The sequence below is a fragment of the Eggerthella sinensis genome (assembly GCF_003339815.1).
GTDB lineage: Bacteria > Actinomycetota > Coriobacteriia > Coriobacteriales > Eggerthellaceae > Eggerthella > Eggerthella sinensis.
Genome location: NZ_PPTT01000003.1, coordinates 115,344 through 173,014 on the forward strand (window position 1 = coordinate 115,344; position 57,671 = coordinate 173,014).

Here is a 57,671-nt window from a genome sequence, read left to right on the forward strand (position 1 = left end):
TCGCTCTGGCTTGATCCCTGAAGAGCACCTACAAATTGATCCGCATGGCGAACATTCCAAGCAGGCATCGCTTCGCCATTGACGTTGGTTGTCGTCTCCGTCTGCGCGTTGCCATCTCCAAGCGCAATGGCGGCGGCGAAATTCAGATTGATTGAGAAGGTTCCCGTCTGCGTGGTTCCATTGCTCGTAGCTGCATACGACACTTTTTGCGTTGCTTGCTTCTGAGCATTGCTTCCCGAAGCTAAACGATATGCATCGTAGTTTGCATCGTTCAATTTGATCGTCACTTTTTCTCCCGTGAGTCCCACGGAATCCTTCAACGCAGTTGGCGCGGATCGCCCTTCGGGAACCACAACATAGTAGCCCCACGAATCCACCACTTGAGTACTCGTCAAATCCTTAGTTACAGCAGAGCCGTTCCCTGAGGAAAGATACCCGTAATAGCCACTGAGCGCACCGGCTGTATCGAACTCCAAATACATGAGTCCTAAAGCAGCGTAAGACGCCGTCAGCTTCACCATCCCGTATTTGAGCTTCGACTCATAATCCGCCACCACCTTACCGTCGGAGGCAACCTTGAACGGATCGCTTTGCCATGTACTGTCTGTTCCGACATCCCAGCCCGAGAATGAAGATCCTACTTTGCTCGGACCGTCAGCAATGCTCGCATATTTCCCATTACTCTGCACAGAATAAGTCACGTACTGTAAACCTAGGCCATCTATGCGATTTCCGTTTTCGTCTCGATAGTCGAGAATGCGATAGAAAAGACCATCACGTGCAGTGGACAACTCGAAATCGGCCGACGTGGTGCTGGTGAGGGCATACGGAACGCCCGAGCTTCTCGGATTGGTTACATAGGCTCCAGGAAGAGAGTTCTTGTACTGGTCGCTCTTTTTAAACCCCCACAGTTGAGCACTAGGGGCTTCCGTATATACGCTATCGTTGGCAGCGCCGTCTTTCCATGCTATCGCCGTAGTTGCCGAATAGTATATTCGAATATCATCATTACCGAAGTACGAGCTTCCACTGGACAGCACGCTCTCGGAAGCGTAGGTGTCGGTCGGTGCCGAAGACGTGATATTGTACAGACCGACCGTAGAAGACGCGCCAAATTCGTTCTCGAATGGCTGACGTATCGGAGCGCCCAGATTAACGCCACGCATGCCAGTTGTTCTGCTCTTTCCGACAAAATAGTCTTTGATTCTGCTCATATTGTCCGCAAAATACTGCCTCACTTCATCCGCATTCGGCGTGGTGCGGACGTACACTTCATAGCCATCCGCATCTTGAGGTACGTTTTCATACAATTTCGACAGATTGATTTTTACCTCTGTGGAATTGGATGTGATCGGATCAACGCATGGGGAGAATTGACTTCCCAGATCCGTCTCTTCCCACACCCATTCACCTTGCCGCAGATAACCCGCTCGCTCGCCATTGATCCATATCTCGTACACCTGATAAGCATGGCTTGCTCCAGAAGGCATGAAAATGCCTCCGTTGGACCACAAGAGGTCGTGTTCGACGGTGCCCGGATTCCTCATTGAAGAGACGTCCACCCCTGCTTCTTTATCCGAAGTATAGCTTCCGGCTGTCACTTGGGCGTAGACGTTCACATGCTCGTCAGGATCCGCTTGGCTAACCGCATCAGCCAGTTTCACCCAACCGCCAGAGTACGACTGTCGAGACGACTCAATGTTCTCAGCCTGCAAGACTGGCGATGTTTCGATTCCTGCTTCTGCGAGTTCGAACACCTTCTCCTGCTGCTTCATGGAAAGACCTGTAACAGGGCTATCGCCCGAATCAGTAATCAATTTGGTTTGAGGGTCCACATACGTTCCCGATATATGGCTGGCTGACGACTTTCCTCCATTGTTTTTCGCGTCAAGCGCTGGGTTCGTCACCAAAACCGTGAGCGTTGCCACCTTTTCCGGCCATTCGATGCGCGCATCGGCCTTGGCGGTCACCGTAAAGGTCGTCACGTTCGCGGGGGCAACTTCCACATGAACATCGAGCGTTTGCTTCGATGTCGAAAGCTCATCCAGAACAGCCTCGAAATCAGAGTCCTTAAGCATGCTCTTAAGGTCGTTCAAGTCGATAACGTACGTATTTGCTTCGGTCGAGCCTTCTCGCGCAAAAAGATCGTAGATATGTGTCTTCTCGGAAGAGTTGCTGAACAGCGCAGTGTTTTCACCTGACGAAATCGCATAAGAGCGAGCCGACCCATCCAATCCGGAAAGGGTAAGCGAAGCTCCTCCTGGTAACGAGACAACAATCTCGGTCGTCGTTTTAGCATCCGCGTTCGTGCTCAGATTCGGGTCTTGAACGCAAAGACGACCTCGCTCATCCACCCAGATCACGGGGTTTTCGAGGGCTACGGCGTCGGTGGCACCGGCGGGGGTGCCTTGGTAGTAGCCGATCATGGGGCCGTTCGCCATGCGGGCTGCCTGCGCGGTGTTTCCCGAGCCGCCTGCATAGTACGACTGGGCTGCATTCGTGCTTTCGGGAGCTTCGCCGAAGAAGCCTGTTTTGCCGTCGGCGTAGAACACTTCGACGACGCTTGCCGTGGAAGCTTTGAACACGATGACGAAGTCGCCGCGTCGCACCGTGTCGTCGATGGACAAACCGGGGACAACCCCGTTGTCGCGCGCGCCTTTCAGGGCTCCTGAAGAGTCAGCGACCATATAATAAGTGTCGGTGGAAGTGCTTGATGTGGGGTATTGCACCTTGCCGTCGGCATCCTCGACAAGCGCCAGCCACGTACCCGATACCTTCATGGCGGTCATTTGGGTTTGGGCGGCGTTGGCTATGGATTGGGCGGCGTTGTTGAGCTCCACCATGCGCATGTTGTTCTGAGCCGTGATAATGGAGGGTATGGCGATGGCGGCGAGCACCATGATGATGGCGATACTCAGCAGCAGCTCGGCGAGCGTGAAACCTGCGTTATGCTTGACCCGGTCGATCATATCTGCGCTGTTTCCTTACCCCATCAGGCAATAGACGCCTCAGCGTCTTTGACTGACCATCATAACACTTACAACACGGGGGGTTGTCGAAACAATTGCGCCGTCAACTATTTACGGCGAACGCAAAGCGCCCGCACGTTACCGTGCGGGCGCATGCATACGGAGCGGATTCGGCTACTTGCCGTCGCCGAAAATCAATTCGCGCTCTTCGCCGACAAGCGCGGAGCGGGCCTGATCGCGCAGGTTGTTCACGCCGATGAAGAACTGGCGCATCATCACCACCATGAGATAGCGACCCTTCGGCGTGAGCGTGAGCTCGTCGGCGTTGTCGTGGTCGAACGCGCCGGACGCTTTCATGAACGCCATCTCCACGGGCAGACCGCGCTCCACCGTGCAGCCGAAGTCCTTCTTGAACTGGCGCTTATCGAGGCGCAGGCCGAACAGCTGCATCATGAAGCGGTAGCGCATGCGATCGTGCTTCGAGAACGTCGTCTTGCCCATGAGGGACATGCGGCCGTTTTCGATAGCGGCATTGTAGTCGTTCACGGAGAACGTGTTCACGTACAGGTTGTTGCCGAGGTAGGTGATGCCGCCGCTGCCGATGGCGGGGTACTCCTCGTAATCGACCACGTACTCGTCGATCATGGCGTCTTCGCCCGCGGCACCGGTGCCGCGCTTGTTGAACGTCCAGGCGCTGCCGTGCTCGAACAGCGGATTGTCGCCGCCGGCCAACACTTCGGAAATGATCTCGTAGAAGCGCTGCTCACGCGCATAATCCACCTTGCCCACCGTACGCGCAAGGGAACGCGCGACGCTCGGCGACGCCATGAGCGGGTAGAACGTGGTCTGGCTCGTGCCACTGGCCACCACCCTCTCGATGTCGCTGAACAGCACGTCCTCGGTTTGAGCCGGGAAGTTGAAGATCATGTCCACGTTGAGCGAGGTGAAGTAAGGGCTCGCCTCGCCGATGCGCTCGAGGATTTCCGCGCCGCTGCCGTACTTGTCGTAGCGGTCCATCTGCTTGAGCAGGTCGTCGTCGAAGCTCTGCACGCCCACCGACAGACGCTGCACACGGCCCTGCAGCTTGTCCAAGTACGACGGGATGAGGTGGTTCGGGTTCGTCTCGCTCGACACTTCGCCGATGGAGAACGTCTCGCGCGCGAGGTCGATGGTTTCGCACAGCTCGTCGATCATGATGGTAGGCGTGCCGCCCCCCACATACAGGCTGTCGAAATCGTACCCGAGGTCCTTCAACATGAGCATTTCCTTGCGCATGTTGGCGAAGTAGGGCACGGCGCGATCTTCCGCAAACGGGAAGCGGTTGAACGAGCAGTACGGGCACAGCCGCTCGCAGAACGGCACGTGCATGTACAGCATATACTTCTGGCCGGGAACCGGAGCGGGAACCATACGTTCCTGCGTGGGTTCGAGGCGCAGGTAACTCTTCGTGCATTGACGCACGACGGACGTAAGCATACGTTCTGAAAGCATTAGTTCTCCCACGCTGCGCGGCCGGCAGCCGCGCGTTTTCCGATATCGCTGCGGTACTGCTTGCCCTCGAAGTTGATGAGGTCGCAAGCTTCGTACGCCTTTTCGCGAGCGTCGTCGAACGAGTCGCCGAGTGCCACCACGTTCAGCACGCGGCCGCCCGCCGTCACCAGCTCGTCGTCGAAGTTCTTGGCGGTGCCGGCATGGAACACCGTCACGCCTTCGATTTCTTCAGCCTCGTCGATGCCGAGGATGACCTTGCCCTTTTCGTACGAGCCCGGATATCCTTCGCTCGCCAACACCACGCACACGGCCCATTGCTCGGACCAGCGCAGGTCGATGTCGTCGGGACGACCCTCGGCCACGGCCAGCATGATATCCACGAGGTCGGACTCGAGGCGCGGCAGCACCACCTGCGTCTCGGGGTCGCCGAAGCGCGCGTTGAACTCGAGCATCTTCGGGCCCTCGGGCGTCAGCATGAAGCCGCCGTACAGCACGCCGCGGTAGTCGTGCTCGAATGGCGCGCGCGCCGTTGCCGCAGCGGCGGTCTGCATAATGTCGCGCATGGCGGTGAGTTCGGCGGCTTCCACGATGGGCACCGGCGAGTAGACGCCCATGCCACCCGTGTTGGGGCCGCGGTCGCCGTCGAACGCGCGCTTGTGATCCTGCGCCGTCACCATGCAGTGGGCCTTGCCGCCCGTGACGAAAGCGAGCAGCGAGCACTCCGGGCCGGTGAGGCATTCCTCGATCAGCACGATGTTGCCGGCGTCGCCGAACGCGCCGTCGAAGCAGGAGCGCACGGCGTCTTCCGCGTCTTCCAACTCGTCGGCCACGATGACGCCCTTGCCGGCAGCGAGGCCGTCGGCCTTCACCACGATGGGCGCGCCCAGTTCGCGCACGTAGGCGAGCGCCGGTTCGAGCTCGGTGAAGCTGGCGTAGCGCGCCGTGGGAATGCCGTTGGCATCCATGAATTCCTTGCTGTAGGTTTTGCTGCCCTCGAGCTGCGCGCCCTGCGCGTCGGGGCCGAACACGGCGATACCCTCGGCGCGCAGCACGTCGGCCACGCCCGCCACGAGCGGGGCTTCCGGGCCGATGACCACGAGGTCGATGCCGTGTTCGCGTACGAACGCGAGCACGGCCTGGCCGTCCTCAGCGTTGAGGCCCGTCACGTTCTGAGCTATATCGGACGTGCCGCCGTTGCCCGGCGCCACGAAAAGGCTGTCGGTACGCGGGGACTTCGCAAGCGCCCACGTGATGGCATGTTCGCGACCGCCGCCGCCCAATACCAAGATGTTCATACCAGGTCCTTTCAAACCCAATCGTTGCGGAATGTTTCACGTGAAACATTCCGAATGCCGCTCCGAGCCAAGTGTCGCGCTTCGCGCTCTTTGAGGAGGATCCTTCGATTGCGCTCAGGATGACAACCGGGGGAGCGCGGAGCGCGACGCTGTTTTACTAGTTCCAGCCTCGCATGATGGTCTGGTCGCGATCGGGGCCGACGGCGATGATGCTTACGGGCACGCCGGTGATCTTCTCAAGATACTCCACGTAGCGCTGCGCGTTCTCGGGCAATTCCTCGAACGTGCGGCACTCGGTGATGTCGACGCCCTTCCAGCCGGGAAGCTCTTCGTACACGGGCTTCGCGTGGAACAGCACGCTCTGCTGCATGGGGAAGTAGTCGTACAGCTTGCCGTCGCACTCGTACGCCGTGCACACCTTGATGGTGTCGAAGGCGGACAGCACGTCGAGCTTCGTCAGCGCCACGTCGGTGAGGCCGTTGACCTCGGCCGCGTAGCGCGCGATGACCGCGTCGAACCAGCCGCAACGACGCTTGCGGCCCGTGGTCACGCCGAACTCGTGCCCGACCTTGCACAGAAGCTCGCCGACCTCGGCCTCTTCGCCCTGGCCGCCGTCTTCGGGGAAGCGCTGCTCCGTGGGGAACGGGCCCTCGCCGACGCGCGTGACGTACGCTTTCTGGATGCCCAGCACGCGATCGATGACCTTGGGGCCCACGCCGGTGCCCGTCGCTGCGCCACCGGCGCAGCACGAAGAGGACGTGACATAGGGATACGTGCCGTGGTCGATGTCGAGCAGGGTACCCTGCGCGCCCTCGAACAGGATGGACTTGCCGTTGCGCACCGCTTCGTTCAGCAGCTGCGCCGTTTCGGCCATGTACGGCTTGAGGATGCGCGCGTAGGGGAGGTACTCCTCGCAGATTTCCTCGACCGTGTAGGTGTGCAGGCCGTAGATCTTCTCGAGGATGGGGTTCTTCTGGGACAGCACCGCCTCAAGCTTCAGGCGGAAGATTTTCTCGTCGAGCAGGTCCTGGATGCGGATGCCCTTGCGCGCGACCTTGTCCTGATAGCAGGGGCCGATGCCGCGCTTCGTGGTGCCGATCTTGTTGTCGCCGAGACGCTTCTCGTCGGCGCCGTCGAAGTCTTTGTGGTACGGCATGATGACGTGCGCGTCGCACGAGATTTTGAGGTTCTTGCAGGAAATGCCTTCGGCCTCGAGCATGGCCATTTCTTTGATGAGCACGCCCGGATCCACCACCACGCCGTTGCCGATGACCGGAACCGCATGCTCGTACATGACGCCGGAAGGCATGAGGTGCAGCGCGAGCTTCTTGTCGCCGTGAATAACGGTGTGGCCCGCGTTGTTTCCGCCCTGGTAGCGCACCACGTAATCATATTCGCTGGCGATCAGGTCGGTGACTTTGCCCTTGCCTTCGTCGCCCCACTGGGCGCCAATCAGTACCGTGCTCGGCATGTCTCTGTTTCCTTTCGGTGTTTGGATCGCAGACTCACAGTATATTACAGTTCGACTTCATTCAGCGTCGGATCGGCTTCCCTCATCGTCTCGACGATTTCTTCATGGCAGGTGAACAACACCACCTGGCGCATGCGGGCCAGCTCGGCAAGCGCGCGGGCGGCGCCGGCGCGGCGTGTGGAGTCGAAGTTCACAAGGATGTCGTCGGCCAGGATGGGCACGGCGCGGCCCACGTTGTCGGCGGTCATGAGCAGCGCGATGCGCAGCGACAGATACAGCTGCTGGCACGTGCCGAGCGACAGCTGCACGGGGTCGCGCGTGGTCTTCACGGCGTCGGTCACCTGCAAGCGGCCTTCCGCCGTGAGCGACACCTTCGTCCATCGGCCGTCGGTCATGAGCGAAAGCAGACGGCTGGCCTGGCGATACACCTCGGGTTGACTCTTGCTCTCCCAAGTGGCGATGGCGGATTCCAACATGCGGCGCGCCAGCAGCAAGCGGGCGTACTCCTGCGCGCTCTCGTCCTGACGGGTGCGCACCTGCTGGTAGAGCAGCTTGAGTTCGTCGAAATCGTGCAGGTGCTCGGCGTGCGAGAGCTCTTGCTTGAGTTCGCCGTAGCGTCGGTTGAGCCCCTCGCTCGTTTCGAGCAGGCCCATGCGTTGCTGCGACTTCTGCGCGAGCGCGTCATCGACGGCTTCGATCGTGCGTTCGGAGCGCAGGTCGATGCGCTCGTACAGGCGCCGACGTTGCCGCTTCGCGGATGCGAGGCTTTCCTCGAGCGCGCTGCGGCGCGAAATGAGCGCTTGCAGCCGCTGCTGGAACAGGTTGTTCTCGGCGCGGGCGTCCTTTGCTTCGTCGAGCAGCGTGCGCGAGCGGCGCAGCGACCCGTTCGCATCGGCCAATCCCGCCGCATCGAGCTGCGCGCGGGCGCGCACCTTGAACGCTTCCTGGCTCTCGAGGCACGCTTCAAGTTTCTTTTTATCCTGCAGCATGACCCACTGGGCGTCTTGCTTGCGCGCTTCCTTCGCGTCCTCTTCTTTGTTGGGGCGAAACAGCATGACCATGGCGGCCAGGGCCAGCATGATGGCGAACACGATAAGGCCCACGCCGACAGCGGTGAACGACAAGCTGGTGATCTCGCGCCCATGGATGAACAGCGGCAGACCCGCGCTGATGAACCCGAGCGGCAGCACGATGGACAGTGCCACCTGCACGCCGCGCTGGCGACGCGAGCGCTCGTGCTGAGCCTGGGCGTCCGCGGTTTCGAGCAGCGCCTCGTAGGCGGCCTTCGAGGTGGCGAAGTTGTCCTGCGCCAAATCCACGGCGTGCTCGCATTTCGCCTCGTCGACGGCGAGTGAATCGATTTGATCGCGCAGGGCACGCTCGTCGGACGTGCCCAGCTTCGCCAGTTCGGATACGCCGCTCGTGTGGGCGCAATACGTCGTGACCAGCACGTCTTCCTCATCGTGGAGGGAGGCGATCTGGTCGGTCAGCGAATCTATCTCGCGGTCGAGCTTCTCGATATTCGCACGCGTGGCCGCGAGCGTCTCGATGTCGGTGTTGAGCGCGTCGAGGCGCGTCAGCAGCTCGTTGCGCTGCGGCTCGAGCTCGCGGAATTCCTTGTCCTGGCGTTTGAAGCGCTCGGCTTCTTCGGCGGCTGCGGCCATACGGGCGCGCAGGTCGCTTTGCTGCGCCGTGAGGTTCGCGATGGAATGCTCGATGCCGGCGGCGCGCGAGGTGTACTCGGCGAGGCGCTCCTGCACGGTGGCCAGCGCATGCGCGGGCGACGCGCCGGTGCCCGACCCGGCGGTGAGCAGCTTCGCCGTGACGTCGGTGGTGTTGCGCAGCGTTCGCAGCTCGTCGCTCGTGAGCGAAAACATCGTTTGGAACGTTTCCTTGTCGATGTCGGCCACGAGGGAAGCATCGCCCTGCAGGCCGTCGCTATTGCGAACGCGGGAGAGGATGCGTTCGTCTTGGGAGCCATCTCCCTCATCCTCAACGAAGAACAGCGACCCGGCTCGTTCGGCGTTTATCGGTTTGTAGGTGTTGCGGCTGCCGCGGGCTTCTTCCCAGCCGAAGAGGACGCCGCCCACGAACGATGCGAGCGTGGTCTTGCCCGCTTCGTTTTGGCCGAACACCACGTTGAGGTGCGGGCCGAACGGCCCCACCACTTTGTTGGAGAACGCGCCGAAGCTGTCGATCTTGATGCGTTGCAGATACGATGCCTTCATCGGTCATCATCCTGAGCGAGCAAGTCGAGCACGAGGTTTTCGGCCGATTCGGCCAGCTTGTCGATATTGCGCGTGTAGGCGCTTGGCAGCTGGATGTTCTTCTTGAGAAACTCGTCCTGCAAGAAGGCGATGGACTCGTCTGAATTGCGGCGCTGCGCGTCGGCAACCTGCAAGAACACGGCGGGGAACAACCCTTCGCGACGCAGGGCCTCCTTGTCGCGCGGCGGCACGGTTTCGTTCACCAGCGCGTCGCAGAAGAACGCCGAGTACGCGTCGTTCACATGCTTTCGCAGGCCGGAAAGCACGTCCTTGCGTTCAAGCATCGCGTGCAACGGCGTGGAACCGACGAGCGCAATGCGCACCACCATCTCCTCGCAATGCGCTTTGCCGTTTTCGCGGAACAGTTCGCGCATGATCTTGTCGGTGATGTCCGGCAAGTTCGCGCAATCCGACACGTCGACGCGCATGCGCTGCCACACAACGCTTGCCGTGGGGATGAATTCGAGGTCGTTCGGCATACCCTCTTTGAGGGTGACCTGGTACACGCCGCGCTCGCCGGTCTCTTTGATGTCGCGCCCTTGGATGCAGCCCGAGAACACGAGGCGCGGATCGTCGAACGACGGGTAGGCGTACTTCATGTGGATATGGCCGAGCGCCCAGTAATCCATTCCCGCGCGCATGAGCACGGGCGGGTCAACGGGCGCCTTCACCGGGTCGAGATTGAGGCCGGTATGCAACAGGCCCACCGCGAACGGCGCTTCGGCGGCGCGCGGATGCTCGGCTGCAAGCGCCTGCTCGGCAGCGGCGCGCGTCACGCCTTCGGCGATGCATTCGTCCATCGGCCACGTTTGATTGTAGTAGCCGCGGCCGCCGATGAGGCAGAGCGGCTCGCCGTCGCGCTCCACCAACGCGAAGCCCGGACGATCGCCGGGAAGCATGGTGGCGTTCGGCGGCAGCGAGAAGAAATCGTGCTGCCACGACGTGTACGGGTCGTGGTTGCCGGTCACGAGGTAGGCGGGGATGCCCGCTTCGCCCAACCGTTCGAGACCGCTGAAGAAGTGCAGGTAATCGCCGTACGACGGACGGGCGTCGTCGAAGATGTCGCCCGACACCACCACGAAGTCCACCTCGCGGGCGATGGCGGCGTCGATCATGCGGTCGTACGACTCCGGAATAGCCGTGAGCAGGCGATTCGCCCACTTGGTCGAAAGCGCGCGCAGCCCACGAAACGGCGCCCCGAGATGGAGGTCTGCTGCATGGATAAATGTAACGCGTTTCGACATAGGCCCAGTGTACCGCGAAACGGCTCAACAGGGGCTTTACATATAGCCGCCCGCGCGCGAATCGTCGATGAAATCCATGAAGCGCGTGTACTCCGCGTTGAAGGCGAGGGGGATGTCGCGCGTGGGACCGTTACGGTGTTTCGCCACGATGAGCTCGGCGGAGCCCATGTCGGGGCGGTCTTCGCTCTCGGCTTCGATCTCGTCCATACTGCGGTCGATGAACATGACGATGTCGGCGTCCTGTTCGATGGAGCCCGATTCGCGAAGGTCGGACAGCATGGGGCGCTTCTTGCCGCGCATTTCCACCGCTCGGGACAGCTGCGACAGCGCGATAACGGGCATGTCCATTTCCTTCGCGAGCACCTTGAGGCCTCGGGAGATCTCGCCGACCTCGACGGCGCGGTTGCCGTCTTTGCGCGACTGCGGCGGGGACATGAGCTGCAGGTAGTCGACGATGATGATGCCCTTCTCGGCGGAGCGCAGCTCGCGGCGGGCCTTCGCGCGCAGCTCGAGGATGGACAACGACGGGGTATCGTCGATGAACATGTCCAGCTTGGACAGCGTGTTCGACGCATCGGCAATGGCGCCCCAGTCGGACTCCTGCACCTGGCCGGCGCGCAGGCGCGACAGGTTCACGCGGGCTTCGGCGCAGAGAATACGCTGAACCAGCTGCGCCGCGCTCATCTCGAGCGAGAGGAACGTGACCGTGGCGCCCGACTTGGCGGCGTTCGTGGCCAGGTTCAGGGCGAACGACGTTTTGCCGACACCGGGTCGAGCGGCCAGGATGACGAGGTCGCCGCCGCGGAAGCCGTGGAACAGATCGTCCACGTCCTTGAACCCGCTGGGGATGCCGGCCATGCTGTCCTTCTGCTCGGCCAGTTTCGTCAGCTCTTCGAAGGCTTCGGTGAGCAGGATGTCCATGCGTTTGAATGCGGACGAGACGCGCTTCTCCGTAACGTGGAACAGCGTCTTCTCGGCTTCTTCAACCACCACGCCCAAATCGTCGGGCGCGTCGTAGGCCAATGCGGTAATCGAAGCGGACGCGCGGATGAGCTCGCGCAGGATGGACGTGCGCTTGACGATTTCCAGGTGGTTCTGCCAGTTGGTGAGAGCGAACGTGTTATCGGCCAGCTCGATGAGGTAGGCTTTGCCGCCCACGGCGTCCAAGGTGCCCATGGCTTTGAGGTTGTCGGCCAGCGAAATGTGGTCGATGGGAATATGCCGCACGTACAGGTCCATCATGGACTCGTAGATGTGCTGATGGGCAACGCGGTAGAAGTTCTCCTTGACCAGCTTCGGGGCAACTTCCTCGATGGCCGCCTGGTTCAACATGCAAGCGGCAAGGACGGACTTCTCCGCCTCGATGTTCTGGGGTTCGATTTTGCGATGGTCGGCAACCGAGGTCTCTTCCGGTGCAAAATCGGCGCTATACGGCGCGGGTCCGGGCATGCTCTATCTCCCTCTCGAATGGCGTGAGACCTTATGATACTGCAACGGTAATCGCAGGTCATCAGTTAATTTTGTGCAGCTCGTAGGCGTAAAAAGTTCTCCACCGACACAAGAAAACCCCCTCCGCGCCCATCAGGCGGAAGGGGGTTTTCCACTGTTTCCACAACCGAGGGTTGTGGAAAACTATTTTTCGAGCGATTCCGCAGGCTGCTTATTCAGCGGCCTCGGCGGTCTCCTCAGCCGGCGTCTCGACAACTTCTTCAGCCGTCTCGACGACCTCGACCTCAGCCTCAACCGGCTCGGCCATATCGTCGGCGCCGCCGACGAACAGCTTCACCGTCGTCTTGATGTCGCGGTACAGAGAGATCGTAACCTCGTGCTGGCCCGCCGTCTTGATGGCATGGCCGAGCTCGATGCGGCGGCGATCAACGTCGACGTCCGTCGCGGCCTTGATGGCGTCGGCGATCATCTGCGCGGTCACGGAACCGAACAGCTGACCCTCTTCGCCCACCTTGGCCTCAACCTTGACGAGCGTGCCGTCAAGCGTCTCCTTGATCTTGGCAGCATCGCCTACGCGGTTCTCTTCGCGCTTCGCAATGTTGTGCTTGCGCTGCTCGAGCTGCTTCAGGTTGCCCTTCGTAGCGAGCATGGCAATCTTCTGCGGGAGCAGGTAGTTGTTGGCAAAACCGGGAGCCACGTCGACGACGTCGCCCTCACCGCCCTTACCCTTCAGTTCTTGGAGCAGGATGACTTTCATGGTTCCTCCTTGCGCCTAGCGACTGCGGCGGTCGCCGCGGCCGCTGATGGCGGGAACCGCGTAGGGCATCAAAGCCATTTCGCGAGCGCGCTTCACAGCGTTCGCGATGTCACGCTGGTGCTGGGTGCAAGCACCCGTCACGCGGCGCGGCTTGATCTTCCCGCGGTCGGTAACGTATTTACGCAGCATCTGAGTATCTTTGTAGTCGACGTACTGCGCGTCCTCTTTGCAGAACTGGCAGAACTTGCGACGCGGCTGCTTCGCGTAATCGGACATTTCTAACCTCTTTCGTGTCGCTTAAAACGGGATGTCTTCGTCATATACCGAAGAAGAGGCATCAACCACCGGCGCGGCAACCACAGGGGCTGCTGCGGGAGCGGAGTAGCCGCCACCCATACCGCCACCGTACGACGACGAATCGTTGCGGCTCGACATGAATTCGAGCTCGTCGACGATCACTTCGATCTTGCTGCGCTTCTGGCCCTCTCGCTCCCACTGGCTCCAACGGAGCTTGCCTTCGATGGACACCTTCGTGCCCTTGCTCAGGTAACGGGAAAGGCTTTCGGCACGCGCGCCGAACATCGTGCAGTCGATGAAGTTCGGGTAATCCTCCCACTCGCCCGTCTGCTGGTTCTTGCGACGGTCGTTGACCGCCACGCCGAAGCCCAGCACGGGAAGCCCGCTCGCGGTGGAGCGAAGCTCGGGGTCGCGAGTAAGGTTACCGCTGATGATAACTCGGTTGATGCTCATGTGAATCTACCTCTTCTCATGCCGGACACTGGGTTTCGTTGCCCAGGTCCCCTACGTCGTCCTAGTCGCGGTCGGTGCGCTTAACGATCATGTGGCGTTCCACAGCGTCGGTAATACGCAGAACGCGATCGAGTTCGGCAACGTCGGCGGGATCGGCGTGGAAATCGATGAGAGTGTAGTCACCATCGGTCAATCCGTTGATCTCGTAAGCGAGTTTACGCTTGCCCCAGTTGTCGACGTTGTCAACCGTGCCCTTTGCGTCAGCGATCGTGGTGTCGATACGCTTCATAACAGCGGCGCGGGTTTCCTCGTCGATAGACGGAGCGACAAAAAACAGCAATTCATAAGCCTTCATCAGCTCACCTCCTTTGGTCTTTACGGCCCCGGTGCTGAGAAGGCAAGATAGCCGGGGCAGGATTAGCCTGACTATTCTAGCAAACCGGATCCGTTTCAACCAGCACAACCTTTGTGCTCATCGTTTCCGCATCTTTTCGCCACACTTGCCATGTTCTCACATCGTGCCGAACATCGTAGGTACCATGATAGCAAGCCCATCTGGCAAAACGATGGCGTGCGTCCAGCGCAGAACTTTCTGGATGTTGCGCATTTCAAGCGCAAAACGAACGCGGTTTCCACGCCGCGCACCTCCGAATCCAGCGCATTTCCAGCGCGCAGCACACGTCGATCTAACAAAAAAGCTGCGGCCCCGAAGGACCGCAGCTCACACGCACGCCCGCTCGCGCTCGCAGGCTACCGCTGATAGTGCGAAACGCTCGCTTGCTATTCCTCGTCGGAGGCTTCGTCGTCTTCGAGGTACTTTTCGTCGATGTCGTCTTCGCCATACGAATCGGCTTCGCTCAGGGCAATCATGAAGTTCGGAGCCTCGCCCACGTAGGCCGGCTCCTCCTCGAACGTCAGGTTGCCCTCGTCGTCCGTCTCGTACAGATAGCTCACCGCATAGCCTTCGTCTTCGCCCGGCACGCCGCCCTCGGCGATGATCGCGTCCTTCACACCGTCGTCCGTCTCGATGTAGCCGTCATAGCACAGCGCGTACGCCGCAGCGCCGCGGGCATGCTCCACCGTATGACGAGCGAGATTGAAGCATTCCTCGGCCGTATCGGCGGGATGGTTCTCGATGAACAGGTTCTCCTTCACCACGAGAGCCGTGAACGGCACCACTTCGGCACCCTGCGACATCTTCTCCTTGGCCTCGTCCAGCGAGAACAGGAGCACCTTCTCCAGAATCTCGGGGATCTCGGGAACCTCGACGTCGGAGTTTTCAACTTCACGATCGGCCATTGCCTTATCCTTTCAAACAAGTAAGTCATGCGTTGTGATCAGTGTAGAGCTTACCGCCACGCCTGCGCACGCCGCCGCGCGCTTATTCGGCGTATCTGCACAGAAAAGGACCTGTGTTTCACGTGAAACACAGGTCCTCTCGTCACCGGCCCAACCGCGAACGGGGAGGGTTATTCGGGTGGGCCGCACGAATCGGCTACTTTGCTGCGGCCTTCTTGCCGGCCACGCGGCCGCTCGTCAGGGCGTTGCCCATGTTGTTGCCGGCCGAGGGGCAGTTGTACGAGTTGCCGTAGCGCTCGCCCATGACGTTGCCCACCGCGTAGAGGTTCGGAATGACCGCCGTCTTGGCCATGTTGAGCACCTCGTAGTCGCCCGTCACGCACAGACCTGCCAGCGTGTTGAGGCCGGGGCCGTACAGCGCGGTGGTCGCCTGCGGGTACACGTAGAACGGGGGCTCGGTGAGGGGGAGCAGCGTGTCGGCGCTCTTGCCGAACTCGGGGTCGGACCCTTGCGCGCACAGCTCGTTGTAGTGTTCCACCGTGGCAACGGCGTTCTTCAACGCGTCGCCGGTGAGGCCCGCGCTCTTGAACGCTTCCTCAACCGTGTCGCCCTTGAACACCTTCGTGGACAGCATCTGCACCATCTGGTCGCTCACGCTGGCGATAACGAGCGAGGGAACCGTGACGGCACCGCCTTCGGGCTTGCCTTCCATCGCGGCAGTGAAACGGTCGAACCCTTCGGGAAAGCCCCAGTTCGGCGAGCCGTGGTCGATACCGGCCTTCTCGATGTAGGCCATATAGTTCTTGTCGGTGACGGCCATGTTGCCAATGGTGCCGTCTTCGGAAACGGGCTGGCGAATGGACTGCGGCAGCAAGCTGCTGCTCATTTCCTCGTTCATGAAGCGATTGCCCAGGCTGTTCACCCACAGGCACGGCGTGGAGCCGATGGGGCCGAAGCCGATGACGGGCGCGCTGCCCGCCACGGGACGCGGGTGGCTCTCGATGGCGCCGCCGGCCCAGCAGCCGATTTTGTGGCCCGAGCCGTCGCAGTCGGTCATACCGATGAGCGACTCCTTCGGCACGCCGTGACGCTCGGCGTTCTCTCCGCATTCCGAGCACAGCTCCCACACCATATCGTAGTTCGCGCCGAAATCGCCCGTGGAAAGAATGACGCCCTTGGCCGCCTCGTACTTCACGTACTTCCCGTCGGCATCCTGAGCGATGATGCCGGTCACCGCACCGTCGGAGCCCTGCACGCACGTCACGGCCGTCTGCTCGCAGAACCACTGGGCGCCGAGGTCTTCGGCAGCTTCTCGGCTGTATATTTCCAGTTCGGCCAGGCGTGTGACGCCCGTCAGCTGGTTTTTGCCCACCGGCGCCTCGTTCATGGTGCTGAGCGTTTGAACGGTGGACGCCCACTGCTTGTACCCGGCCTTCTCGATGGGATAGGCGGACCCGTCGGGCTGCTCGTGGGCGACCTGCACCGTGCATTGGCGGCCTTCGTAGTCGAACACGGTGGACGTGTCGGGCACGATCGAGGCCAGGTTGTCCATCATCTCGCCTGAGTTGTACACGAACGAGCGGATGACCGCCGTGTTGCAACGCCCCGCCGCGCGACGCACGTACTCGTTCACGATCTCCTCGAGATCGTACGGCCCGAAGCCCCAGCTCTCAAGCATTTTGGAGTTGTACGAGCAGATGTCGTCGCCGCGGTAGACGATCTCGCCGTCCTTGTGCTTCTCGATGACGGCAACCTTCGCGCCCTCTTGGGCTGCGGCGAGCGCGGCCTGGGTGCCGGCGTGGCCGCCGCCCACCACCACGACGTCGAAGCTCTTGGTCTCAGCGATGTCGGCGTCGGCGATCTCGGGCGCGCTGCCCAGCCAGTTTTCATCGCACATATAGCCGGTCGGGCGCTGCGAAACCGCGGCGCTCGCCTGAGCGGGATCGGTTTCGGCCGTCTTCTTCGCATCGTTCGACGCGCTCGGCGCGCAACCGGCCAACCCCGCCGCCGCACTTACGATTCCGACGCTCGCGGCGCCTTTCAGAAAACTCCTGCGACTCAATTCCATGATCATCACCCTTCCTCGTTGACATGGAGGCTCCCCTGCCTCCGCTGCCACGGATTCTCGGGCGCGACGCCCCGGAACGCCATACGCAAAGCGTTGATTTTTCGAGAACGCCTCAGTGCAATCTAAACGTTTTACGTAGACAGCGCTCTGACATCGCAGAATGCGCCCGCGCGGCCGATGCTATAATCAGATGCGAAACACGGAGCGACAGGGGATCGTGATGCCGAACGCGAAGCGGGGCGAGCGCTCAAGGGGAATAACGAAGCTCAGCGCAAGCTCGTTCGGCTTGGGCGCATTCTTCTCGTCGATGCTCATATACGCGGGATCGGTCACGCCGTTTCTTCGCTACGACGGCATCACCGATTTCGTCAGCATGTTCGCGCGCGTCTCTCTGGCCTCGCTGCTTCTGGTATCCGTCGTGCTGGCCATCGCGCTCTATAAAGGAGTGACGCTGCCTTCGCGCGGGCTGAAGGGCGCGGGCGGCGTGCTGTACGTGCTCTCAGGCGCGGCGTTCTGCTTTATGGCCGTCTCTTCCGTCGACGAACCCGTGCTGCTCTACGCAGGCGGCATCGCATGCGGCTGCGGCAACGCGCTCATGTGTCTGGTGTGGGGGAGGATTTTCAGGCGCTTCTCGCTGAACGAGGCTCTCGTGAACATCGCGTGCGCGTGCGTGCTCGCTTCGCTCGTGTACGGCGCGATCACGTATGCGCCGCCGCTCGTCGGCGTGGCCGTATTCATGACGTGCACCGTGCTGGCCATCGTCGTGCCGCTGCTCACCCAGGAAAGCCAGGCGGGGCAGGTGGACGTTCCCACTACCGTGCACACGCTGCTATCGTTCGTCAGCGTCATCGCCAAGCCGGCGTTGGGATTGCTCGTGTTCTCGTACGTGATGGGGCTGACCTGCTATACCTTCGTCGACGTGTTCGACCTCTACCTTGCTGCGGCCATCCTCTCGGCCGCGGTGTTGGGCGTGCTCGCATGCCTCAAACTTCCCGGCAAACCGCTCACGCGCCTCCTGTACCGAGACCTCGTGCCGCTGTTCGCCATCGTTGCGCTGGCCATCCCGAACATCACGAACGCGCTCATCGGGGAGTCGCCCCTCACCATGCTTTCCACGCTGCTGCTGTACACGTTCGCCGCGTTCCTCACCCTGGCAACGCTGTGTGCCATCGCGAACGCCTCGGAGTTCTCCTCGGACTTCGTGTTCGCCACCGCGCTCGTGCTGTTCGCGGCGGCGTCGCTGGCGGGGCTCGCATCGTCCGAAGCACTCTCGCCGGCCATGGCGAACGTGATGGTGACGGTGGTGACCACCGTGTACGCGTTCATTCTGGTGGTGATGAGGGACGAGAAAGCCGACGACGCCCTTGAAGAGCTGGCACCTCAGCTTGAGGAATCCGGGGCGGCGGCTCCTCGACGCGAGGGGGAGGAGCTGACGGAAGCAACGCCGCTTTCGGTTGCCGCGCGCTGCGATGCACTGGCGGCGGAATACGACCTGACGGCGCGCGAGCGGGAGATTCTCGCATACCTTGCGGAATGCCGAAACGCCCCGTACATCTCCGAGGTGCTATTCATCTCGCCGAACACCGTGCGCACGCACATCCACAACATCTATCGCAAGCTGGGAGCGACGTCACGCGAGGATATCCTCAAGGTGGTGCACCGGCTTTAAGATGCAAAGCGGCCCGTGTTTCACGTGAAACACGGGCCGCTTGGTGGGGGCGATGGGCGCAGCTCGCTTGTGCTAGCAGCAGCTGCAGTGGTGAGCCTTGCGGCCCTTCTTCTTGCCGTTGATGCCCTTGTCCTTCATCGAGAGGATGAGCTTCTCGGTGATGGCGTTGAGTTGGGCGATTTCTTCCTCGGACAGGCAGTCGATGATGCCGTCGGCCGTCTTGTCGTTCGCGACGATGCGCTTCTCGGCAACCTTGCGACCCTCGTCGGTGAGCTTCACGGCGTACGTGCGCTCGCCTTCGGCGTCCTCAATGGTGACGTAGCCGTTGCGCTCGGCCTTCTTCACAACGTCCTTGAGCTCGCTGCGGCTCAGGCCGAGGGTCTTCACGAGTTCGCGCTGCGTGGTGCCGTCGTTGTCGATGAGGGCGTTCAGCAGGGCGCCCTGACCGCGCTTGTAGCTCTTCGGGCCGTTCTTGTGGAAAGCGAGGCGGGTGAGCTTGCTGGCCTTCTTCAACTGGGCGAGGGTCTGGGATGCTTCGTTCATGGAGGGGTCCTTCTCTCTTCTTTGTCTCGATATCTGAGGCAACTATAGAACGACCAACGAGCCCTGTCAGAATTATTCACAAATTTACACTGAACAATTATTTTTCGAGGTGAATATGCATAGTTGAATTATTCATGAATAGGTATTATTCAGGAATAAGAAAAGCGCCCGCAGGCGCTTTCGCAAGATGTAAAAACTGGCGGAGGAGGAGGGATTCGAACCCTCGTCACCGGGGTTGCCGGTGAAACGGTTTTCGAGACCGCCGCATTCAACCACTCTGCCACCCCTCCGCATGGGGTGCAACGCGCTGCCGCAGGGACGGGGCGTTGTTAAAAAAATGGCGGAGAGATAGGGATTCGAACCCTAGGTACTCTTTTGGAGCACACACGATTTCCAATCGTGCACCTTCGGCCTCTCGGTCATCTCTCCGCATTCTCGGCAAGCATGCTCGCGCCGGGCGCGGTCATGCAGCAGCTACGTAGTATACAACAGCTCATACGTGCTCACAAGCGAGAAATATTCCTCTTCACGAGCATCATCGATCTTTTTTTCTGAAGCGGGCGCGACGGTGCGCTTCACGTGCAGCGGAACGTCGAACAGGGAGCTCATCACGTCGTCGGTGAGCAGCTGGCTCTTGGGGGCGTCGGCGAACAGGGCGCCGTCTTTCAGCAGCACGATACGCTCGATTTCGGGGATCACGTCCTCGGGGTAGTGCGTCACGAGCACGATGCCCTTGCCGGCGCGCGCGAGTGTGCGCATGCTCGCGCGCACGTAGTACATGCCTTCGGGATCGAGGCCCGTGCAGGGCTCGTCGAAGACGAGCGCGTCGGGGTCGTGCACGAGCGCGCGGGCGATGAGCACGCGGCGCGCCTGGCCGGTCGACAGCGTCATGATATCGCGCTGGGCGAGATCGTCCACGCCGAGCATCTTCATCGCATCGTGCGCGCGAACGCGCGCATCGTCGGCACCTTCGACATGCTGGGGAATGCCGAGCGCGCCGAACAGGCCGCCGGCCACCACGTCGATGGCCGGAAGGTGCACGGTGATCTGATCCTGCATGGTTGAGGACACGATGCCGAGGCTTCGCTTCACGTCGGCCAATGTCGCGCGTTCGCGGCCGCGGAACAGCACGGGAGGCACGTCGCGATGCAGGGGGAACACTTCACGCGTGATCAGCTTCACGAACGTCGATTTGCCCGAGCCGTTCGGGCCGAGCAGCGCGATATGCTCACCTTCGTCGAGGCGAAACGAGTCCACCGAAAGAATGGGCGCGCCCGTACGCTGCACCACCGCATCGCGCAGCTCGATAAACGGCGGGGTGGCGTTCTTTTCCTCCATCGCATTCCTTCCATGCAAAACGGCGGGCCCCCGAAGGATGCCCGCCGTGTTCGTCGTTCGTTCTCCTGCGTTGAAACCGCTAGGCGGCTTCCGCCGGCTGATCGGACGTACCGCTACCGCTATCGGTCGCGTCGCCCGCATCCGCAGCGCCGTCGGCCGCGCCGGCGTTGTCGGCATTCTCAGCCGCGCCGTCGGTCGCATCGCTGCCGTCGGTCGTGCCATCGGTCGCACCATCCGTAGCACCATCAGTCGTGCCCTCATCGGTCGCCGCGGCCTCGTACTTCGCCATATCAACGTCGTACGGCAGGCCCTGCGGCATGTCGTTCACCTTGATGTCGGCCGCCTCGGTGATCTCCTCGAGCCACTGGTTGTAGGAGTCCTGCTGCTTCTGCGTCTGCAGCGACGTCTTGATCGTATCAACCCACTCGGACGGAATCTGGTCGATGCTGGTGATCTCAACCTTCTCGGTACCGTCGTCAGCAGTGGTTTTCGGCGCCTCGTACACCTCGGTGCACTTGATGATATGGATGCCGAACTGCGTGGTAACCAGACCGCTCACCTGACCCTTTTCAAGGGGCTCAACGGCGGCTTTGTAATCGGAGATGAGCTTGCTCGGGTTGTTCCAACCCACATCGCCATCCTGCTCGGCCGAGACGGTGTCGGTGGAATATTCCTTCACCGCGTCGACGAAATCGAGCTCGCCGGAGTTGATCTTGTCGAGCACTTCCTGAGCCGTCGCCTCGTCGGAGGAATCGAACAGGATGTGCGAGGAACGCTTGGCGCCGTCATAGGCGGAGGCGTACATCTGCGCGTACTGCAGCATGTCGGATTCGCTCGGGTCTTCCTCGGATGCGAACGAAGCGTACAGCTTGTTCTCCTTGAGCTTCTGCTCGATTTCGGAGCGGTAGCTCTCCTCGGTCATACCGGCCTGCTCGAGAGCGGCCTGCCACTTCTCGTCGGAGTCGAAGTTGTCCTTCACGCTCTGGATGGACTGGTCGATCTCGGAGCTTTCAACCGTGATGCCCTTTTCCTCGATGGCTTCCTTCACCAGCTCGCGCTGAGCAAACGAGTTGACCACTTCGTCACGCACCGATGCGGGCGTGTAATCGTTCTCGGCGAGCCACGTGCCCCAGGCTTCCTCGTCGCTTGCGCCCAGCTGGTCGCGCACGCCCTGGATGTAGTTCGTGATGGTGTCCTCGGAAATGTCCACTCCGTTGACGGTGCCCGCCACGCCGCCGGTACCCGCCGAAGCGTCGGTACCGCTCGAACAGGCGGCAAGGCCCCATGCGCACGCGGCCGTCAGGCTCACGGCACACACGGTCTTCATGATGTACGTTTTCTTCATATGACCCTTCCCTCGAACATGAACATCGCCACGACACCGCTAGCAACGAGGTCCATGAGATAAGATACTGCGCCGTATTCTCGCACATGGGGTAAAACGGGTTCGTGCGTTGCACAATATACCCATTATCGATTCACAGTCCCACCGTTGCGATCAGGGATTAACCCGTCAATACGTCCTACGCTCAACGTAAGGCCGTACTGACGGACCAGCTGGGATGAGCTCGTTGCCAAGCCCATCCCAGCGCATGCCTACCTGATTTACTTCTTGGAGGCCTTCTTGCGGTCGGTGGCCGACAGCATCCTCTTGCGCAGGCGGATGCTCTTCGGCGTCACCTCCACCAGCTCGTCGTCCTCGATGTACTCGAGGGCTTCCTCAAGCGTGAAGGAGATGGGCGGCGTGAGCGAAATGGCCTTGTCAGCGCCCGAGGAACGCTGGTTGCCCAGCTGCTTAGACTTGGCGATGTTCACCACCATGTCGCCTTCCTTCGCCGACTCTCCCACGATCATGCCCTCGTAGCAATCCTCGCCGGGACCCACGAACAGGCGGCCGCGCTCCTGCAGCGCGTCAAGGGCGTACGCCACGCTCTTCTCGGTGGACATGGAGATCATCGAGCCGTTCTTGCGGCCGCCCATGTCGCCGCGGTACGGACCGTACTCGGAGAAGTGGTGGAACATCGTGGCCTCGCCGCGCGTCACGTTCAGCAGGCGCGTGCGCAGGCCCATCGTGCCGCGGGACGGAATCTTGAACACGAGGTGCGTCTGATCGCCGCGCTGGTACATGTCGGCCATCTCGCCGCCGGCGCTGCCGAACACTTCGATGGCCTTGCCCGCGTATTCGCTGGGCGCGTCAACCGTGGCTTCCTCGATGGGCTCGAGCTTGTGACCGGCTTCATCCGTCTTGATGAGCACGCGGGGACGGCCCACCTGGAACTCGAAGCCTTCGCGACGCATGGTTTCCATGAGCACCGACAAGTGCAGCACGCCACGGCCGGCAACTTCGACGCCGGTCTTGTCCTCAAGCTCTTCGATGCGCATGGAGATGTTGCTCTCCTTCTCTCGCATGAGGCGCTCTTTGAGCTGGCGCGCGCCGACGATCTCGCCTTCGCGGCCGACGAGCGGGCTCGACGACGCTTCGAACACGATGGCCATCGTGGGCTCTTCCACCTGGATGGGATCGAGGCGCACCGGGTTCTCGCGGCTCGTCACCATGTCGCCGATGTCGGCGTCCTCGACGCCCACCACGGCCACGATGTCGCCAGCATGCACGGCTTCCTGCTTCTTCTTGCCCAGCTCCTCGAACGTGAACACGTCCTTGATGACGGTGTTGTAGCGCGTGCCGTCGTTCTTGATGACCAGCGCCTGCTCGTTCTTGTGGATGGTGCCCGAGAACAGGCGGCCGACGCCGATGCGGCCGACGAAGCTGGAGTGGTCGACAGTGCAGATTTGCAGCGCGACCGGGCCGTTCGGCTCGCAGTCGGGGGCCGGAACCTCTTTGAGGATGGTCTCGAGCAGCGGCACCATGGTCATGTTGTCGTCGTCGGGAGCATAGCGGGCGTAGCCGTTCATGGCGCTCGCGTAGATGACGGGGAAGTCGAGCTGCTCGTCGGTTGCCTCGAGCTCGACCATGAGGTCGAACACCTCGTCGACAACCTCTTCCGGGCGGGCGCCCGGGCGGTCGATCTTGTTCACCACGAGGATGATGCGCAGGCCCTGGCCCAGCGCATGCTTCAGCACGAAGCGCGTCTGGGGCATGGGGCCCTCGAACGCGTCGACGATGAGCAGGGCGCCGTCGGCCATGTTCAGCACGCGCTCCACCTCGCCGCCGAAGTCGGCGTGGCCCGGCGTGTCGATGACGTTGATCTTCACATCGTTGAACGTGACGGAGATATTCTTCGACAAGATGGTGATGCCGCGCTCGCGCTCCTGGTCGTTCGAGTCGAGCACGCGTTCCTCAACCTGCTGGTTTTCGCGAAACACGCCGCTCGTATAGAGCAGGCGGTCGACGATGGTGGTCTTACCATGGTCAACGTGCGCGATGATGGCTACGTTGCGAATGTTCTCTTGCTTCATGCCTTCCTTCTTCTTTCTAATCAAGCCGCAGCCCTTCCGGCGCGACGATGTTCCAACGTGCGTGCTACTCGTCGTCAAGTTCCTCGGCGAGGCGGCGCTCTTCGGCATTCAGTTCCGCGATATGCTCATTGAGCGTGGAGATAGTGCGCTGCGACGACACGATTTGCACGATGCCCCACACGGCGGCAGCGCTTGAGATAGCGGCGACGATGCCGAAGAGGCCGAACGGGCGGCGGCCGGTGAGCAGCGCGATCAGCCCGCCGATCACAGTCATGGCAATGCCGTTGCGACGTTCGTCGAACACCACGTCGCGCTGCTTGACCAGCTGCGTGCGCGAGGCGGCGATACCGGCCATGCGCGCCTCGGTGACGTTCGCGCTCGTGCGCGGACGGCTTGCCGACCCGGCACTCGAGCTGGAACGACCCGCAGAACGCGAGCCTTTTCCGCTGGTCAGGTAGTCGTATGCTGCTTGGAGATTCTTGAACTGTTCAGTCGCGCGATCCTGGAGCTTCTTGTTGCTGGCGAACCGGTCGGGGTGCAGAATCTGCACCGTTTCTTTGTACGCAGTCTTCACATCCTCAGGCGTCGCGTCGTCGTCGAGGCCCAAAATGCGCAATGCTTCCGTTCGATTCATAACTCCCCAGATGCAGTATCGCGGTTGGTATCCGAACTGGGATTCTACCACGTCGCCACACAGGGAACGACGCGCCCCGCCTGCGCTCACAGAATGCACGTGGGAAGAAGGAGACGGCGCAACGCGATGTTTCACGTGAAACATCGGGAGGGGCTGGCAGGGGTGGCGTTATTGCACGACGGTTGCGGGGACGGCGCTGTCCTTGTCGAAACGCATGAACTCGTCGTCGTGCTGGATGTAGATAAGCCCCGTGCCCTTGCCGAACCAGTCGATCTGCCAGGTTTCCTCTTCGTAGCCGAACGTGGCGCGATAGTACCTCCCCGATGATTCCTCACAAGCCGGCGAAGGTGCCTACAAGCAGATAGGGGATGCGCGCACCGCGCTGCTCTTGCGTGGACGGGTTCATAGGGAGCTCCTTCCACCGGGAATGGATGCTTCGAGTATACACGCCTCGCAGAGCCCCTAAAAACAAAAAAGCCGGGGAATCCCGGCTGATACTGTTATGGTGGAGCATAGGGGGATCGAACCCCTGACCTCAGGCTTGCAAAGCCCGCGCTCTCCCAGCTGAGCTAATGCCCCAAGTTGCACTTTCTTGGCTTTGAAAATTAATAAACGCTCCACCGGCTAACTCGGCTCACGGTGGAGCGTTTATTGCTAAAAAATGGTGGGCCCGAATGGATTTGAACCAGCGACCTCACGCTTATCAGGCGTGCGCTCTAACCAACTGAGCTACGGGCCCAAAAAAAGTGCCTGATCACTATATGACGAATGGAGGGGGTCGGTCAAGCGCTTTTTGAATATTTCTTACCAGTTTTTGAATATTCGGCAACGAACGCAATTTCTCGCACCTCCGGTTCGTTCCGTGCAGAACGTGGTACGCTTTACCGGTTCGCGTTACCACGCCGAGGGGAGGCCGAGCTATGAACATCAAGCAGATCAACTATTTCATATCTGTCGCCAACCACGGCAGTTTTTCGTCAGCGGCGCGCGAATTCGGCATCTCCGTGCAAGCTATGTCGAAAGCGATGACCGATCTTGAGTCGGAGTTCGGCGCGGTTCTCTTCGAGCGCACGCATCAAGGCATCTCGCTCACTTCGCTCGGCGAAGAATTCCTCCAGAAAGCCACGCCCGTGTGCACTTCGTTTCGCGAGCTCGAGGAAATGGGCGACACCTTCGGCAAAGAGCAATCGAAACTGAGCCTGTTCCTCTGCGCGCCGTCGTTTTGCCGCAACGCGAAAGCGCGCGCCGACATGGCCGCGTTCTTCGACAAATGTCTGGAAGCCGAAACGGACGTGTCCATCGGCACGTGCGAGCAGGGGCTCGAAACCATCCGCGAAAGGCGGTGCGACGCGCTCATCACCATCGGATCGTTTTCGCATCCCGACTTCGACTGCTTCGCCATAGGCACGGTGCCCACGGGTATCTGCATGCCGAAGAACCACCCCCTTGCTACGCAGAAGGAAGTCACCCTCAAGCAGCTCGCGCCGTACCGCATCATCGCGTCGAAATCGTTCGACCACTTCAACGAGTCCATCTTCGTCACCTACGAGAAGGAGGGGCTCTATTCCGAAGTGGTGGAGCCGCCCTACTACGATATGCCGCGCCAGTTCTACCTCAAGCACGGGGTGTGCTTCATGGTGAACGTGGCGCAGCTCGGCGAGATGCTGCCGCGCAGCGTCATGGTGCCCATCGCGGCTGAAGACGCGAAAGCCATTCCCATCTGCCTTATCACGCCGAAAGGCGCGAAGTCGCTCGCGTACCAACGTCTCGAGCACTTGCTGAAACAGCGCGTCTGACGCGGGCGCGCCGAGCGGTTCGGCGTCCGCATCTTGAAAGCAAAACGCCACGGCAATGCAATCGTCGTACGCAGCAAAGCGGTATAATCGGATGACGCGTCTCACACGGCGCGGCGCTCAGGACGCCCGACGCCTGCAATCGCCTTGCGAGAAGGAGCATCGATGATTCCCGTCACCATTCAAACGCTGATCGTCTCAACGTCTCCGTCGCCTTCCATCGTGGTGCTGCAACCCGTTGAGGATGCACCCCAGGAAGGGAAGTCGCGCATCGTGCCCATTTGGGTGGGCGTGAACGAAGCGACGCAGATGGGCATCGCGCTTGAGAAAGCGCGCTTCTCGCGCCCCATGACCCACGACCTGTTCCTCGACGCGCTCACGAACCTCGACGCCCGCGTCGACCACGTGGTGATCAACGACGTGCAGGGCTCCACATTCTTCGCGCGGCTCACGCTGCGTCAGCACGACCGCCTCATCGACCTCGATGCGCGGCCGAGCGACGCCATGGCGCTTGCCGTGCGCCAAAAGGCTCCCATTTACATCGAGGAAGAGGTGCTCGAACGCGCGTCGTTCCCCTACGTGCTCAGGCGCGAAGAACCCTCCCAAGCCACCGAGGCCGAGCTTTCGGAATTCAAGAAGTTCCTCGAAGAACTCGCCCCGGAAGACTTCGAGGAGTAGCGACAGCTACCACATGGAGGTTATCGCGTTGAGGATGGCCTGCACGACCGCGTCCGTCAACCCGCCGTCGTCGGCAAGCGCGAGCCCCATCACCGCCGTCAAGCTGAGCGCGCCAGGCTCCTTCGGCTTTTTGAGCACGAACATGGACGGCTTCACGTAGGACACCGCCGCCTCCGGCACCTCCCTGGCCTCCTCGGCTTCCTTCGCGCGCCCGAGCGCGCGGCGCCGCCACCCTCCGCGCGCGAACGTGATCATCAGGAAGCCGGCGCGCAGCCATTCGTCCACGCACATGGCAATCCACATGCCCACGATGCCCCAGCCCATGCCGATGCCCAGCACGTATCCGCCGGCCACGGCGAATATCCACGACGAGATGACGTTCACGGTCACCGGCGTCTTCACATCGCCCACCGCGATGAGCGCTTTCACCATGACGATGTTGAGCGCGCGCCCGATGCCGAGGAAGATTTCCACCAGCAGCACCTGACGGCCCAGTTCGTGCACCATCGGGTCGGCCGTGAACAAGCCGAACACGGCATCGGCGTTGAGCCAGATGAGCGTCGACACGCACGTGGTAAGCGCGACGGCGATGAGGTCGGCCACCCACACCCGGCGCGCCACCGCGTCGAACTTGCCGGCGCCGAACAGATATCCCAGCACGATCTGCGTCGCTTGCGACAGCGCGATGGAATACAGGTACGCGATACCCGCGATCATCGAGCAATACACCTTCACCGTCACCACCGTCGTGCCCAGCACGTTGATGAACGACAGGATGACGATCTGCGCCATGTCGTAGTTCATCTGCTCGCCCGACGAAGGGATACCCACGCCCAGCATGCGCTTGAGCGTGATCCAGGGAAACGGCCGCAGATACCGCAGACGCATGCGCACGTCGGTGTGTTTCAGCACGAGACGGCACGCCACCACGAGGCCCACGACGCGCGCTACCACGTTCGCAACCGCGGCCCCTTCCACGCCGAACGCCGGCACGAACGCGATGCCGCCGATGAGCGCCGCACTCGCCGCGATATTGACGGCATTCATCACGAGGCTCGCCTTCATGACGTCCGCGCCGCGCGCGTAGCTGCGCAGCAGCGCCGTGAACGCGAAGAACGCGCCCTGCACCACAGTCGTCGATCCCACGATCAGCAAAAACGACGATGCCATACCGGTGATGGACCCGTCGATGTTGAGCCACGAGAAGAACTGCGGCCAGAAGACGAACAGCACGGCGGTCATCACGGCCGCCAAGCCGATGTTCACCACGAGGGCCACCGTCGCGATTTCCGACACCGCGCGCGTGGAGGACGAATTTCCCAGCACGCGCGTGACGAGCACGGTCGAGGCCGTACCCATGGCCGAGAGCGCGATGGTGACGATGTTGAGTATCTGCAAGGCATTGCCCACCGCGGCAGCCGGTTCGGAGCCGAGGGGAGCGAGCATGAATTGGTTGATGTTCCCGATCATAATTTGCATGAACAGTTCAACGAACAGCGGAACGGAAAGCACGAACACGTCACTCGCCGTGGTCTTCTCCGCCGGTGCGCGGCGGGCACGGTCGCGACGCGTCGTGCGTGCGCGTTTCGCCGCATCGCGTGCTTTTGAGGTCAAGCGAGCTGCATGCGCGGCAGCCAAATGGTACATGGGTTTTCCATCCCCCTTTCGGTTCAACGGTTACGGGCCGTGCAGTATACGGCACGGTAACGACCCGTCAGGGGGAAGTACTTCCATCCATCGTATGCGCATTCATGAGTGAGAAACGATGGAAATGTTTCACGTGAAACATTTCCATCGCTTGCGGCGCGCCAATAAAGAAAGGGCCCCGCATCGCGGGGCCCTTCGCACTCATTCGTTACTCGGCGTCTTCAGCCTCAACTTCGACTTCGACGTCGGCTTGAACTTCAACGTCTCCGCCGTCTTCCAGATCGTCTATCTGGCTTTCGTCCAGCTCTTCGCCTTCGCCGGGGGCGCCGGCGGCTTTCTTCTTCTTGCCGCGGCTCGAGATAGCCACCGCCGTCACGCGGTCCTTCGCCGCCGCCTTCATGACGCACACGCCCTGCGTGGAGCGCCCGAGTTCGGAGATGCCCGACACCGGCGTGCGCACGACAACGCCCTCCTCGGACATGATCATGATCTCGTCGTCTTCGCCGACGATCTTCATGACGGCCAGCAGGCCCTTCTTCTCGGTCATCGTGATGGTGAACACGCCCTGGCCGCCGCGATGGTGCTCGGGATATTCCTCGATGGGCGTACGCTTGCCGTAGCCCTTCTCGGTGATCACGAACAGGTCGGTGTCAGGCTGCGCGATCTCCATGCCCAAAACCTTGGCGATCGGCGGCACGTTCATGCCGCGCACGCCCATCGTGTCGCGACCCATAGCACGCACTTCGCCCTCGTCCCACATGATGGCCTTGCCGGCGCTCGATACCATGAGCACCTTCTCGCCCGGCGCCACGCGGCGCACGGCGATCAGCTTGTCGTTGTCCTTCAGGCTGATGGCGATGAGGCCGTCGCGACGCGTGCGGTCGTACAGGTCCATCGACGTCTTCTTCACCATGCCGTGCTCGGTGGCGAACATGAGGTACTCGTCGGACGGGAAGTCCTTCGTCGCGATGACGGCCGAGATGGTCTCGCCCTTCTCAAGCGGCAGCAGGTTCACGATAGCCGTGCCGCGCGCATGGCGCGACGCCTCGGGCAGTTCGTACACCTTGAGGCGATACACCTTGCCGGCCGTGGAGAAGAACAGCATGTACGCATGCGTGGAAGCCACGAACAAGTGCTCCACGTAGTCGTTGTCCTTGAGGTTCACGCCCTGCATGCCCTTGCCGCCGCGCTTCTGCTGGCGGTAGGTTGCCACGGGCAGACGCTTCACGTAGCCCGCCTTCGTCATGGTGACCACCATGCTCTCCTCGGCGATGAGGTCCTCGACGTCGAGGTCCTTCGCGGCTTCGGACAGCAGCGTACGACGCGGGGTGCCGTACTTCTTCTTCACCTCGAGCAGCTCTTCCTTGATGATGTCGTGGACGAGCTTGTCGTCAGAAAGGACGCGCTTGAAGTACTCGATCTTCTCGAGCAGTTCCTTCAACTCGTCTTCGATCTTCTGATGCTCCAAGCCGGTGAGGCGACGCAGGCGCATCTCGAGGATGGCGGAGGTCTGCTTGTCCGACAGGCCGAAGCGCTCGGTCATCCGCGCGGCCGCTTCCTTGTCGGTCTGCGACGAGCGGATGATGTGGATGACTTCGTCGATGTTGTCGAGCGCGATGATCAAACCCTCGAGGATATGGGCGCGCTCCTCGGCCTTCGCCAGCTCGTAACGCGTACGACGGACGATGACCTCTTCCTGGTGCATGATGTAGTAATGCAGCATCTCTTTGAGCGACAGCACGCGCGGTACGCCGTCCACGAGCGACAGCATGATCACGCCGAAGCCCACCTGCAGCTGCGTGTGCTTGTACAGCTTGTTCAGCACCACCTGCGGAATGGCGTCCTTCTTGAGATCGATGATGATATCGATGCCGTGGCGGTCGGCCGCGTCGTGGATGTTGCTGATCTCGGGCAGCTTCTTCTCGCGAACGAGTTCGCCCAGCTTCTCCAGGAGGCGGTTACGGTTCACCTGGTAGGGAATCTCGGTGACCACGATGGAGTTGCGGCCGTTCTTGCCTTCTTCCACCTTGCACTTCGCGCGCACGGTCAGCGAGCCGCGGCCCGTTTCGAACGCGTCGAGGATGCCCTTCTTGCCCATGATGATGCCGCCGGTGGGGAAGTCCGGGCCGGGCATGACCTTCATGAGCTCTTCGGTGGTGATCTCGGGGTTGTCCAGCATGAGACAGGTGGCATCGATCGTCTCGCCCAGGTTGTGGGGCGGGATGTTCGTGGCCATGCCGACGGCGATGCCCTGCGAACCGTTCACCAGCAGGTTGGGGAAGCGGGCCGGGAGCACCGTGGGCTCCTCGAGGCTTTCGTCGTAGTTCGGCTGGAAGTCGACCGTTTCCTTCTCGAGGTCGCGCAGCAGTTCCATGGCCACCTTGTCGAGACGCGACTCGGTGTAACGCATGGCCGCCGCGCCGTCGCCGTCGATGGAGCCGAAGTTGCCGTGACCGTCAACGAGCGGCACGCGCATCGAGAACGGCTGAGCAAGGCGCACCATGGCGTCGTACACGGCCGTGTCGCCGTGCGGGTGGTACTTGCCAATCACGTCGCCGACCGTACGGGCCGACTTCATGTGGGGACGGTTCGGCGTGTAGCCGGACTCGTTCATGGCGTAGAGGATGCGGCGGTGAACCGGCTTGAGGCCGTCGCGCACGTCCGGCAGGGCGCGCGAGACGATAACGCTCATGGAATATTCCAGGAACGACGTCTGCATCTCCTTGCCGAGGTAGGCCGTGCGCACGATGGTGCCCTCGCCGCCGTTGGCGCCCTCCACGATGGACCCGTGCGGGTTCGCCATCGTCGACATGTCGATCAGCGCGCGAGCCTTGTTCTCCTCGGACACGAACCCGCCGGGGCGCGACGACCCGTCGTCCTCCACGTCGTCGAGCACGTCGTCGTTGTCATCATCGGCGTCGTCGCCGTCGTTGTCGGCAGCGTCGGCGTCGTAGTCCTCCTCCGCGCGATTCAAAAACTCGTCAAAGGAATCGTTGTTGTCTGCCACGTATCTCTCCTTAAATGTCCAGGAAGCGGACGTCGCGGGCGTGCTTCTGGATGAACTCCTTGCGCGGCTCAACCTGGTCGCCCATGAGGTCGCTCACGACGCGCTCAGCTTCGGCGGCGTCGTCGATGCTCACCTGCAGCAGCGTGCGCGTGGCGGGTTCCATCGTGGTTTCCCACAGCTGATCGGGGTCCATCTCGCCGAGACCCTTGTAGCGCTGCACGTCGAACTTGTTCGGATCGTCGTACTCGGCCAGCACCGAGGACAGCGCGCTCTCGTCGTAGATGTAGCGCTCGATCTTCGGAGAGCGGGAGTTCTTCTTCTTGAGGCCGAAGATGGGCGGCTGCGCGATGTAGATGTAGCCGCGATTGATGAGTTCCGGCATGTAGCGGTAGAAGAACGTGAGCAGCAGGATGCGGATGTGCGCACCGTCGACGTCGGCGTCGGTCATTATGACGATGCGGTGGTAGCGCGCCTGGTCGGCGTCGAAGTCGTCGCCGATGTTCGTGCCGATGGCCGTGATCAGCGAGCTGATGGTGTCGGAGGACAGCGAGCGGTGCAAGCCCGCGCGTTCCACGTTGAGGATCTTTCCGCGAAGCGGCAGGATGGCCTGGTGCTTACGGTCACGCGCCTGCTTGGCCGAGCCGCCTGCGGAATCGCCCTCTACAATGAAGATTTCGGAATCGGCCGGCGTCTTCGACGAGCAGTCCGCCAGCTTGCCCGGCAGCGCGAAGGAGTCAAGCACGCCCTTGCGGCGCGTCATCTCGCGCGCCTTGCGCGCGGCTTCGCGGGCCTTAAGGGCCTGGGTCGCCTTGCCGATGATGCGCTTCGCCGGCGTCGGGTTCTCCTCGAGATACTCGGCCAGGCCTTGCGTCACGGCGTTCTGCACGAGCGGGCGAATCTCGGTGTTGCCCAGCTTCGTCTTCGTCTGGCCCTCGAACTGCGGGTCGTGCAGCTTCACCGACACGATGGCCGCGCAGCCCTCGCGCGTGTCGTCGCCGGACAGGTTGGAATCCTTCTCTTTGAGGATGCCTTTGTTGCGCGCGTATTCGTTGATGGTACGCGTAACGGCCTGCTTGAAGCCGTCGAGGTGCGTGCCGCCTTCGTGCGTGTTGATGTTGTTCGCGAATGCCATGACGGAGTTCGTCGAATAGGACGTCGACCACTGCATGGCCACTTCAACCGTGCCGTCGTCGTTCTCGGCCTCGAAGTAGATGGGCTTGTTGAGCGTTTCCTTGCCCTCGTTCAGGAACCTCACGAAGTCGACGATGCCGCCGGCATACTGGAACACTTCCGTGCGCGGCTGACCGTCGGCGTCGGTGACGCGCTCGTCGTACATCACGATCTTGAGACCCTTGTTGAGGAACGCCATCTCGCGGAAACGCGCCGCCAGCGTGTCGTAGTCGAACACGGTGGTCTCGGTGAAGATCTCCGGGTCGGGCCAGAACGAGACCGTCGTGCCGTTGCCCCGCTTCGTGGGGCCCAGCTCGTGCAGCTTCTCGGACGTCTTTCCGCGGTCGAAGGCAATCATGTACTCCTTGCCATCTTTGCGCACCTTCACCTCGACGTGGGAAGACAGCGCGTTCACTACGGACACGCCTACGCCGTGCAGGCCGCCGGACACCTTGTAGCCCTCGCCGCCGAACTTGCCGCCGGCGTGCAGGATGGTGAGCACGACCTCAACCGTCGGGATTTTCTCCTTCGGGTGCTTATCGATGGGGATACCGCGTCCGTTGTCGTCGACGCTGATCGAGTTGTCCGCATGGATCCATACCTTGATCTCGTCGCAGTATCCGGCGAGCGCTTCGTCCACGCCGTTGTCGACGACCTCGTACACGAGGTGGTGCAGACCGCGCGGACCCGTCGAGCCGATGTACATGCCCGGACGCTTGCGGACCGCTTCCAGGCCCTCGAGGACCTGAATGTCAGAACCGTCGTAATGGTCAGGTTTGTTTGCCACTGACATGCTCCTTTTATAGTGCGATGTTGAGTGATGAACGTGTGTTTTCAACGCGAACACACGAACCGTAAAATTTTACCATATTTGAACTTCCGTACCAATAAAAACCATCACTTGTGGAGGGTTTCAGAAGCCCCAGAAGGCGCGATCTCCAATTCACACGTGATTTTTAACCTTGCAGCCTTATCTGCGCTTCGTGTCGGCACGTATTGCCCTCGCAAGGGCAGCGCGCACCGCAGGGCTTTCCACCGATTCAATATGCTCTTCAAGCGCGGCAAGCTCCTCGGGCGTCAACGGAGGCCGCGGCGGCTCGCTGCGCCCGGCACGCGATGAGGAAGACGTCGCCGGGTCCTCTTCGCGGCGGAAGGGATGGCGCGATTTCATCTCGAAGCGCGAGGGTAGGATGCGGAACGTCTCGACGTGCTCGCCCTGCTCCTTGAGCTTCATCTTGAGGAATTCCTGTCGCGCATCCAAATCCGAGCGGATGAGGCTGTCGTCGGAATACACGACGAGCTGCGACCCAGTGCCGGTGTGCGACGCTTTCGAAGGCGCGCCGGCCACCACCTCGTCGGCGCCCATGATGTACACCGCGTTGATGTGGCCGAGCACCATCTCGGCCGCGTCCTTGTACACCGCTTCCACGGCATTGCGCCATGCGACGTTCACCGCAGCGGCGCGTTGCGCCTTGACGGAGGCGTCGTCGCCTGCGGCAAGCTGCGTCATGAGATCGTTGAGGGCGTTGCCAATCTTCATGGGCGCTCCTTTCCCAATTCCACGATGCGCGCGGCTGACAGCAGATCGTCGTCGAAGTAGGAGAGGTTCGTCGTGGTGATGAACGTTTGGATATCCCCCGAGATGAACGCGACGAGCGCGCGGCGGCGCGCGGCGTCCAGCTCGCTCATCACGTCGTCGAGCAGCAGCACGGGCTTCTGATGCAGGATGTCCTGGATGAGCGTGGCCTCGGCCAGCTTGAAGGCGAGCACCACCGAGCGCTGCTGTCCCTGGCTCCCGAACAGCGCGGCGTTCTTGCCGTCGATGAAGAACTCGATGCGGTCGGCGTGCGGGCCCACGAGCGCCCGATGCCGTATGCGCTCGTCGGCAGCGCGCCGCTCGAGCGCATCGGTCAGCTCCGCGCGCGCTTCGTCGCGGCCAAAGGTGTACGTAGCGGGCACCATCGGGTCATGCGGGCGCCACGAGGGCACGAAGCACGCCTCGAGGCGCTCGCGTCCGTCGGTGATTTCGGCATAGTAGGACGCCATCGACGCCGCCAGCTTCTCGAACAGCGCCGCCCGGTAGCAAGAGAGCTGCGCCCCGCACGTGACCAGCGTTTCGTTCATAGCCGCCACGAGCGCCGCCGGGGCCTCGTCCTTGAGCAGCCGGTTTTTATGGCGCAGCACCTTCTCGTAGTCGCGCCTGATCAGGTAATGGTTCGCGGACAGCTGAGAACCCAGGGCGTCAAGCGCCGCGCGGCGCACCGACATGGCCCCCTTCGCCAAATCGAGGTCGTCAGGGGTGAACGTGACGGACGGCACGAGGCCCTTGAGGTCCGCCGTGCGCTTCGCCTTGCCGTTCAGCAGGTGCTTCTTCTTGCCTTCGGCCAGCTGCACCACCAACTCGAGTTCGCGGCTGCCGTCCGTGACGTCGGCTGCGAGCCGCGCGAAGTCCGAGCCCGCGTGCACGAGCTGCTCCACGGGCGCGTGGCGAAACGACGACTGGGCGGTCAGCAGCTGAATGCCCTCGATGATGTTCGTCTTGCCCACCGCATTCGGGCCGACGAGTACCGTGAGCGGCCCGATGCCGTCCAAATCGAACGACTCGTAACTGCGAAACGTCAGAAACGAGATATGGGTGATGGCAAGATCCACAGGCACACGCGCCGCAGCGCGTCCTTACGAAATGCGTACGGGCATGACGAGGTAGAGGAAGTTCTCGCCCTCGGCGGATTTGAAGATGCCCGGTTTGAGCGACGACTGCACCTCAAGGTACACGTTGTCCGTGTTCACCGACGACAGGCCGTCCAGCACGTAGGCGTAGTTGAACGCGATTTCCACATCCTCGCCTTCGCCCTCGCACGACAGCGTCTCCTGAGCCGAGCCCACGTCCTGCGCCACGGCCGACAGCTGCGCCGTCTGCGAGGCGATGTTGATGTCGAACCGCACCGGCGAGCTCGTCTGCCCCAGCAGCGACGTGCGCTTCACGCCGGCGATGAGGTGACCCACGTCCATGCTCACGCGCGTGACGTAGGAATCGGGCAGCAGCTGACGGTAGTTCGGGAAGTTTCCCTCGAGGCGGCGGTTGATGAACACGGTGTCGTGATACGTCACCACGATCTGATTCTCAGCGAGCGCCAGCTTCAGATTCTCGTCCGAACGCGGCAGCGAGGCGATTTCCTGCAAGAACGAACCCGAAATGACCGCCTGGAACTCCTCCGCGGCAGAATCTTCCAGCTGCGTCTCGGTGATGGCCAGTCGATACGAGTCGGTAGCCACCATCTTCAACATGGAATCTTCCAGCGTGATGAGCACGCCCGTGAGGATGGCGCGGCTCTCGTCCTTCGACACGGTGCGCGCCACGCGCTTCACCATGGAAGCGAACTGCGCGAACGGAATGGCGATCTCCTGCTGCACGTCCACATGGGGGAACCCGGGGAAGTCTTCGGCATCGAGCGTCTTGATGGAGAACGACGCCGTGTCGCACGTGATAACGGCCGAATCGTCCTCGGCTTCCACATGCACGGCCGCATCGGGCAGGTTCTTCACGATGTCGGAGAACAGCTTGCCCGGCACCACCGCTTTGCCCGTCTCTTCGATAAGCGCCGACACCGAGTATTGAATGGACAGCTCGAGGTCGGTTGCCTGGAGCGTGAGCGTATCGTCGTGCGCATCGAGATAGATACCCGACAGGATGGGAAGCGTCGAGCGCGTAGCGATGCCCTTGAGTACGACCGACAGCGCGTTTTGCAATTCTGATTGGTTGATGCTGAATTTCAAGAGGTTCCCTTTCTCTTAACGGTGCTCAGTATGGCATAGAAGCGCCGAGGGGTTCAAATGTTTCACGTGAAACATTCTGGTTTGTAAACGGGTTTGATCTTCTCTATATATATCTAAGTTTTTAATAATGATAATAATAAGCACGGTGGAAATGTGGAAAACCAGCGTTACCGCACGTCAAGCTCAAGAAATAATGCGATTTCGGCTGGGCAGTTCGGGTACCCTCTTTCAACATCAATTATCGCTAAAATTATCTTTCCATAGGGTTGTACCACTTTTCGGCAGGTTGTCAGTCATGTTTCAGTCATCTTTCCGCCGAACGCGCGTACGCTTCTATCCTACATTTCGTGAATCAGCTGCCTCAGGGCTTCCAATTCCTCGCGCAACTCGCGGTTTTCCTTCATCTTTTCCTCCACGTTCGTCACCGAGTACATCACGGTGGAGTGATCGCGGTTGAACTTCTTGCCGATATCGTTGAAGGGAAGGTCGAGCATCTGTCGGCACAGGTAGATGGCGATCTGCCGCGCGTAGATGATGTTGCGCGTGCGCTTCTTTCCCACGAGGTCGGCATGGCTCACCTTATAAAAGGTTTCCACTTCCTTTTGAATATCGGCGATGGTGAGCCGCTTGGAGGGCCCGCCGGTGAAGTGGTTCTCCAAGAGCGTGCGCACGTCGTCGAGCTTCAGGTTGGGCTGGTTGAAGAACGTCATTTGGTAGATGACCTTCGTGACGGCGCTCTTCAACTCGCGGATGTTCGAGCTCGAGCTTTCCGCGATGTACATTTGAATGTCCTCGGGGATGTTGAAGTCGTGCGAGCCTTCCGACTCGCGGTACTCGTCCACGAAGCTCTTCACGATGCCCAGCTTCGTCTCGATTTCGGGAGGCTGGATGTCGAAGGTGCCGCCCGAGTTGAAGCGGCTGCGGTAGCGTTCGTCGATGTCGATGTTCTTCGGCGCGCGGTCGGCCGACAGCACCACTTGACGGCCCTGGCTCGTCAGCTTGTTGAATATCTGGAAGACGATGTCGAGCGTCTGCTTCTTGCCCTGCAGGTATTGGACGTCGTCGATGAGCAGGACGTCGGCCTCTTCATAGCGCGTTTTGAAGTTCTTGTAGCTCGATTTCTGCTTGTCGTGCGCGGCGGATGCCTCCATGTAGTCGCTCAACAGCTCGGCCGAGTCGACGTAGATGGTGGACAGCTGTGGCATGGTCTCGTTGATGTAGTTCTGAATGGCGCGCATGAGGTGCGTTTTCCCCAGACCCGACTTGCCGTAGATGAACAGCGGGTTGAGGTGCGCCTTGCCGGGCATCTCGGCCACGGCCACGGCCATGGAGTACGCCATGCGGTTCGAATCGCCGATGACGAAGTTCTCGAAGGTCAACGTGGAAGCCGGGCTGTCGGGGCCGTCGAGCGGGCCGTCGTCCAATTCCACCGCAAGGGCGCGGCGGGGGCTGTCGGCTTCCCGCGCCTCTTCGCGCGGCGATTCTTCGGCGCCTGCTTCGCGAGCCGGCTCGCTCGGAGCCGGCGCAGGCGTCGCCGCAGGGGCAGCTGCCGGCGCGGCGGCGGCCGGAGCGGGCGCGGCGGCGGCCGGAGCGGGCGCGGCGGCGGGCGCGGGCGGTTGTTCGGCCGCGGTGATATCCACTTCGATGATCACGGTGAACGGTATATGGTACAGATCGTTCAACGCGCGCTTGATGAATTCAACGTAATGGCGCTCGATCCAGGTCTTGATGAAGTCGTTGTCCGCCGTGATCATGAGGAACCCCTCGCTCATGGCCTGCGGGTGCAGGCGCGAGAAGAACGCGTTGATCTGCGAGGGATCAATATTGTTGTAGCTTTTGACCTGGTCGCATACTTCCAACCAGACTTGTTCGAGTTTTTCGCTGTTCATAGCTTGCTTCCTTGATGGGGGCATCTGCGGGCGCCACCCGCCGCGGCTTTGTACGTGTATACCAGATTATAGGGAATTTGCCACGTGGTATCCGAGATCGGTCAGGATACGCTTCTGTCCGACGGTCTTTTCGATAAGGCCGTTCTCCTCCAGCTTGGACAGCGTGACGTACGTGCTCGATTGCGGCACGCCCGTCAAGCGCGACAGATCCGTCACGCCGAGCGCACCCTCGTTGAGGAAGATCGGCAGGAAGTCGCGTTCGCGCTGCGACAGCGGCGGAATGAGCGGCGCCACCGGGTACTGTCCGGCCATCGCGTGACCCTGCACCGGGTACTTCGGCGCGCCGCCCTGGTAGTACGGGGGCATGCCCTGCTGCGGCGCGTACGGGTCCTGCTGATAGCGCGGGTCGTACTGTTGCTGCTGCTGGTAGCGCGGCTGCATGAGCGGCTGCATGAGCGGCTGCTGCTCGGCCCCGTAGCCGTACGTCGGCCGCGCCGGGGCGCTTTCCACCGGGTACTGAGGGGCTGCGTATCCGTATTGATCCTGGTAGATGGGCTGCTGCGGCTGTTGCTGCTGCGCGAGGTCCTGCGGGTTGAACGGCTCTTGCGGCTGCGAGAGGGCCCCGTCGGGTCGAAGGCTGATGGTAACCACGGCGCCCGTTCCCAGGTTGTCCTCGATGGTGATGGTGCCGTGCGAGAAGTCCAGGTACTCCTTCACGATGGGCAAACCCGACCCGACGCCGCGAATGTAATGCTTCATCGGCTCGACGGCGGACGTGAATCCGGGAATCTGCGCCTGGTCCTTGAACGGGATGCCCGGGCCTTGGTCGGCGAAGCGAATGGTGTTGCCGTCGTCGAGGATGGACACGGTCGCTTCGGCGAAGCGCGCGTGGATGAAGTTTTCCGACACTTCTCTAATAACGGTGTACGGAATGGTCCCGCCGGCGCTTTTCGCTTGTTCGTAAATCTTGGAAGCGAGGCTTTCAATAAATTCAGCGGTCGGCGCGGGATGGATCTCCGTTACGCGCGGCGCGCTGCGGAGATCGTCGTACAGGGCGATCCGAGCGACGGCGCGCACCTGCGTGTAGTCGAACGACTCGGTGCCGTCATCAGCGGATTCGTCCTGCTGATCTGCTTTTTCAATCTGGTTGTCCAATGGTGTTCCGTTTTCAGATTCGATATTCAGCATTTTTCAAAGGCTTTCAACGGCATTGTAGCGTTTTTTCCATTCTGAATCTATCCACCTGGGGAATTCATAGCATTCAAAACATTGCATTCATCCATTTATAAAAGTCACCCTCCTTTCCACACGGGCTTTTCAACGTTTTCCACATTCTATTCAGAAAATGTGGAAAACGTTGGAGAAAGCTTTTAACAAGACGGATGAACGTTGGTGAAAACCGTGCAAAAATGTTGATATATTCCGGTCTGAGAAGCGCTGGAGCCGTTGAATTCCCGGAAGAATGGAACATGACCGTTTGGCTTCATTCGCGTGAAGAACGCGTAACGCATGCTCTGAATTGGAAATTCTCGAGCTCTGACCTTGTTCTAAAATACCAGGTCAGACCTTTGTTAATAAGTCTAATCATCCTTCGTGCCTGATGAGAGGCTTGTAAAAATTAAAGAAATCATCTCTTGACAAACAGGTGACTTTAGAGATTTCCACAACGGGTCTCGAATGAAATGCGAGTTTTCCACCTTTTCCACAATTTGAGTGTTCGTAAAAGCGGAAAACGTCGGAGGAAAACGCGATATGCCGCCGTTCGTGGGCAATCAGAACATGCTTTCGAGGTTTTCCACGTATGGATGCCGTATGAAGAATGATGCAACCTTCTTGTGGGTTTTCCTTGACTCCCCGGTTACGTGAGCTATACTTTCGAGGTTGCTCTAAAACCATGAAAGGGAATCAATATGAAGCGCACGTACCAACCTAACACTCGTAAGCGGGCTAAGTGCCACGGTTTCCGTGCTCGTATGTCGACGAAGGGTGGCCGCAAGGTGCTGGCTGCTCGTCGCGCTAAGGGTCGCAAGCGCCTCTGCGTGTAAAGAGAGCTTTAGGTTGGAGACTATTAAATCCCGCGGGGATATCTCCGATCTGTTCTCATGCGGCAAGCGTCTACATACGCCGTACCTTACGTTCATAGTGTTACCCACGAAGCAGCACGGCCCGCAAGGTCGTGTTGCTTTTATTGCGGGTAAAAAATCGGGGAACGCGGTATGGCGCAACAGCGCGAAACGGCGTATGCGAGCCATCTGCCATGACCTGGGTGGTCCTTGGGCGGGCTATGATGTGATATTTCTCGCGAAGTCGGGCATCATGAGGAGTTCTTATAGTACAGTGCATACAGCATGTGCCGAGACGTTGAAACGCGCTGAGTTACGGTAGGGTTCGAGAGATGAAGGCATGTTTGAAACAGGTGCCGTGCAAAATCGCGGTGTTTCTCATCACCTTCTACCGAGCTGCCATTTCTCCTATGTTCCCTTCCTGCTGTCGTTTCACGCCAACTTGCTCCGAGTACGGGCTCATAGCTTTTCAGCGCTACGGGTTCTGGCGGGGCCTCAAGCTCACGGTGAAACGTGTGCTGCGTTGTCGTCCGGGGGGTTCGCACGGCTACGATCCTGTTCCATAGGGGTCGACGCACGGGCTTCTTTGGTATAGAGGAAGGAACAACTGAACATGTGGGACGTATTTAAGGATTGGATATTCGACGTTATCCAGTTCTTCTACAACTTCTGCGGCGACTGGGGCTTGGCCATCATCCTTGTCACCATCATCTTCCGCATACTCATCTCGCCTTTGATGCACAAGCAGACGAAGTCGTCTTTCCAGATGCAGAAAGTGCAGCCGCTCATGCAAGAGCTGCAGCGCAAGTACGCTGACGACCAGCCTCGCCTGCAGGAAGAGATGCAGAAGCTCTACGCCGAGGTGAAGTTCAACCCGCTCGCCGGCTGCCTGCCCATGTTGTTGCAGATGCCTATCTTCATGGCTCTGTTCCAGGTGCTCCAGGAGATGGGTTCGCGCACGTCGGGCACCACCTACGAGTTCTATCACCTCGTTCCCAACCTGGTTGTTCGCCCCTCTGAGGCATTCGTCAGCGGTTTTGGAACGTTTGTTCCCTATTTGGTGCTCATGATTATCTTCGCAGGCGCCACCTTCCTTCCGATGGTGCTCATGCAGATGGGCAACAAGGACAACCCGCAGCGCAAGCAGACCATGATCATGGCCGCCGTTATGAGCGTGTTCATGCTGTGGATCAGCTGGGGTTCGCCCGCTGGCGTGCTCCTGTTCTGGGGTGCGTCTTCGCTCATGGGCCTTGCGCAGCAGCAGATTTCCATGCGTATCATGAAGCGCCGTGACGCCGAAGCGGCTGAGACCGTCGAGGTCAAGCCCATCGAAGTTGACGTCACCCGCAAGGAGAAGAAGCCTCGTCCCACCAAGAAGGATACGACGAAGCGGAAGTAGTTGCAGGTACCGCGAATGTTTCACGTGAAACATTCGCGTGTCGTGAGCGTTGGTAAAGGAGTCTGTCATGGCTGAAGAATTGGTTGAGAAGCCCCTCGACGAGGAGCCGACTGAGCTGACCGACGAGGATCTCGATCGCATCGCCGACACGGCAATTGGTGCGCTCCAGGACATCCTCAAGTATTTCGATGTGGGCGAAGTGACCATCGACGAGTACGAAGGCGACGAAGGCGAGCTTATCCTCGACATCACGGGCGACGATCTGGCGGTTTTGATCGGACGGCACGGCAAGACACTCGACGCCCTGCAGTTCCTCGTGTCGGCAATCACCGTGCGCACCATCGGGTTCCGCTATCCGGTGATCGTGGACGTCGAAGGCTACAAGAGCCGTCAGCGTGAGAAGCTCGAGTCCATCGCACGTTCGTCCGCGAACCGCGCGGCGGGTCAGAACCGCAGCATCAAGCTGCGTCCGATGACTCCGTACGAGCGCCGCATCGTGCACATCTGCCTGCGCGACGACGACCGTGTGGAAACCGCGTCCGAAGGTGAAGGCAGCGCGCGTCACGTGGTAATTCTTCCTCGCTAAGTTCTATTACTTGCTCGCCCGCATCGAAAGGTGCGGGCTTTTTTTATGCCCGAATGTTTCACGTGAAACATTCCACTATACTGGTGGCACGTCGAAACGGAGGAGCAAGGAATGCACGACGATCTTTTGAAGCGCCATCTTGAACTGGTTATCGAGGCGAACAAGACCACCAACATCACGCGCATCTCGACATGGGAAGAGGGCATGCTGCTGCATGTGGAAGACTCGCTCGTGGGATTGCCGGAAGTGATGGATGCGCCAGCGGGCCGTATGGCCGATATCGGGTCGGGGGCTGGATATCCGGGGATTCCGCTTGCTATCGAAAGCGGGCGTCAAACGCTGCTTGCCGATTCCGTTGGTAAGAAGACGGCGATCCTTTCCTCGATGGTTGAAACGCTCGGGCTCGAAAACGTCGAAGTGTACACCGGTCGCATTGAGGACCTTGCGCGCGAGAAGCCGGCGGCGTTCACCGTCGTGACGGCGCGAGCGCTCGCGCAGCTCTCCATCTTGATGGAGCTTGCCAGTCCGATGCTCCAAGAAGGCGGACGTCTCGTATGCTACAAGGCGAACGTCTCGGACGAAGAACTGCAGCATGCATTGTCACTACAAGAGCAGCTTGGCATGAAGCACGTGTCCGACCGTACTGTGACGCTCGGTGACAACTGCCGCCGTATCATCTGCTTCGAGAAGACCGGTCGTCCGAAGATCAAACTGCCGCGCAAGGTTGGTATGGCTCAGAAGCGCCCGCTTTAACCGATGCAGAATGTTTCACGTGAAACATTAGCGTTTGTCCTTGAGCTTTTGAAACAGGTCTTCCTTCACATCGTTACGTCGGTTGAGAACTTCGGCATGAATGGCTTCGCACACGCCTTCGAGGTTCTCAACCACCTCAGTGTTCGTGAAACGCAACTCTTTGATTTCCAGCATCTCTAAATAGGTGGTGCGAATCTGATCGTACTTCTTCTGTCCTCGCGTATAATGGCTGTCACCGTCAATCTCGATGCTCAACCGTGCTTTCCGGCAATAGAAATCGACGATGTAGGTTCCTATCACTTTCTGCGCAACGAATGAGGTAGGATATTCTCGCAGGAACGAGAACCAGAGCCGCCGCTCTGCATAGGTCATCTGCTTCCGCATGGTTGTCGCCCGCTCAGCGAGCAATTGACGCCGTGTCATATTCATCAGCTCCCTCGTTTCGCCCTTCCCTTATTGTACTCAGAATATCTAGCGCGCAGATGAAGGGCATCGAACGGGAATCTAGCGTGTTTCTAGCACATGTTTCACGTGAAACACTACCGGTTCCAGCGAGCTTCGAATGTTTCACGTGAAACATTCCTCTGACGTGTTTCACGTGAAACACTAAACAGGGTATACTGTCGGTGCGGTTAAGAAAGGGGGTCCCTGTGGGACTATTCGATGGTCTCAAACGAGACAAAAAAGCAGCCGAGACTGTCAAGCAGGATAACAAAGAAGAATTCATCGAGGAAGAGTTGATCGTCGATCACATTGAAGTGGTCGAACGTGAGGCGCGACCCGTGATTGAGCAGGAAGTGCCTCCCACTCCTATCAAGACGATCAAGGAGAAGGCGCCCGTCAAGCATGTGGTGGGCCAGACGAAGGTCATGGCCATCATCAACCAAAAAGGCGGTGTCGGGAAGTCAACGACTGCAATCAACCTTTCTGCTGCGTTGGGCGAGCTTGGCAAGCAGGTTCTTCTCGTAGACCTCGATCCTCAGGGCAACTCTTCGAGTGGTCTGGGTATCGAAAAGAGTCAGGTGCATAACTGCGTCTACGACGTGCTGCTCAACGATGTTCCCATTGAGGACGTTATCATCCCCGATGTGAGTGAAGGACTCGATCTCGTACCAGCCACGATTAACCTCGCAGGGGCAGAAGTAGAGCTTGTATCTGAAATGGCCCGTGAGAATCGCTTAAAAGACGCCGTAGGAAGCCTTCGCGGCAAGTATGACTATGTTTTCATCGACTGCCCGCCGTCCTTGGGTCTCCTGACCGTCAACGCGCTGGTAGCCGCCGACAAGCTTCTCATTCCCATTCAGTGCGAGTTTTACGCGCTGGAAGGTGTGACAAAACTCCTTGATTCAATGAAACGTGTCAAAACACGCCTTAATCCGACCCTCGATATCTTCGGCGTGCTGCTGACGATGTACGATGGTCGCACCACGCTTTCGCGTCAGGTTGCGGAAGAGGTGCGTGGATACTTCGGCAAAACGGTCTTTGCGGCGCTTATTCCCCGTACGGTCAAGCTTTCCGAGGCTCCGAGCTTCGGTCAGCCCATAACGCAGTACGATCCTTCGGGTAAGGGTGCTCAATCGTATATGGATCTCGCAAAGGAAGTGGTACAACGTGGCTAAATCGAACAAAAGCGGGTTGGGACGAGGCCTGAACTCGCTTCTTGGCGGCGCATACGAGGAAGCAACCCCTATCGAAGCTACTCCTCAGCGTGTTTTGATCGAACAAGAGCGTGAAGAAGTCGTTGTTATCACTGAACCGGCACCGCAGAATGTTTCACGTGAAACAATTGCGCCGATTCAGGAGGAATCGATCGTCGATGGCGAGAACCATGTGACCATCAAGAGCGTGTCGCAGCGCCGCACGGATGAGGTTCCTATCGAGCAGGTGAGCCCGAATCCCGATCAGCCGCGTACGAACTTCAAGAAAGAGGCCCTGGAAGAGCTCGCGTCGTCCATTGAGAAGGATGGATTGCTTCAGCCGATCCTCGTGCGGCCGGTGGGTAATCAGGAATACCAGATTATCGCCGGCGAACGTCGTTGGCAGGCTTGCAAGATTGTCGGATTGAAGACGGTTCCCATCCGTATCAAAGAAGCCGACGACGATCAGGCGCTCGAACTGGCGCTTGTTGAGAACATCCAGCGTTCTGACCTGAATCCCATCGAAGAAGCGTACGGATATCGCCGTATGATGGAGCGCCGCAATCTCACCCAGTCCGAAGTTGCCCAGGCGATGTCGAAAGGCCGCTCTACGGTCGCAAATGCGCTGCGCCTGCTCGAATTGCCCGAAGAAGCGCAGCAGCTTTTGTTCGAAGAGAAGATTACGGCGGGCCACGCGCGCGCCATTCTGTCTATTCCCACGAAGGAAGGCCGTCAGAAGCTCACGGACAAGCTCGTTGCCGAGAAATTGACGGTCCGCGAGGCGGAGGCTATCGCGCGACTGTTCTCCGGCAAGCGCAACGAATCTGCAACGCCGAAGCCTCCCGTGCCGAAGACGTACAAAACGGTGGCAAAAGCGCTAAAAGACGTGCTGAACACGAACGTGAAGGTGAAATCGTCTCAAGGGAAGAATAAGATTGAGATCGAGTTCAAGGATGAGGAAGATCTGGAGCGGTTGTTTGAAGAATTGATTGCCGCCGCATCATAGGAACAAGAAAGGCCCCGCATTGCGGGGCCTTTTCAATGTTTCACGTGAAACATTCCTTATTTGAATGTGTTTTTAAGTTGCCCGCAGGCGCCGTCGATATCGGAGCCGCGTGAATCGCGCAACGTGGCCTCGGTGCCCTTCTTCTGAATCGCGTTGAGCCAGCGATCGATGGTTTCCGGTTCGCTCGGCTGGAATACGGACCCTTCGATGGCGTTGATGGGGATGAGATTGACGTGGCAGAGGAGGTTCGCGCAGAACTTCTGCAAAGCTTTGAGGTCTTCGTCAGCGTCATTCACGCCGTCGATCATGATGTACTCGAGGGTAACGCGTCGATTGGTCTTCGCAATGTACTCCTGCAGTGCGCTTTTCAAATTCCCTAGCTTAAAACGGGCGACATTGGGCATCAGGAGGTCACGCACGCCCTGACGTGCTGCGTGGAGCGACACTGCGAGCGTGAATTGCTCGGGTTCTTCGGAAAAACGCTCGATACCGGGCAGAATGCCGCAGGTTGAGACGCTGATGTGGCGCGCACCGATCTCGAGGCCCTTCTTGTTGTTGAGGATGCGCAGCGCTGCCATGGTGTTGCCGTAGTTGAGGAAGGGTTCGCCCTGTCCCATGCCCACGACATTCGTCACGCGCTTTCCCATGTCGTCTTGCGCGATGAGCACTTGATCGATTATCTCGCCTGGTGTGAGATTTCGCGCGAACCCTTCGCGACCCGTCGCGCAGAATGCGCAGCCAATCGCGCATCCAGCTTGCGTCGAGAAGCACACGGTGAGACGATCGCCCCCACGCGAGGGAATGGCGACGGTTTCAACGCGAATACCGTCGTCGAATTCGATCAAATACTTCCGCGTACCGTCCCGAGACACCTGACGATTCACGATTTCCGGCATTGTGAGGGGAAAACGCTCGGAAAGCACGGCTCTGAGAGCCGCTGGGAGGTTCGTCATCTCGTCGTAGCTGCTCACATGACGTTGATAGAGCCATTCAGTTAGCTGCTGAGCACGGAATGAGGGCTGCGCAAGCTCCTTCATCAAGGAAGGAAGCTCAGATAGCGCGTACGTTTTAATTGGTTTATCCATGGCGGTCATTATACATGTTTCACGTGAAACATTCTGGTTTGCTATACTGCTGTGCAGCGAACGTACCAAGGATGATGAAAGAAGGATGCATGTCTGACTGCCGTGTGGCCTTGCTTACCGGGGGAAAGAGCGGCGAGCGAGAGGTTTCCCTGGCATCGGGAAAAGGAGCTCGCGAAGCCCTTGAAGAAGCTGGATTTACCGTAACGTCCCTTGATCCTGCGGAAAAGGAGGATCTGAAGAGTCTTATTGACGGACCCTTCGACGTCGCATTCCTGTGTTTGCATGGGAAATGGGGAGAAGATGGCACCGTGCAGGGCTTTTTGGAGACTATCGGGCTGCCTTACATCGGCTCAGGGGTATGGTCGAGCGCTCTTGCCATGGATAAGGTGAAATCGAAGCTGTATTACGAGCGGGATGGCATTCCCACTCCCCCTTCGGTCTCGCTGCAAGCGGGAGATTCGTACGATGTGGACGAAATCGTAGCAAAATTGGGAGAACACTGCGTGGTGAAGCCCGGTACCGAGGGAAGTGCGCTGGGCGTTTTCATCGTTGAAGGTGCCGAAGCGGTGGCCGAAGCGATTGAAAAAGCATTCGCAATCGATTCTGAGATTCTTATCGAGCGGTATATCAAAGGTAAGGAATTGACCGTCGCGGTGATCGGCGACGATGAGGTTGAAGCGCTGCCTATCATCGAGATTGTGCCGAAGAGCGAGTTCTACGATTACGAGTCCAAGTACGCGCCCGGCGGCTCGCAGCACCTATGTCCCGCGCCGTTGTCGGAAGAAACCACGCGTATGGTGCAGGATTTGGCCGTTCGCGCGCACCGAGCGCTGTCATGCAAGGGTGTTTCCCGCTCGGATTTCATCCTGGAAGACGACGGTCGGTGTTGGACGCTCGAGACGAACACCATTCCGGGCATGACGGGCACATCGCTGTTGCCCGATGCCGCGCGCGCTGCGGGTATTTCGTTCCCGGAGCTGTGCACGCGGCTGATTGGCTACGCGCTTGCGTAAGAATGTTTCACGTGAAACATTCTGTTTAGAACAACCCGCATGATTTAAGACCGAACAGCACGAGCGCAATGAGGAGCAGGAGGAACAGCCAACTGACGACGTAGCAGCCTTTGTTGCCCTTGCGGCCCTGTTCGATCATCTTCTCGGACATTTTGCGATGGCTCTTCATGATGACCGTGCCTGACTCCTTCGAGGGGAACGGCACGGTTTTCTTCGGAGTCCATGCACCGTCGCTTGAGATGAGCTGTTCGACGGCTTGCTCGCCGAGGTCGACGTCGGGACGAACGCCGTCGGACAAGCGCGACGCCGTCGACGCGATGAAGGGGGAAAGCGTCTGCTCGAGAGAGGGATCGTAGCAGATGACCGCCGCCTGACCCCAGTAATGACCGGGTTCGGGCTTGTCGGTGAACGCTACGAAGGACAGCAAGGCCCGCAGATTCCATCCGCGGGCGGCAAAAACGCTCAGTTTTCGGGAAAACGAGGGATCGAAGTACCCCACCAGGCTGCCGAAGCGGTTTTTCATCCAAGCAGTAGATACGCCGTCTTCGGTTTGGAACACGATCTCGAATACATCGCCGATGAGGTTGTCTGCTCCGAGCAAGGTGGCAGCGTCTTTCTTGGAAAGGGTGTCGAACCGTGCGTACGTTCCGAAATAGCGCTCTGCCTGCATGTTCTCTCCTTTGAGCCGTTCTTTTTGTCGGCATCGGCGTATCAGTTTGTGTGATCCCATGATAGATGATAGGCTAACCGGTATGGATAAACAAAACATGCCCTCGCAGGATACCCTGCAAAGTTTCATAAGCGATGGTACGTCGCAGGCCATCTGCGATCGCTATGCGTCGCTTTCCAAAATCGCCGCTACGGCGGATTTTGGCGATCTCGACCACAATATCGTGGTGCTGGACACGGAAACCACGGGTTTCTCGTTCCATCACGACGAGTTGACGCAGATCGCAGCCGCTCGAATGGAGAACGGTGAGATTGTCGAGTGGTTCATCACGTTCGTGAACCCCGGCAAGCCTATTCCGGAAGATGTGGCGCACCTTACCGATATTCACGATTGCGATGTAGCCGATGCGCCGTCCCCTTCGGATGCGCTTGCCGAGCTCGCCGCGTTCGTGGGCGACGCAAAGGTGATCGCGCATAACGCCGAATTCGACCGCACCTTCACGACCCGCCACCCGAGCGGGTATCCCCTGCTTGAGAACACGTGGATCGACTCGCTCGACCTTGCGCGCATCGCGCTGCCTCGCTTGAAGTCGCATCGATTGCTCGACCTCGTGCGCGCATTCGATTTACCGCTGTCGACGCACCGGGCCGACGCCGACGTTGCCGCAACCTGTGCCATTTTCCGCATCTTGCTGGCGGGTGTGGCAACGATGCCGCCGGCGCTCGTGTGTGAAATCGCGCATATGGCGACGCCTGACGAATGGTCGACGCAGGTGGTGTTCGATCAATTCGCGCAGAAGTACGAAAATGTTTCACGTGAAACATCCGACCTGAAGTTCTCGCTGCGCAATCTGCGCAGAGATCGTTTGGGTAAGCTCGAACGCACGGCGAAGCTCGATGCCGACGACATTGCTGCCGACCCGCAGCTCTCGCTCGTATTCCCCTCGAACGAGGAAATCGTGCAAGCGTTCTCGGAAACGGGGCTCGTAGGCTCGCTCTACAACGATTTCGAGCCACGTATGGAACAGGTTGCCATGGCGGAAGCGGTGCGCGGCGCGTTCTCAAGCTCGGAGAACCTGTTGGTTGAAGCGGGGACCGGCGTTGGCAAGTCCATGGCGTACCTCGTACCGGCCGCGTTGACGGCTCGAGCCAACAATATCGCCGTCGGTGTGGCGACGAAGACGAACACGCTGCTCGATCAGCTGGTCTATCACGAGCTGCCCGCGCTGTCCGAGGCGCTGAACGCTGACGACTCCGAACGTCCTCCGCTGACGTTTGCGCCGCTCAAAGGCTTCTCTCACTATCCCTGCCTGCGAAAAATCGGGCATATCGTGTCGGATGGCGCGCAAACGAAGCTCTTCGGCAATAAGGAACAGTCGCAGGCCCCGGCGCTCGCAGCGCTCCTGTCGTTCATCGAGCAAACCGAGTACGACGACATGGACAGCCTGAAAATCGACTATCGCATGCTGCCGCGCCGCATAGTGACGACGACCGCGAACGATTGCTTGCGCAGGAAGTGTCCCTATTTTGGTACCTCGTGCTTCGTTCACGGGTCGCGCCGCCGCGCCGAGGCGGCCGATATCGTGGTGACGAATCACAGCCTGTTGTTCTGCGACCTCGTTGCAGACGGAGGGCTGCTGCCCCCTATTCGCTACTGGGTGGTTGACGAGGCCCACGGTGCCGAAGCTGAGGCGCGTCGCGCGTTCTCGCTGTCGCTCTCAGCGGAGGACATTACGCGCCTGGCGAACCGCGTCGGTGCAGACGAAGCGTCGCGCAATGTGTTCGTGCGCGCCGAGCGCCGTGTGGTCGTGCCCGGCATGGAAGAGGGATCGTCGCTGTTCTATGCTCTCACGGCGAAAGCCCGCTCGGCGGGTAAAGTGTACGCTGAGGCGGCGCACGAATTCTCGTCGCACCTTAAAGACCTTCTATTCTTCGATCAGAATAGAAAGGGTAAGGGGTACGAAATCGTTGAGCTGTGGATCAACAGCGATATACGGGCGAGCGCAACGTTTTCCCAGGTGGCAAGCTATGGCCGTGCGATGACGCAAGCGGCTGAGAAGCTGGTGACCACGTGTCAGGAGCTTGTGGGCTACCTGGAAGACCTCGAGGGTGCGGCGGAGATTCAGCGTGAGATCGCATCGGTGACGATGGAGCTCAAGGAGCAGATGAACGCCGCCGACATCATCCTCGACAAGGCGCCCGAGACGTACGCGTACGCCGCGACGGTGAGCCGCAAGAAGGATCGCGTAGCCGAGAAGCTTGAGGCGTTGCTGATCAACGTGGGCGAAGCCATGAACGAAACGCTGTTCGAGCGCACGCATTCCACCGTGTTCGCGTCGGCGACCCTGGCGGTTGACGACAAGTTCGACGCGTTCGAGAGCGCGTTGGGGCTGAACGCCTCGGAGCACTCGACCTGCCAGACCTGCAAGCTGGACTCCAGCTACGATTTCGACGCCAATATGACCGTCTATGTGGCCAGCGACATGCCGGAACCGAACGAAGCGGCCTATCTTTCGGCTTTGCAGCGCCTGCTCGTTGCCGTGCACCGTGCTCAAAACGGCTCGATGTTGACGTTGTTCACGAATCGCCGCGAGATGGAGCGCTGTTTCGACGAAGTGCAACCCCAGCTCAAAGAGGACGATCTGCGTGTTGTGTGCCAGAAATGGGGCGTGTCCGTGAAGGGCCTGCGCGACGACTTCTTGGCAGACGAGCACCTGTCCCTCTTCGCGCTCAAGAGCTTCTGGGAAGGGTTCGACGCGCCGGGTGCCACGCTGAAGGGCGTCATCATCCCGAAACTGCCGTTCGCGAAGCCGACTGACCCCCTGTCGTGCGAACGCGCGGCACGCGATGACCAGGCATGGCGCCGGTACGTGCTGCCCGCCGCCGTGCTCGAGACGAAGCAGGCTGCCGGCCGCCTGATCAGGAAGGCCGACGACACCGGCGTGCTCATCCTGACCGACCGCCGTCTGCTGACGAAGAGCTACGGAAAGGCGTTCCTCAACTCGCTGCCGAGCAGGACTATCAAGGTGATGACGGCGTCGGAGATTGCTGCCGACCTCGAGCGCGCGAACAACGGGTAGCGCAGGGCGAACCAGCAGGTACGAATGGGCAAGTGGGAAGACAAAATAACGCGCGCCGCGCACATCAAGAAGCACACCCGCGGCACGTCGAACGAGATATCGTTCAGCGTCCTCGACGCGGCGAAAAACGCGCTCGACGGGGATGCGAACGACAAGCAGAAGCATGCGCCCTTCTCGGGGCGCATCTCGCTGTTCACCCTGCCTGGTCGCCGCAAGAAACCGGCGGGCACGCCGACGAAGGAACGAGGACTCCCCCTCTCAACAGGCGATTTCGTCTCGGTTGAAGACAGCGGACCCGTCCCTAAGCTCAATACCATGTCCCCTCCTCGCACGTCGGCGCCCGCTGCGAGCTCATCTGCCGCCATCGTCCCGGCAAAGCTGAAACGTTCCCCCGAGGAAGAAATCGCACGCCGCAAGGCGCGCCGCCGCTTGAGCAAGGTACTCGCCATATCCGTGGTCGTGGTGGTGACGATTGGCTTGCTGGTAGCGGGCGGAGGTTACCTCTATCACGATTTCCAGAATCAGCAGGGGCATGTGGCCGTGCTCGATGAAGCGTTGAACCTGGTCAGAGAAACAGACGAGCCGCTTCATCAGCTGAACGACGTCGTGTCCGATCCCTTCAAGGAGGGCAATGCCGCCGCACGCGCCTCCATCCGTGAAAAAGCGGAAGCGGTGGACGAGCAGCTGCAGCAAGCCGATAAGAAGGCGCGTGAGGTCTCGGTCGATTTGAAGAACCAGCGCGATAAGGAAGCGGCGAATCAGACGGTGGTCACCATTTCCGCACGCCGTGCGCTTTTGGAGCAGGGACAGGTGCTCATGGACGCCGCCGACGCAGCCGAGGACGCATCGAAGCGCGTCGACGGTGCGTGGAAACTCGTGATGCAAGGCGATGAACTGGCTCGACAGGCGGCGCAGCTCATTACCGAAACCACCGCGGAGAACGTGGAGGCATCCAAGGACAAGACGAACGAGGCACTTTCGACGCTCGACGACGCCCTGGCGGGCTTCGTCGACGCGCAGATGACGTACGATCTGGCAGATTTCTCGCCCTTCATCGACTACATCCAAAAGCGGCAGGAGTCGCTCGGGTACGCCATCGCATCGGATGACGCGCTGTTAGCGAAGAACAAGGAGGAAGCGACCGCTCAGAACAACGCGTACAACATCGCCGACGCCGAAGCGGCCACGCTTGCGAAGGCGTTGCCGGCCGATCCGTCGAGTCTTGTGGACGAGGCGTTCGAAACGGCTACGGCGGAAGCTTCAAAGGCCTATTCAACAGCACGTTTACAAGCCGGAACAGCTGACGCTTTTATTACTGATTATTTGGGTACAGGGAGCAAATAGCGTATACTTCCCTTATGTGTGCCTTGTAGAATCACCAACGAAAGGCAAAAGAGTATGCCGGACATACTGGATCACGTCGCATATTTATCACAGGAAATCGGTCCCCGTCCTGCGGGAACCGAAGAAGAGCAGCAAGCGGCGTTGTACATCACTGAGCAAATGCAGAAGGAAGCAGGCCTTTCTGCCATCATCGAAGATTTCAGCGGCGCTCCCGGAGCCGATGCCCCGCGGGTTATCTGTTGCGCGTGTACGCTGGTCATCACGATCGCTGCGCTGTTCTTGCCGATCGTGGGCGTTGCTTCCATCATCGTTACGCTCATAGCTGCGCTGTTGTTCGCCGCCGAGGTGTTTAATCGCCCCGTGCTGTCACGCGCTTTCGCGCGCGGTGTCAGCCAGAACGTGGTGGCGAAGTACGAGCCCAGCTACTCGGCCGAGAGCGGCGGGTCGCGTCGCCGGAAGGTGGTCGTGGTTGCTCGCTACGATAGCGGCAAGGTGCGCGCCGAGCTCAACGGACCGGTGCTCGCGGCGCTCCCCATCCTGCAATGGGCGACGTTCGGTGCAATGGTATTTCTCCCGTTGCTGCTGATCATTCGCAACGTGTTCTTCCTCAATGCCGAAGGCGCGGCCGCAATCGTGTTGACGGTTCTCGCGGTGATCGCGCTTGTGTTGGTTGCGCTTCCGCTCGTGTTCGCGCTGCTGCACAAGCTTGCTGCTTACAACGAAGCGGCGAACTGCAATGCTGCCGGTACGGCCGTGCTCATGGAAGTGGCCCGCCGCGTCGGCCGCGGCCGCGTGAGCGAAGCCGAGCTCGCCGCGCGCGCTGATGCCTCCATCCACGGCGAAGAGGCCGCTCGTGCGGCGGGCCTCGTGCCCGAGGGCGCGCAGCTCGTGTACGAAGCGGCTAGCGTGAAGCCGCCCGAGCCCGCCCCGCAGACGCCCGAAGCGCGCCTTGCCGCCGCGAAGGCGGCGGTGGCTGCCCTTTCCGGCAAGCCCGTGACAGGCGTGTCGGCGTCCGACATCGCGCAAAACCTCGTGCAGATCAAGGAGCCGCCCCTGCCGGTGCCGTCCGAAGAGGGCTACCACGAGCTGCGCGACGAGACACGCGAAGCCCTGACCAGCATTCCCGAAGACACGATGCAGGAAGCCATCGCGCATGCCGAGGCAGCCGCTGCTGCAGCGGCTGCTCACGAAGCCGAGCTTGCCGCCGCCGCTGCCAACATGGCCGCGTCGTCGTTTGCTGCGGTGAACGAGGCGAACGCGAGTGCGCCGAGTGACGGCGTGCCCGACTGGTTCAAGAAGGCGCAGGAGAAGGCGAAGAAGCCGCGCAATGCCGACAAGCCGGCGCAGCGCTCTCGCTTTGCGAGCGCCCTTGACGCCGCGGTGAACGAAAGTGCTGGTCATTTCGCCGAAGCAAGCACTACTGTCGATCATCGTCCGGAAGAATCGCTCGATGCCGGTCGCGATGAGATTCGCGAAGTGAAGGCTCCGCAGTGGAGCGCGGCGGAACCCGAAGGCTCCGCGCGCTACGAAGCGCCCGAGTCGGGCGTGTACGAGCTTCCTACCGAGGGCGAGCCCGCGCAGGCTGCTCCGGTTGTGCAAGAAGCCGCGGTTCCTGCCGCAGCTCCGGCTCCGGCCGACCCGTTCTCCACCACCGCCATGCCGCCGATCGACGTGAGCGAGCTGCACCTCGGCGACGTGCCGCCTATCAGCGACGTTCCCATGCCCTCGTTCCTCGATCCGCGCAAGGTACAGGAAGAGGCGCGCGCCGCGCAGCAGGATGAACGGCGCACGGGCAATCGCGTGGATGTGACGGGCGCTCCCATCGGGGCGAGCGGTCGTATCGACGTCGTTGCCGAACGGTACGAGGAGCGCGTTGTGGCTGCTCCGGGTGCTGAAGATGCTGCTTCGCGGCCCATCGTGCTGCCCGATATCGGCGCTGCCTCGTCGAACCTCACGCCTATTTCCGAGCTGCCGAAGCAGCGCGCCCCGCTCGCCGACGTGGAATCGTCGGGCAAGAGCGCCGCAAAGAGCCTGCTCACCATGCTGCCCTCCATCAACCTGGGCGGTACCGCAGAAAGCGACTCGGCAAGCGACGACGTTCCGGCTTCCGATCAGGCTGCTTCCTCGAAGAAGCCGTCCCTGCGTTCGATGCTGCCGTCGCTGTCCGGTTCTATCAGCCGCGAGGATCTTGCCGAGGGTAAAACCTCGAACGTGAGCGCTGCGGGAGCCTTCGTACCCGCGGGCGCAACCGGCACGTTCGCCCCTATCGGTGACGAGCTCCTGGACAACGTCGACCCCGACGACATCTACGTCGACGATGCCGACGACTCCGCGTACGATCAGAACTTCACCGAGACGGGCGCGTTCGCCGGTCCGGGGTACGTGGAAATGCCCAAGTCGCGCGTGCATCGTCTGTTCGACCGCCTGCGTCGCAAGAACAAGGACGAGGAAGCCTCGCCCCAGGAATGGCTCGAAGTTGACGAGACGTTCGATGCCCGTACCGTGGGTGCCGAACGCGGCGGTTGGGAAAGCTTCCGCGAAGAAGACGATCCCCTGGACCCCTCTGCCACCACGCGCATGGATCCGTACCAGGTTGGCTACGAAGACGATCAGTACGGTACGTTCGAGGACGACGACTTCGAGAACGCCGACGGGTTCGATTACGAGGACGACGACGAATTCGACAACTACGGCCCGGACAACCGTCGCCCGTGGAACGGCGGCGCGTTCTCGCCTCGTCGCATGGAGAAGGCGGAGCTCGGTTCGGAAGACCTCATGGGCGAAGCGTCCGAAGGCCTCGACTTCGAGGACCCCGATGTGCCGGCCGAACTCAAGCAGATCTACCAGTTCCGCAACCCCGACATCAACACGGAAGTATGGTTCGTCGCGCTCGGTTCCGAATTGGCTCAGAACGGCGGCATGCGTGCGTTCCTCACCGAGCATCAGCAGGATCTTCGCGGCTCCATCATCATCGACCTCGACGCGCTTGGTGCGGGCGACCTGTGCATGATCGAGCAGGAGGGCATGTACCGTGCGGTGAAAACGTCTTCGCGCATGAAGCGGTACGTGAAGAAGGCTTCGCAGGCCACCGGCCTCAACGTGGGCAGCGCCCAAATCAAGTGGAAGGACAGCGCTGCATCGTACGCCATCAAGCAGGGCTACCAGGCAATGCACCTGGTGGGTATGCATGGTGCCAAGCCGGCGTTCTTCGCGCAGGGCGACGACGTGCTCGAGAACATCGACGAGCAGACGCTCGAGGAGAATACCGAGTTTGTTATGGAGTTGTTGAAGAATATATAATGCGCCAACGGTGTCCCCGGTAGCTCGTTTGGAGCGTACCGTATAATACGGATTCGTGTGTGCTGGGAACAACGAACGAAGCGCACCGACAAGTTGCAGGATGAAAGCGTCCTGCTCAAGTACAGGAACAGAGAGGTGTTTTTGCAGCCATGGCGATTGAAGCATATTGCGTGAAGTGCAAGGCCAAGAAGGAAATGAAGGATCCCGTCGAGAGCCTGACGAAGAACGGCAAGCCTATCACGAAGGGCAAGTGCCCCGACTGCGGCACCACCATTTGCCGCATCGGTGCTGCGAAATAACCTCGCGCTCACCCGATGACGAAAAGGACGGCGTATGCCGTCCTTTTTTTGCGCCTTTTGTCGCATTGGGCCGCGCATGCGCTATAATTTGTTCCTGCATGCGGGTGTCGCCAAGTGGTAAGGCCCAAGCTTCCCAAGCTTGTATTCGCGGGTTCGAGTCCCGTCACCCGCTCCAATGCTTACGAATCGAAACCCGCTGCGGCGGGTTTCGTCAATTATGGGAGGTGACGAACCATGAGCGATCAGAACACCCCAACGTTCGACACGTTCATTTTCGACCTTGACGGCACGCTGCTCGACACGCTGCCGGATTTGGTGGAGCTGACGAACGCCGCGCTCAACGAGCAGGGATTCCCCAGCCGAACCACCGATGAGATTCATAGCTTTGTGGGCAACGGCGCCCGGGCGCTCATGTATCAGGCGGTTCCAGCGGATGCGACAACCGAGCAAGCCGAAGCAGCAATGCGCCGATGGATGGAGCTGTACCCCGTCATCGGCAACAAGCTGACGGAGCCGTATCCTCATATCGAAGAGGCCCTCGCCGAACTCGCCGCTCGCGGCATCAATCTCGGCGTGCTGTCGAACAAGTTCGACCAGGGCGTACACGACGTGATCGACGCGTACCTTCCCGGAATGTTTCACGTGAAACATGGCGAATGTGCCGACATTCCGCGCAAGCCCGATCCGACGGGTCTGCTGCGCTCCATCGCCGAGCTGGGATCGACTCCCGACCGCACGGCGTACGTGGGCGACTCGCCGGGAGACGTTGCCGTGTCGCGCAATGCCGGCACGTTCGCCATCGGCGTGGCGTGGGG

The 57,671-nt window shown here is 60.3% G+C and carries 46 protein-coding genes and 5 tRNA genes (2 of these 51 cut by a window edge); 18 read left to right on the forward strand and 33 right to left on the reverse strand.

Annotation, left to right across the window (positions count from 1 at the left end):
* The 13 genes from C1876_RS02420 to C1876_RS02480 all read right to left on the reverse strand — a co-directional run.
* A protein-coding gene (locus C1876_RS02420) for a pilus assembly FimT family protein (protein ID WP_114545138.1) crosses the window boundary here: on the reverse strand, nt 1-2,969 show its 5' portion. Its footprint begins 1,192 nt before the window's first position; the window shows 2,969 of its 4,161 coding nt (coding positions 1-2,969); its start codon is at nt 2,967-2,969; its stop codon lies beyond the left edge, outside the window.
* Nucleotides 2,970-3,143: 174 nt separating this feature from the next.
* Complete coding sequence (locus C1876_RS02425) at nt 3,144-4,460, reverse strand: coproporphyrinogen III oxidase family protein (RefSeq protein ID WP_114545139.1); 1,317 nt, start codon at nt 4,458-4,460, stop codon at nt 3,144-3,146.
* Nucleotides 4,460-5,755 carry a phosphoribosylamine--glycine ligase gene (gene purD, locus C1876_RS02430; protein WP_114545140.1) on the reverse strand — a complete coding sequence of 432 codons (1,296 nt, stop codon included), beginning with the start codon at nt 5,753-5,755 and terminating at the stop codon, nt 4,460-4,462. Before purD ends, C1876_RS02425 begins: the two co-directional genes overlap by 1 nt.
* 157 nt (nt 5,756-5,912) lie before the next feature.
* On the reverse strand, nt 5,913-7,226 hold the full coding sequence (locus C1876_RS02435; protein WP_114545141.1) for an adenylosuccinate synthase: 1,314 nt from the start codon (nt 7,224-7,226) through the stop codon (nt 5,913-5,915).
* A 44-nt stretch (nt 7,227-7,270) separates the two neighbouring features.
* Nucleotides 7,271-9,454 (reverse strand): ATP-binding protein, encoded by a 2,184-nt coding sequence (locus C1876_RS02440; protein WP_114545142.1) that lies wholly within the window; start codon nt 9,452-9,454, stop codon nt 7,271-7,273.
* Nucleotides 9,451-10,737, reverse strand: a complete 1,287-nt coding sequence (locus C1876_RS02445) for a metallophosphoesterase family protein (protein ID WP_114545143.1) — start codon at nt 10,735-10,737, stop codon at nt 9,451-9,453. Before C1876_RS02445 ends, C1876_RS02440 begins: the two co-directional genes overlap by 4 nt.
* Nucleotides 10,738-10,773: 36 nt before the next feature.
* Nucleotides 10,774-12,186, reverse strand: coding sequence for a replicative DNA helicase (gene dnaB, locus C1876_RS02450; protein ID WP_114545144.1), 1,413 nt, complete (start codon nt 12,184-12,186; stop codon nt 10,774-10,776).
* Nucleotides 12,187-12,397: 211 nt separating this feature from the next.
* A complete protein-coding gene (gene rplI, locus C1876_RS02455) occupies nt 12,398-12,943 on the reverse strand; it encodes a 50S ribosomal protein L9 (RefSeq protein WP_114545145.1) in 546 nt (181 codons plus the stop codon).
* Between the two features lie 15 nt (nt 12,944-12,958).
* Nucleotides 12,959-13,219 carry a 30S ribosomal protein S18 gene (rpsR, locus tag C1876_RS02460; RefSeq protein WP_114545146.1) on the reverse strand — a complete coding sequence of 87 codons (261 nt, stop codon included), beginning with the start codon at nt 13,217-13,219 and terminating at the stop codon, nt 12,959-12,961.
* Nucleotides 13,220-13,240: 21 nt separating this feature from the next.
* Nucleotides 13,241-13,693, reverse strand: a complete 453-nt coding sequence (locus C1876_RS02465; protein ID WP_114545147.1) for a single-stranded DNA-binding protein — start codon at nt 13,691-13,693, stop codon at nt 13,241-13,243.
* Nucleotides 13,694-13,754: 61 nt separating this feature from the next.
* Nucleotides 13,755-14,048: a 30S ribosomal protein S6 gene (gene rpsF / locus C1876_RS02470; protein ID WP_101721120.1), complete on the reverse strand. Its 294-nt coding sequence runs from the start codon at nt 14,046-14,048 to the stop codon at nt 13,755-13,757.
* A 425-nt stretch (nt 14,049-14,473) separates the two neighbouring features.
* Nucleotides 14,474-14,992, reverse strand: coding sequence for a hypothetical protein (locus tag C1876_RS02475; RefSeq protein WP_114545148.1), 519 nt, complete (start codon nt 14,990-14,992; stop codon nt 14,474-14,476).
* A 196-nt stretch (nt 14,993-15,188) separates the two neighbouring features.
* Nucleotides 15,189-17,066, reverse strand: coding sequence for an FAD-binding protein (locus C1876_RS02480; protein WP_244910001.1), 1,878 nt, complete (start codon nt 17,064-17,066; stop codon nt 15,189-15,191).
* Nucleotides 17,067-17,280: 214 nt separating this feature from the next.
* On the opposite strand from C1876_RS02480, the gene C1876_RS02485 reads away from it, so the two are divergent.
* Nucleotides 17,281-18,729, forward strand: coding sequence for a helix-turn-helix transcriptional regulator (locus C1876_RS02485; RefSeq protein ID WP_158544562.1), 1,449 nt, complete (start codon nt 17,281-17,283; stop codon nt 18,727-18,729).
* A gap of 72 nt (nt 18,730-18,801) precedes the next feature.
* Here C1876_RS02485 and C1876_RS02490 read toward each other — a convergent pair whose 3' ends face one another.
* From C1876_RS02490 to C1876_RS02535, 9 genes are all read right to left on the reverse strand, one after another.
* Complete coding sequence (locus tag C1876_RS02490; protein WP_114545150.1) at nt 18,802-19,272, reverse strand: MarR family winged helix-turn-helix transcriptional regulator; 471 nt, start codon at nt 19,270-19,272, stop codon at nt 18,802-18,804.
* Nucleotides 19,273-19,469: 197 nt separating this feature from the next.
* Nucleotides 19,470-19,562, reverse strand: a tRNA-Ser gene (locus C1876_RS02495).
* Nucleotides 19,563-19,610: 48 nt separating this feature from the next.
* A tRNA-Ser gene (locus C1876_RS02500) sits at nt 19,611-19,701 on the reverse strand.
* Nucleotides 19,702-19,746: 45 nt separating this feature from the next.
* Entirely contained in the window at nt 19,747-20,610 is an 864-nt protein-coding gene (locus tag C1876_RS02505; RefSeq protein ID WP_114545151.1) for an ABC transporter ATP-binding protein, read from the reverse strand.
* A 79-nt stretch (nt 20,611-20,689) separates the two neighbouring features.
* Nucleotides 20,690-21,955, reverse strand: a complete 1,266-nt coding sequence (locus C1876_RS02510) for a SurA N-terminal domain-containing protein (RefSeq protein ID WP_114545152.1) — start codon at nt 21,953-21,955, stop codon at nt 20,690-20,692.
* A 260-nt stretch (nt 21,956-22,215) separates the two neighbouring features.
* On the reverse strand, nt 22,216-24,027 hold the full coding sequence (gene typA / locus C1876_RS02515) for a translational GTPase TypA (RefSeq protein ID WP_114545153.1): 1,812 nt from the start codon (nt 24,025-24,027) through the stop codon (nt 22,216-22,218).
* Between the two features lie 64 nt (nt 24,028-24,091).
* Nucleotides 24,092-24,661 (reverse strand): J domain-containing protein, encoded by a 570-nt coding sequence (locus tag C1876_RS02520; protein ID WP_114545154.1) that lies wholly within the window; start codon nt 24,659-24,661, stop codon nt 24,092-24,094.
* Nucleotides 24,662-25,164: 503 nt separating this feature from the next.
* A tRNA-Ala gene (locus tag C1876_RS02530) sits at nt 25,165-25,240 on the reverse strand.
* An 83-nt stretch (nt 25,241-25,323) separates the two neighbouring features.
* Nucleotides 25,324-25,400: transfer RNA gene (locus C1876_RS02535), tRNA-Ile, on the reverse strand.
* Between the two features lie 181 nt (nt 25,401-25,581).
* Between C1876_RS02535 and C1876_RS02540 the strand changes: the two genes are divergently transcribed.
* Both C1876_RS02540 and C1876_RS02545 read left to right on the forward strand, forming a co-directional pair.
* Nucleotides 25,582-26,457 (forward strand): LysR family transcriptional regulator, encoded by an 876-nt coding sequence (locus C1876_RS02540; protein ID WP_114545156.1) that lies wholly within the window; start codon nt 25,582-25,584, stop codon nt 26,455-26,457.
* Between the two features lie 162 nt (nt 26,458-26,619).
* Nucleotides 26,620-27,132 (forward strand): bifunctional nuclease family protein, encoded by a 513-nt coding sequence (locus C1876_RS02545; protein ID WP_114545157.1) that lies wholly within the window; start codon nt 26,620-26,622, stop codon nt 27,130-27,132.
* A gap of 6 nt (nt 27,133-27,138) precedes the next feature.
* Here C1876_RS02545 and C1876_RS02550 read toward each other — a convergent pair whose 3' ends face one another.
* The 8 genes from C1876_RS02550 to C1876_RS02585 form a co-directional block, all read right to left on the reverse strand.
* Nucleotides 27,139-28,779, reverse strand: coding sequence for an MATE family efflux transporter (locus tag C1876_RS02550; protein ID WP_114545158.1), 1,641 nt, complete (start codon nt 28,777-28,779; stop codon nt 27,139-27,141).
* Nucleotides 28,780-28,987: 208 nt separating this feature from the next.
* A complete protein-coding gene (gene gyrA / locus C1876_RS02555) occupies nt 28,988-31,786 on the reverse strand; it encodes a DNA gyrase subunit A (protein ID WP_114545159.1) in 2,799 nt (932 codons plus the stop codon).
* A 10-nt stretch (nt 31,787-31,796) separates the two neighbouring features.
* Nucleotides 31,797-33,749, reverse strand: a complete 1,953-nt coding sequence (gene gyrB / locus C1876_RS02560; protein ID WP_211309484.1) for a DNA topoisomerase (ATP-hydrolyzing) subunit B — start codon at nt 33,747-33,749, stop codon at nt 31,797-31,799.
* A 177-nt stretch (nt 33,750-33,926) separates the two neighbouring features.
* The gene (locus C1876_RS02565) at nt 33,927-34,496 is read right to left on the reverse strand and encodes a phosphoadenosine phosphosulfate sulfotransferase (RefSeq protein WP_114545161.1); all 570 of its coding nucleotides are present in this window, start codon (nt 34,494-34,496) and stop codon (nt 33,927-33,929) included.
* Nucleotides 34,493-35,614, reverse strand: a complete 1,122-nt coding sequence (recF, locus tag C1876_RS02570) for a DNA replication/repair protein RecF (RefSeq protein WP_244910003.1) — start codon at nt 35,612-35,614, stop codon at nt 34,493-34,495. The genes C1876_RS02565 and recF overlap by 4 nt, the downstream gene beginning before the upstream one ends.
* 18 nt (nt 35,615-35,632) lie before the next feature.
* Nucleotides 35,633-36,733, reverse strand: coding sequence for a DNA polymerase III subunit beta (gene dnaN / locus C1876_RS02575; protein WP_114545163.1), 1,101 nt, complete (start codon nt 36,731-36,733; stop codon nt 35,633-35,635).
* Between the two features lie 338 nt (nt 36,734-37,071).
* On the reverse strand, nt 37,072-38,622 hold the full coding sequence (gene dnaA / locus C1876_RS02580) for a chromosomal replication initiator protein DnaA (protein WP_114545164.1): 1,551 nt from the start codon (nt 38,620-38,622) through the stop codon (nt 37,072-37,074).
* Nucleotides 38,623-38,688: 66 nt separating this feature from the next.
* Nucleotides 38,689-39,777 (reverse strand): ATP-binding protein, encoded by a 1,089-nt coding sequence (locus C1876_RS02585; RefSeq protein WP_244910004.1) that lies wholly within the window; start codon nt 39,775-39,777, stop codon nt 38,689-38,691.
* A gap of 755 nt (nt 39,778-40,532) precedes the next feature.
* On the opposite strand from C1876_RS02585, the gene rpmH reads away from it, so the two are divergent.
* From rpmH to rsmG, 6 genes are all read left to right on the forward strand, one after another.
* Nucleotides 40,533-40,667 carry a 50S ribosomal protein L34 gene (gene rpmH / locus C1876_RS02590; RefSeq protein ID WP_013981168.1) on the forward strand — a complete coding sequence of 45 codons (135 nt, stop codon included), beginning with the start codon at nt 40,533-40,535 and terminating at the stop codon, nt 40,665-40,667.
* Complete coding sequence (gene rnpA / locus C1876_RS02595) at nt 40,609-41,007, forward strand: ribonuclease P protein component (protein ID WP_227112429.1); 399 nt, start codon at nt 40,609-40,611, stop codon at nt 41,005-41,007. Before rpmH ends, rnpA begins: the two co-directional genes overlap by 59 nt.
* A 10-nt stretch (nt 41,008-41,017) precedes the next feature.
* Complete coding sequence (gene yidD, locus C1876_RS02600) at nt 41,018-41,251, forward strand: membrane protein insertion efficiency factor YidD (RefSeq protein ID WP_114545167.1); 234 nt, start codon at nt 41,018-41,020, stop codon at nt 41,249-41,251.
* Between the two features lie 47 nt (nt 41,252-41,298).
* Nucleotides 41,299-42,084 carry a YidC/Oxa1 family membrane protein insertase gene (locus tag C1876_RS02605; RefSeq protein ID WP_114545168.1) on the forward strand — a complete coding sequence of 262 codons (786 nt, stop codon included), beginning with the start codon at nt 41,299-41,301 and terminating at the stop codon, nt 42,082-42,084.
* A gap of 67 nt (nt 42,085-42,151) precedes the next feature.
* Entirely contained in the window at nt 42,152-42,670 is a 519-nt protein-coding gene (locus C1876_RS02610) for a Jag family protein (RefSeq protein WP_114545169.1), read from the forward strand.
* Between the two features lie 111 nt (nt 42,671-42,781).
* Entirely contained in the window at nt 42,782-43,423 is a 642-nt protein-coding gene (gene rsmG / locus C1876_RS02615) for a 16S rRNA (guanine(527)-N(7))-methyltransferase RsmG (protein WP_114545170.1), read from the forward strand.
* 27 nt (nt 43,424-43,450) lie between these two features.
* On the opposite strand, the gene C1876_RS02620 is transcribed toward rsmG, so the two are convergent.
* Nucleotides 43,451-43,852, reverse strand: coding sequence for an endonuclease domain-containing protein (locus C1876_RS02620; RefSeq protein ID WP_114545171.1), 402 nt, complete (start codon nt 43,850-43,852; stop codon nt 43,451-43,453).
* Between the two features lie 221 nt (nt 43,853-44,073).
* Here C1876_RS02620 and C1876_RS02625 point away from each other — a divergent pair, with 221 nt between their 5' ends.
* Nucleotides 44,074-45,042 (forward strand): ParA family protein, encoded by a 969-nt coding sequence (locus C1876_RS02625; protein ID WP_406566188.1) that lies wholly within the window; start codon nt 44,074-44,076, stop codon nt 45,040-45,042.
* Complete coding sequence (locus tag C1876_RS02630; RefSeq protein ID WP_114545172.1) at nt 45,035-46,066, forward strand: ParB/RepB/Spo0J family partition protein; 1,032 nt, start codon at nt 45,035-45,037, stop codon at nt 46,064-46,066. The genes C1876_RS02625 and C1876_RS02630 overlap by 8 nt, the downstream gene beginning before the upstream one ends.
* 56 nt (nt 46,067-46,122) lie before the next feature.
* Here the strand turns inward: C1876_RS02630 and rlmN are convergent, their stop codons facing one another.
* The gene (rlmN, locus tag C1876_RS02635; RefSeq protein WP_211309485.1) at nt 46,123-47,151 is read right to left on the reverse strand and encodes a dual-specificity RNA methyltransferase RlmN; all 1,029 of its coding nucleotides are present in this window, start codon (nt 47,149-47,151) and stop codon (nt 46,123-46,125) included.
* A gap of 71 nt (nt 47,152-47,222) precedes the next feature.
* On the opposite strand from rlmN, the gene C1876_RS02640 reads away from it, so the two are divergent.
* A complete protein-coding gene (locus tag C1876_RS02640) occupies nt 47,223-48,164 on the forward strand; it encodes a D-alanine--D-alanine ligase family protein (protein ID WP_114545174.1) in 942 nt (313 codons plus the stop codon).
* Between the two features lie 25 nt (nt 48,165-48,189).
* On the opposite strand, the gene C1876_RS02645 is transcribed toward C1876_RS02640, so the two are convergent.
* Entirely contained in the window at nt 48,190-48,834 is a 645-nt protein-coding gene (locus C1876_RS02645) for a hypothetical protein (RefSeq protein ID WP_114545175.1), read from the reverse strand.
* 82 nt (nt 48,835-48,916) lie between these two features.
* On the opposite strand from C1876_RS02645, the gene C1876_RS02650 reads away from it, so the two are divergent.
* From C1876_RS02650 to C1876_RS02670, 6 genes are all read left to right on the forward strand, one after another.
* Entirely contained in the window at nt 48,917-51,913 is a 2,997-nt protein-coding gene (locus C1876_RS02650; protein ID WP_244910006.1) for a helicase C-terminal domain-containing protein, read from the forward strand.
* 24 nt (nt 51,914-51,937) lie between these two features.
* Nucleotides 51,938-53,257, forward strand: coding sequence for a hypothetical protein (locus C1876_RS02655; RefSeq protein ID WP_114545177.1), 1,320 nt, complete (start codon nt 51,938-51,940; stop codon nt 53,255-53,257).
* Between the two features lie 159 nt (nt 53,258-53,416).
* Entirely contained in the window at nt 53,417-56,557 is a 3,141-nt protein-coding gene (locus C1876_RS02660) for an aminopeptidase (protein ID WP_244910007.1), read from the forward strand.
* A gap of 149 nt (nt 56,558-56,706) precedes the next feature.
* On the forward strand, nt 56,707-56,856 hold the full coding sequence (locus tag C1876_RS17770; protein ID WP_009305565.1) for a DUF5679 domain-containing protein: 150 nt from the start codon (nt 56,707-56,709) through the stop codon (nt 56,854-56,856).
* 100 nt (nt 56,857-56,956) lie between these two features.
* Nucleotides 56,957-57,031, forward strand: a tRNA-Gly gene (locus C1876_RS02665).
* A 59-nt stretch (nt 57,032-57,090) separates the two neighbouring features.
* A protein-coding gene (locus tag C1876_RS02670) for an HAD family hydrolase (RefSeq protein ID WP_114545179.1) crosses the window boundary here: on the forward strand, nt 57,091-57,671 show its 5' portion. Its footprint extends 91 nt past the window's final position; the window shows 581 of its 672 coding nt (coding positions 1-581); it begins with the start codon at nt 57,091-57,093; its stop codon lies off the right edge, out of view.

Bases quoted from the DNA above. Each gene is read 5' to 3' on its own strand.
- C1876_RS02550 (WP_114545158.1), bottom strand. From the start codon at position 28,779: ATGTACCATTTGGCTGCCGCGCATGCAGCTCGCTTGACCTCAAAAGCA.
- C1876_RS02510 (WP_114545152.1), bottom strand. From the start codon at position 21,955: ATGAAGAAAACGTACATCATGAAGACCGTGTGTGCCGTGAGCCTGACG.
- C1876_RS02540 (WP_114545156.1), top strand. From the start codon at position 25,582: ATGAACATCAAGCAGATCAACTATTTCATATCTGTCGCCAACCACGGC.
- rlmN (WP_211309485.1), bottom strand. From the start codon at position 47,151: ATGGATAAACCAATTAAAACGTACGCGCTATCTGAGCTTCCTTCCTTG.
- C1876_RS02640 (WP_114545174.1), top strand. From the start codon at position 47,223: ATGATGAAAGAAGGATGCATGTCTGACTGCCGTGTGGCCTTGCTTACC.
- purD (WP_114545140.1), bottom strand. From the start codon at position 5,755: ATGAACATCTTGGTATTGGGCGGCGGCGGTCGCGAACATGCCATCACG.
- C1876_RS02545 (WP_114545157.1), top strand. From the start codon at position 26,620: ATGATTCCCGTCACCATTCAAACGCTGATCGTCTCAACGTCTCCGTCG.
- C1876_RS02435 (WP_114545141.1), bottom strand. From the start codon at position 7,226: ATGCCGAGCACGGTACTGATTGGCGCCCAGTGGGGCGACGAAGGCAAG.
- C1876_RS02490 (WP_114545150.1), bottom strand. From the start codon at position 19,272: ATGAACGAAGCATCCCAGACCCTCGCCCAGTTGAAGAAGGCCAGCAAG.
- rsmG (WP_114545170.1), top strand. From the start codon at position 42,782: ATGCACGACGATCTTTTGAAGCGCCATCTTGAACTGGTTATCGAGGCG.
- yidD (WP_114545167.1), top strand. From the start codon at position 41,018: ATGAAGGCATGTTTGAAACAGGTGCCGTGCAAAATCGCGGTGTTTCTC.
- C1876_RS02440 (WP_114545142.1), bottom strand. From the start codon at position 9,454: ATGAAGGCATCGTATCTGCAACGCATCAAGATCGACAGCTTCGGCGCG.
- C1876_RS02485 (WP_158544562.1), top strand. From the start codon at position 17,281: ATGCCGAACGCGAAGCGGGGCGAGCGCTCAAGGGGAATAACGAAGCTC.
- dnaA (WP_114545164.1), bottom strand. From the start codon at position 38,622: ATGAACAGCGAAAAACTCGAACAAGTCTGGTTGGAAGTATGCGACCAG.
- gyrB (WP_211309484.1), bottom strand. From the start codon at position 33,749: ATGTCAGTGGCAAACAAACCTGACCATTACGACGGTTCTGACATTCAG.
- C1876_RS02610 (WP_114545169.1), top strand. From the start codon at position 42,152: ATGGCTGAAGAATTGGTTGAGAAGCCCCTCGACGAGGAGCCGACTGAG.
- C1876_RS02475 (WP_114545148.1), bottom strand. From the start codon at position 14,992: ATGGCCGATCGTGAAGTTGAAAACTCCGACGTCGAGGTTCCCGAGATC.
- C1876_RS02480 (WP_244910001.1), bottom strand. From the start codon at position 17,066: ATGATCATGGAATTGAGTCGCAGGAGTTTTCTGAAAGGCGCCGCGAGC.
- C1876_RS02645 (WP_114545175.1), bottom strand. From the start codon at position 48,834: ATGCAGGCAGAGCGCTATTTCGGAACGTACGCACGGTTCGACACCCTT.
- rpmH (WP_013981168.1), top strand. From the start codon at position 40,533: ATGAAGCGCACGTACCAACCTAACACTCGTAAGCGGGCTAAGTGCCAC.
- C1876_RS02505 (WP_114545151.1), bottom strand. From the start codon at position 20,610: ATGGAGGAAAAGAACGCCACCCCGCCGTTTATCGAGCTGCGCGATGCG.
- C1876_RS02465 (WP_114545147.1), bottom strand. From the start codon at position 13,693: ATGAGCATCAACCGAGTTATCATCAGCGGTAACCTTACTCGCGACCCC.
- rpsF (WP_101721120.1), bottom strand. From the start codon at position 14,048: ATGAAGGCTTATGAATTGCTGTTTTTTGTCGCTCCGTCTATCGACGAG.
- rplI (WP_114545145.1), bottom strand. From the start codon at position 12,943: ATGAAAGTCATCCTGCTCCAAGAACTGAAGGGTAAGGGCGGTGAGGGC.
- C1876_RS02565 (WP_114545161.1), bottom strand. From the start codon at position 34,496: ATGAAGATTGGCAACGCCCTCAACGATCTCATGACGCAGCTTGCCGCA.
- C1876_RS02425 (WP_114545139.1), bottom strand. From the start codon at position 4,460: ATGCTTTCAGAACGTATGCTTACGTCCGTCGTGCGTCAATGCACGAAG.
- typA (WP_114545153.1), bottom strand. From the start codon at position 24,027: ATGAAGCAAGAGAACATTCGCAACGTAGCCATCATCGCGCACGTTGAC.
- C1876_RS02650 (WP_244910006.1), top strand. From the start codon at position 48,917: ATGGATAAACAAAACATGCCCTCGCAGGATACCCTGCAAAGTTTCATA.
- C1876_RS02620 (WP_114545171.1), bottom strand. From the start codon at position 43,852: ATGAATATGACACGGCGTCAATTGCTCGCTGAGCGGGCGACAACCATG.
- C1876_RS17770 (WP_009305565.1), top strand. From the start codon at position 56,707: ATGGCGATTGAAGCATATTGCGTGAAGTGCAAGGCCAAGAAGGAAATG.
- C1876_RS02655 (WP_114545177.1), top strand. From the start codon at position 51,938: ATGGGCAAGTGGGAAGACAAAATAACGCGCGCCGCGCACATCAAGAAG.
- rpsR (WP_114545146.1), bottom strand. From the start codon at position 13,219: ATGTCCGATTACGCGAAGCAGCCGCGTCGCAAGTTCTGCCAGTTCTGC.
- dnaB (WP_114545144.1), bottom strand. From the start codon at position 12,186: ATGCCCGGACCCGCGCCGTATAGCGCCGATTTTGCACCGGAAGAGACC.
- C1876_RS02520 (WP_114545154.1), bottom strand. From the start codon at position 24,661: ATGAATCGAACGGAAGCATTGCGCATTTTGGGCCTCGACGACGACGCG.
- C1876_RS02445 (WP_114545143.1), bottom strand. From the start codon at position 10,737: ATGTCGAAACGCGTTACATTTATCCATGCAGCAGACCTCCATCTCGGG.
- C1876_RS02660 (WP_244910007.1), top strand. From the start codon at position 53,417: ATGCAGAAGGAAGCAGGCCTTTCTGCCATCATCGAAGATTTCAGCGGC.
- C1876_RS02605 (WP_114545168.1), top strand. From the start codon at position 41,299: ATGTGGGACGTATTTAAGGATTGGATATTCGACGTTATCCAGTTCTTC.